Source organism: Sorangium sp. So ce406 (assembly GCF_051474675.1).
Lineage (GTDB): Bacteria > Myxococcota_A > Polyangia > Polyangiales > Polyangiaceae > Sorangium > Sorangium cellulosum_G.
In genome coordinates this window covers 5,973,297-6,030,967 of record NZ_CP150340.1, presented here as the reverse complement: position 1 = coordinate 6,030,967, position 57,671 = coordinate 5,973,297, and the positions used below count along the sequence as shown (strand labels likewise).

Sequence of the window (57,671 nt, the reverse complement as noted above, 5' to 3'; positions counted from 1 at the left end):
GGCGAGGCGCGGGCCCGCCTCGCCGCGGCGCCGCGCGGCGTCGCGCTCGTCGCCCTCGGCGGCGTGGACGCGGCCTCCGCGCCGCGCTGCCTGGCCGCGGGCGCGGACGGCGTGGCCGCCATCCGCGCCGATTTCGCGGGCGCGCTGCCGGCGATCGCGCGGTGAGCCGCGCCGCGCGCCGGGGTCGGCGGCGCCCTACCGCGCCCAGAGATCGGCGAGCGGCAGCTCGATCGCGTCGAACGGCTCGGCCCGCACGGCCTCGTCGCCCTCGTGGGTGTCGAGCAGCGACCACCGGCCGTCGTCGAGCCGGTACACCTCGAGCGTCTGCGCGACCGGGTTGATCAGCCAGGCGTGCCGGACCCCTTCGCGCCGGTAGATTCGCATCTTCTTGCCGCGATCAACGCGCTCGGTGTTCGGAGAGATCACCTCACACACCCAGTCCGGCGCGACATCGTAGTGCGCGGGGGCGTCCTCGGGCCCGAGCGCGTCGGGCATGCGCGTGCGGCGCCAGCCGGCGAGATCGGGGACGACCTTGTCGGGCCTCGGCCCGAGGTGGAGCTCGGGCTCGATGAGGATGACCCACCCCCCAGGCTCACCTGGATCATCGTCGAACGGACCAAGCCGACGGCTGAGGCGCGACGCAGCGCGCGTATGCGGCCGCGCCGGCCGCGGGAACGTGTGGAGCTCTCCGTCGAGGATCTCGGCGACCATCTCTTCCGGCACGGCCTGAAACGCAGCCTCTACCTCGGGGGCATTGCCTGGAAATAGCGGGTGCTGCGCGCTCATTCATCGAGCCTAGCATCCTCCGCACCCCGCGCGCCCGGCGCCGGCCCCAGCGCCTCCCTCGACGCTGGCAACCCATCTTGCTACTAGGCCGGGCCATGTCCGAAGCCCCCTCGAAGAAACCGACCGACGGCCCGCTCGAGCCCCTGTTCGACAAGGTGGCGACCGAGCTGAACTTCCCCGCCGACGAGGCGAAGATCCTCGCCTTCTGGAAGCAGCGCCGCATCTTCGAGAAGACCCTCCGCGCCGAGACCCGCGCCACCGGCCCGTCGAGGGGCACGTTCGTCTTCTACGAGGGCCCGCCGACCGCCAACGGCATGCCGCACAACGGCCACGTGCTCACCCGCGCGGTCAAGGACGTCTTCCCCCGCTACAAGACGATGCGCGGCTACGACGTCCCGCGGAAGGCCGGCTGGGACACGCATGGCCTGCCGGTCGAGGTCGAGGTCGAGAAGGAGCTTCGCATCCACGGCAAGGCCGACATCGAGCGCTACGGCGTCGAGCCGTTCATCTCGCGCTGCGTCGACTCCGTCTTCCGGTACACCGAGGCGTGGGAGAGCCTGACCGACAAGATCGGTTTCTGGGTCGACCTCGACAGCGCCTACGTCACCTACCACCGGAGCTACGTCGAGAGCGTCTGGTGGGCGCTCTCGCAGCTCCACAAGAAGGGGCTTCTCTACCGAGGCCACCGCGTCTGCTGGTGGTGGCCGCAGGGCGGCACGGCGCTCAGCGCGGCCGAGGTCGGATCGAACTACAAGACCGTCGACGACCCCAGCGTGTTCGTGGCGTTCCCGCTCGTGGACGAGCCCGACACGGCGCTCTGCGCGTGGACGACGACCCCGTGGACCCTGCCGTCGAACGGCTACGCCGCGGTCCGGCCCGAGTTCGACTACGTTGTCGTCGACGCGGGCGGGGCCGCGCCGGGGGCCGGGAAGCTCATCGTCGCCGCGGCGCTGCGCGAGGAGCTCGCGAAGAAGTTCAAGCGCGACCTCCCCGTGCTCCGCGAGCTCAAGGGGAGCGACCTCATCGGCAAGCGCTACCGCCCGCCGTTCGACGGCTTCTCGAGGTCGCTCGAAGGCGCCACGGCGCGCCGGAAGGACGGCAGGGAAGAGCCGCTCTACTGGGTCGTCCTCGGCGCGGACTTCGTGACGCTCGACTCCGGCACGGGCATCGTCCACATCGCGCCCGCGTTCGGCGAGGACGACTTCAACGCGCACAAGAAGCGCATCGAGGAGCTCCAGCCCGGGAGCGAGGTCCCGATGCTCTGCGCGGTGCGGCCGGACGGCACGTTCGAGCCCGGGCTCACGCCGTTCTCGGGGATGTGGGTGAAGGACGCCGACCCGCTGATCATCAAGGATCTCGGGGCGCGCGGGCTGCTCGTCCACGAGGAGAAGTACCGCCACGAGTACCCGTTCTGCTGGCGCGCCGACGATGACCCGCTGATCCAGCTCGCGCGGCCGGCCTGGTACATCCGGACGCGGGACAACATCGACAAGGCGATCGCGAACAACCGCGCGATCCACTGGCTCCCTTCGCACATCCAGGAGGGCCGGTTCGGCGACTTCCTCGCGAACAACGTCGACTGGGCGCTCTCGCGCGAGCGGTACTGGGGGACGCCGCTCAACGTCTGGATCTGCAAGGACAACGAGGAGCACCAGCTCGCCCCCGCGTCGGTCGCCGAGATCGAGGCGCTGAACCCGCGCGCCTTCGACCACTTCCACGAGGCGAAGAAGGCGGACCCGGGCCTGAACGACCACCTCATCGTCCACAAGCCGTGGATCGACCGGGTGACGTTCCCGTGCCCGTTCCACGCTGGGGGCCCGCCCGGCGAGCCGGGCTCCGCCCCCAGACCCCCGTGCGGCGGCGAGATGCGGCGCGCGACCGAGGTCATCGACGCGTGGTTCGACAGCGGGAGCATGCCGTTCGCGCAGTGGGGCTACCCGCACGCGCCGGGCTCGAAGGAGCTGTTCGACCGCGCGTTCCCGGCGGACTTCATCAGCGAGGCGATCGACCAGACGCGCGGCTGGTTCTACTCGCTGCTGATGGTCTCGACGCTCGTCTTCGACGAGGCGACGCAGGAGAAGCTCGGGCTGTCGCGCGCCCGGAGCTACCCGCACCCGTACCAGACGTGCGTCGTGCTGGGGCACGTCTGCGACCGCGAGGGCAAGAAGGAGAGCAAATCGAAGGGCAACTACACGCCGCCCGAGGTCATCCTGGAGCGCGTCCGGATGGAGTTCGCGGCGGTGAAGGCCTCTGACGTGAAGGGCGCGCAGCCGAAGGACGGGGTGGCGCTCATCGCGCGCGAGGACTACGAGGGGCTCGACCTGACGGGCGACGCCGCGAAGGTGCGGATGTACCGCGCCGACCGCGAGGCGCAGTCGCTCGCGATGGAGCTCCGGCCGCAGAAGGGCATGCCGCGGCGGATCGTCGCGCTCTCGGACGCGGATCTCGACCGCCTGGGCCTGTCGCCGGGCCAGAAGGCGCTCTCGGTGATGCCGAACGACGTGCCCCGGCTGCCGCAGCCCGAGCGCGTCACCATCGAGGACCCGGCGACGCCGGCGCCCGGGGCCGACGCGTTCCGCTGGTTCTTCTACGCGTCCTCCCCGCCGTGGACGAACACGCGCCACTCGCTCACGAACGTGCGCGCGTACCAGAAGGAGTTCGCGGTCAAGCTCCGGAACGTCTACTCGTTCTTCACCATCTACGCGAACATCGACGGCTTCTCGCCGGCCGAGGGGAATCCGGACGCGAAGGACACGTCGCCCGCGGCGCTCGCGGCGAGCGCCGGCTACCGGCCGGCGAAGGAGCGGTCGCTGCTCGACCGGTGGATCCTCTCGGAGCTCGCGCTGGCGACGCGGGAGGTGACGGCGCACCTCGACGAGTACCACCTGTACGAGGCCGCGCAGCGGCTGGTCGACCTCGTGGACGCGCTGTCGAACTGGTACGTCCGCCGGAGCCGCGCGCGCTTCTGGGCCCCCTCGGCGACGGATCCGCTGGAGATCTCCGCGGGCGCCGTGCGGGCGGCGCAGGACAAGCGCGACGCGTACTTCACGCTGTACGAGGTGCTCGTCGCGATCGCCAAGCTGAGCGCGCCCTTCACGCCGTTCCTCGCCGAGGCCATGTACCAGAACCTGGTGCGGCGGCCGTGGCCCGCGTCGCAGCCGGAGAGCGTGCACCTCGTGGCGTTCCCCGAGGCCGACGCGGCCGCGATCGACGAGCCGCTCGCGATCGAGATGCGCGCGGTGCGCGAGCTCGTGTCGCTGGGCCTGCAGGTGCGCACGGCCAACAAGCTCAAGGTGCGGCAGCCGCTCTCGCGCGCGGACATCGTGCTGTCGCAGCAGGGGCTCGCGGCGGCGGTCGCCGCGCACGTGCCGCTCATCGCCGAGGAGCTCAACGTGCACGAGGTGCGCTTCCTGAAGCCCGGCGAGGAGGGCAGCGCGGTCCGCTACGTGCTCAAGCCGAACTTCCGGGCGCTCGGGCCGAAGCTCGGCAAGAAGGTGCAGCTCGCGAAGCAGGTCCTCGCGAAGGCCGACGCCGCGTCGCTGCGCGCGGCGCTCGCGACCGAGGGCAAGATCGCGATCGCGCTCGACGGCGAGCAGGTCGAGCTCGGCCCCGAGGAGATCGACGTCGCGGTCGAGGCGGGCGAGGGGTTCGCGGCCGCCGGCGGCCGCGCGGGGGTCGTCGTGCTGCACACGGCGCTCACGGACGCGCTCCGCGACGAGGGGCTCGGCCGGGAGATCCTCTCCCGCGTGCAGGGGCTGCGCAAGGAGCTCGACCTCGGCTTCACCGAGCGGATCCGGCTCGCGCTCGACGGCAGCGAGCGCGCCCGCAAGGTCGCCGAGGCGGCGCGCGAGATGCTCATGCAGGAGGCGCTGGCGGCCGAGCTCGTGCTCGGCGGGGCGCCCGCGGCGTGGGGGCAGGCCGAGACGCGCGAGGTCAACGTCGACGGCGAGGCGCTCGCCATCGCGCTCGCGCGCACGACGTGACGGCGCCGGGGGGGAGCCGCGATATCACCAGGATCTACGCCGCGCGGCGCTCGGCGCGCCGTCGCGATTCCGTACCGGGCCTTACCATCCTGCGAGCGCGTCTGCCTTTCCGAGTGGGGGCGGCGCTCCTTCTGCAAGGTTCTTGTTGCGGCCATCTCTGACGAGGCGTTCGATGATCGTCGTCGGGTGGGGTGCATCGGAGATCCTCAGGACAGTACGGAGGGCCGCGTCGAGCCGGCCCGGGATGGGCGGCAAGCCGCCCTGAGGTCAGGACCTATCCGTCGCGAGACGGTGGCAGCGTCCAGTGATCCTCTCCCCCGTCCACCGGATGTCCCGGGAGTGCAGCGCCATGTCCCTGGCGCGCGGCCCCGTGTCCCTGGCGCGCGGCAGCGTGTCCCTGGCGACTGTTCCGGCGTCCCTGGCGACTGTTCCGGCGTCCCTGGCGACTGTTCCGGCGTCCCTGGCGACTGTTCCGGCGTCCCTGGCGACTGTTCCGGCGTCCCTGGCGACTGTTCCGGCGTCCCTGGCGACTGTTCCGGCGTCCCTGGCGCGCAGCGCGATGAGTCCCTGAAGCGCAGCCCCGCGTCCCTGGCGGCTATTCCGGCGCCCTTGGCGGCCATTCCGGCGTCCCTGGCGGCCATTCCGGCGTCCCTGGCGGCCATTCCGGCGTCCCTGGCGGCCATTCCGGCGTCCCGGAAGCACGATCCGGCCGGCCCGGCCGGCGGTCTCGCAGCGCGGAAAGGGGGATGGATGTCCTCGAGCCTAGGCTCCGTGCCGCGATGATCACCCACGTCTACGTCAGCAACTACGGCAGCATCGGGGCCGGCCTCGAGCTCACGCTCGGGGCGCTGACCGCGCTGGTCGGCCCGCCCGGCTCGGGGAAGGGCTGCCTGCTCGACGCTGTGCGGTTCCTCGCGGAGTGCGCGAGCGGGGCGCTCGACCAGGCGGCGTCGAGCCGCCGCGGCGGCGCGCTGCAGCGGCCTCGCCGCGACGGCGCGCTCACCACCCTCGGCGTCGCGGTCTCCAGGACCGAGGGCCACGGGTTCTGGCTCGTGCAGATCGAGCCGGGGGAGCGGGACGGCGAGATCCGCGTCAAGAGCGAGACCGCCGCGTGGTGGCAGCGCAGCGCGCTCACACGGCTCGTCAAGCCGGGCCTGCGCGACGTGTTCGACGCGGGCAGCGACTCGCCCGAGGTCTCGTTCGACCGGCTCAAGGGCAGCCCGAAGGGGTTCTCGCGCAAGGACAAGGGGCGCAGCGGCACGCTCGCCTACCGCGGGGTCGCGCCGATCGCCGTGAGCGGCGCGAGGCTCGTCCTGCCGCTGCTCTCCGACGGACCGCTCACCCCGATGCTCGACGAGCTGCGCCGCGCCGTCCTCTACTCCCTCGCGCCGCGCACCCTCCGCGCGCCCCAGAAGCTCAGCGCCTCCCGGCGCCTCCGCGCGAGCGGCGACAACTGGGGCTCCGTCCTCCGCGCGGTCGAGAAGGAGCGCTGGAAGGACGACTTCCTCGCCGGGCTGTCGCAGGTGATCGGCGACGTCGACGGCGCCCGCGCCGTCTCGTCCGGCGGGCTCCTCGTCCCGGAGCTGCGCCACGGCATCGACGGCGACGGGCGCGAGCGCTGGCGGGCCGCCGCCGACGAGCCGGACGCCACGCTGAGGCTCGCCGCCATGGTCACGGCGCTCTCGCAGGAGCCCCCGCTCGTGCTCGCCGGCTTCGAGCACCCCGACGCCGGCCTCGACCGGGGCGCGCTGCCGGCGCTCCTCGAGTACCTGCGCGGCGCCTCCGCCCAGCGGCACCTCCTGCTCACGACGGAGAGCCCCGCGCTGCTCGACCTCCTGCCGCTCGACGCCGTCTACGCGGTGGAGCTCCGCGACGGCTCGACCGCCGCGTCCACGGTCGACGAGCCGCAGCGGAGAGCCCTGCGCGAGCAGCTCGCTGCCCCGGAGAGCCAGCGCGCCCGCGCCGCGCGCGCCGAGCACGCCCCCGGTGCCTCCTGAGCCGCCGGCTACGAAACGAGCCGCTGCGTGAGCGGCGCGAGCGGCGCGAGCGGCGAGGCGTCGTACCGCGCGAGCAGGTCCTCGGGATCGCGGTAGAGCGCCGCGCAACCGGCCTCGAGCAGCTCCATCTCGGGGAAGCCTCCGCAGAGGAGCCCCACCGTGAGGATCCCGAGCTTCGCCGCGGCCTCGGCGTCGGACGGGGCGTCGCCGACGAGGACGACCTCGCGCGGATCGACGCTGCCCAGCCGGTCGAGCGCCGCCTCCAGGAGATCCGGGTGCGGCTTCGATCGCTCCACGTCGTCCGCCGACACCGTCCACGAGACCAGATCGCCCACCCCGGCGAGCGCGACGCTCGCGTCGAGCTCGCCGCGCGGCGTCGAGGAGGCGAGGACGATCCGGCGCCCGTCGCGCGCGACGCGCTCGAGCAGCGCGCGCACCCCCGGGAAGGCGCGCGCGCCAGGGAGGAGCTCGCGCCCGTAGAGCTCGTCGTGCAGCGACGCGACGCCGGCGCCGATCCAGCCGATCTCCTCGGGCGACAGGAACACCGGCAAGAGCTCGCCCGCGCCCTTGCCGATCTGGCGCCGCAGCCGCTCCAGCGAGACCTCGCGGCCGAACCGGCGGAAGGCGAGCTGCCAGGCGGCCGCGTGCAGGTCGACCGTGTCGAGGATCGTCCCGTCGACATCGAAAATGACCGCGCTGACGCTGACCACGAGGCAGCACGTTGTGCGGGGCTGGACGCACCGCCATCGGAGGGCTCCCGACGGCCCGCGCGCACCACGCCCGCCCGTGCGACGGCGCTCGCCGCGCGGGCGCGGGCGGCGCTCGACCGAAGGCGCGATAGACTCGACCGAGGGGGGCGAGCGGGCAGGGCGATGCGATCATGAACCGGCGGCTGACGGCACTCTCGGTCCTCCTCGGCGCCCTCGTCGGCCCGGCCAGCTCCGCCGCCGCGGAGCCCGGGCCCGCGCTGCTCGTGGCCGATCTCGACGACGACGACGCCGACGGCGTGCCCGACGGCGAGCAGCCGCGCGTGCCGCCCTCGCCGGATCTGCTCGCGCTGCGCATGCCGCGCGGCGCGGCGCCCGCGACGATCCCCGCCGGCGTGCGGCTCCTCGTGGACGGCAGCCCCGTCCAGCCCGGCAGCGCGATCGCCGCGAACGCCCGCCGCGTCGAGCTCCAGGCGACCCGCGCCGGGCGGAGCGAGATCGCGCTCGCCGGAACGACGGTGGCGATCAGCGCCTTCGAGATCCGCGCGATCGACGGCGCCGGACGCCGCATCGACATGGCGCGCTCCCACGCCTCGCTGCAGCGCACGCCCCCGGACCGGCTCGGCGACGATCCGTTCGGCAACCTCGACGACCCCGACGCGATCCGGCTGCTCGTGATCGGCGCGCCGGACGACGTGCCGCTGACCCTCGACGTCCACTCCGCGGCGCCGTCCGGCAAGGTGATCGACCGCCTCGCCAGCGTGCCGCTCGGCCACGTGCCGTGCCCCGAGGACGTCCCGCCCGGCCTCGTGTGCGGCTCGACGCGCCCCCTCCGCGCGGTCGCGGACGACATCGATCGCAACCACCCGATGATCGCCGACCGCTCCGTGAAGGGCGAGGTCGGCGGCGCGCTCGTCGTCGCCCTGCCCGGCGGGCCGAAGCTCCAGATGATCCGCATCGCCGGCCCGCGCACCTCGCCGCTCGGGCCCCTCGGGCGCACGCGCGCGCGCCTCCGGATCCTCATGGTGCGCCCGCGCGCGGGCGGGCCGCCGCCCATGGGCGGGGACGACGCGGGCGCCGTCGCGATCGCGCGCGCGGAGGTCGAGCGCGCGAACGCCCTGTGGGGCGCGTGCGGCGTGAGCTTCGGCCCGCCGGAGGAGCTCGACATCTCGTTCGTCGACCCCCCGCGGCCCCACCTTCTCGCGATCGGCTGCGACCACGGGCTCCCGGCCAGCGGCGGCGCGATCCGCGTCCGCGTCGACGGCCACGAGGTGACCGCGACCATCGCGCCCCGCATGCGCCCCGACGCCGCCGCCCGCGCCGTCGCCGCGGCGATCGCCGCCGCGGGGTTCTCGGTGCGCCTCTCCGACAACCCCGTCATCGGCGCGGGCGCCCACGGGACCACCGACGTGCTCGTGCGGCGGCCGGGCGGCGCGCTCGCGACGATCGAGCCGCCGGCGTCGGGCGCGCTGAGCACCGACGCCACGCTCACCGCGTGCATCGGCGCCGTCGAGCTCGACGACGGCCTCCAGCACTTCAGCGACACGGACGCGATCGCCGGCACCGTCGAGGAGCGCGCGCTGCTCAAGGCGTTCGACGACGGCGACCCCGCCACCGTCGACGTCGTGATGGTCCCGAGCTTCGCGGGCGGCGGGCGGATCGGCGAGTCGTTCATCTTCGCGGACGGCGGGGCGATCCGGAACACGATCATCGAGGACCGCGCCGGTCTGCGCGCCGATCGCGCCTCGTTCGCGCTGTCGCACGAGCTCGGGCACGTGCTGCTCGACGAGCCGGGGCACCCGGACGACTTCGGCATCGACACCCCGACCCGGCTGATGGACGCCGACGCGGCCAACGCCTCGGCCTACGGACCGCGCCGCCTCACGGTCGACGAGTGCGCGCGCGCGATCCGCCAGAGCGGCGCGCCGCGCGGCGGGGGCGCGCTCGCCGCCGGATCGCGCGCGCCCGCGCCGCGCGGCGCCGCCGGGGTCCCGGACGGCGCCGCGGGAGCCCCGCCGGGCGGCGCCGCGGCGGCCGCGCCGCAGGGGCCGGGCGGGGCGACCGGGTTCCGGCCGAGCGGGCCCGTGCCCCTGCTCGCGCCCTGGCCGCTCGCGCCGCTCGGTCGAGAGAGGTGAGGCGGCCGCGGCGCGCTGTGGTAGGAGCGGGCCCATGCGCGTCTGCCAACGGAGCGGCCTCTTCAGCGGCGTCGCGGCCCTCGCGTGCGCCACGGTCCTGCTCGAGATCGCGCTCACGCGGATCCACGGGGCGCTGTTCGGGCAGCCGCACGCGTTCGTCACGCTCGCGCTGTCGCTCGTCGGCGCCGGCCTCGGCGGCGCGCTGCTTTACGTCGCCCCGTCGCTCGTCCGCCCGCCCGCGCTCTTCGCCCGCATGGCGGCGCTCTCCGCGCTCGCGTCGGGCGCGACGCTCGCCGCGATCATCCTGGTCGCGCAGCCCGGGCCGGCGTCGGTCTCCGCGCCGGGGTCGCTCCCGTGGCTCGCGCTGGTCTACGCCGCGTGCACCGTCCCGTTCGCCCTTTCGGGCCTCGCGCTCGCGGCCGCGATCCGGCACGCCGCCGCCGAGATGCCCCGCCTCTACCTGCTCGACCTCGTCGGCGGGTCGCTCGGCGGGCTCGCGGCGGCCGCCGCGCTCCGCGCCGGCGCGCCCCGCGCCGCGCTCGCGGCGGCGATCTTCTTCGCCGTGGCGGGCGTCTTCTTCTTCCTCGGGTCGCGCCGCGAGGGCGAGCAGCGGGCCCCCGGCGGCCTCGTCGCGACCTTCGTGCTCGGCAGCGTCGTGCTCCTCGCCGGCGACGTCGGCGCCCCGTGGCTCCGGCTCGCCGGCCTCCGGCGGACCACCCCCGACCGGACCGAGCTCGAGGCCTGGAGCGAGCGCTCGCTGATCACGGTCGACCGCCCGCGGGCCGGCGCGGCGATGCTGCGGATCGACGGGGTCGCGGCGAGCCCGATCCTCGACGCGAAGGCGACGCCGCCGCCCCAGCCCGAGGACATCGCCTACGCGCTCCACCGGGACCAGGGCCCCGCGCTCGTCGTCGGCGCCGGCGGCGGGCGCGACGTGCGCGCCGCGCTCAAGGCCGGCCAGAAGGACGTCGTCGCGGTGGAGAGCGATCGCGCCGTCGTCGCGCTGATGCGCGGGAAGTACGCCGAGTTCAGCGGCCGCCTCTACGACAAGCCGGAGGTCCGCCTCGAGCTGGGCGACGCGCGGAGCTTCGCCCGGCGCACGCCGCTGCTCTTCAGGAACATCGTGATCCCGTCGCCCGAGATCGCGGAGGCGGCCGCTACCGGCGCGCTCGCGCTGTCGGAGAGCCGGCTCGCCACGGTCGAGGGCCTCGGCGACTTCCTCGCGCGCCTGCTGCCCGAGGGGACGCTCGTCGTGAGCCGGCCGGAGGGCGACCTCGATCGCCTGCTCGCCCTCACGGCCGCGGCGCTGCGCCGCGCGGGCGCGGCCGAGCCGAAGGACCACCTCTTCGCGTGCAGCGCCGCGCAGCGGACCGCGCTCCTCGCCCGGCGCACGCCGCTCGCGCGCGAGGACATCGACGCGCTCCGCCGCCACTGCCGCAGGCACAAGCTCGCGGAGGCGTTCGCCCCCGACCGCCCGCAGACCCCGACCCGCGCGCGGCTCGCCGCGGCGGCCGACGCGCGCGCGGCGGCGCCCGACGCGACGAGCGACCTCACGCCGCCGACCGACGACAGGCCGTTCTTCTCCTACGCCGTCCCGCCGCGCCGCCTGCCCGCGGTGCTCGTCGACTGGAAGGCGCTCCGCGCCGAGCACACGGGCCTGTTCGCGCTCTCGGCGCTGCTCGCCGTCGCGTCCGTCCTCTTCGCGATCGCCGCGCTGCTCCCGCGGCTCGCGGCGCGCGCCGGCCGCGCCCTCCGGCGCGGCGCCGCGGCGGTTCCCGCGATGGACGCGGCGGCCCCCGCGACCGGCGCGGCGGCGCCCCCGCCGCCCCGCGCCCGCGCCCTCGCGTTCTTCGCGGCGATCGGCGCTGGCTTCGCGCTGGTGGAGCTCGCCGTCTTCCGGCACGCGCTCCTGCTGCTCGACCTGCCCTCGCACGAGCTCCCGGCCGCCCTGGTGATCCTCCTTGTCTCGGCGGGCCTGGGCGGCCTGCTCACCGCCCGGGTGGCGCCGAGCGCCGCGGCCGGGGCCTCGGCGAGGGTGGCCGAGGCGCTCGCGGCCGCCGCGGCGCTCGGCGCGGTGGGGCTCGTCCCGCTCGCGCGATGGAGCCTCGGGCTCGCGTCCTTCCCGCGCGCGCTGCTCGCGGTCGTGCTCCTCGCGGCGTTCGGCCTGCTCGCGGGATCGCTCGTGCCGCTCGGGGTCAAGCTCGTCGCCGCGGCCGCGCCGGCGCTGCTCCCCCTGTGCTGGGCGCTCTCGGCCCTCGCCGGCGCGGCGGCGATGGCCCTCGGCGCGCTGTGCGCGATGAACCTCGGCTACAGCGCCCTGCTGCTCGGCGCCGGCCTCACGTACCTCCTCGCCGCGGCGACGGTGCCGCCCGCCGCGGCCGGCGCGGCCGCGCTCGGCGACGCGGAGCGCGAGCGCGGCTGGCGCGACGGCGCCTCGGCCGGCGCCCCGCCGGCCGGCGAGGCCGCGGGGGAGCGGCCCGACGTGCCCGAGGCGGCGCCGATCGCGTGAGCGCCCGGCGCGCCGGGCGTCAGCGCCGCGCCTTCGACGAGGCGGCGCCGATCGCGTGAGCGCCCGGCGCGCCGGGCGTCAGCGCCGCGCCTTCGACGAGGCGGCGCCGATCGCGTGAGCGCCCGGCGCGCCGGGCGTCAGCGCCGCGCGGCCAGCAGGAGGTGCGCGAGCAGGCCCGCGATGTTGTAGGCGTCGTCGCCGCCCCGGTGGTGAGTCCCGGCGAGCGGCAGGCCCACGCGCTCCAGGGCCTCGGCCATCCCGACCTCGCGCGGCAGCGCGCGCGCCACCGCGAACAGGGTCTTCACGTTGAGGTGGCTCGGCCCGAACGGGAACGGCACGCCGCGCGCCTGGCACTGTCGCTCGAACATGCGCCGGTCGTAGTCCCCGTAGCTCGCCCAGAGGCGGTCCTGCGCCTTGAGCTCGCCCCGCAGGAGCGCGCACGCCTCCTTGAACGAGACGCCCGCGTCGACGTCCGCCTGCGTCAGCGTCGTGAGCGACGTACAGAACGGGCTGACGCGCGAGCGCTCCGGGCGCACGAGGATCGACCGTCGGTCGCGCCGCCGGCCCGAGCCGACCTCCAGCGTGCACACGCCGATCTCGATGATCTCGTTCTCCTCGCCCCGCGGCGGGTCGCCGTCCCAGCAGGTCGATTCGACGTCGATCACGAGGATGAGATCAAGACGCTTCGCCATCCAGCGTTGTCCCTACATGTCGTGATGGGTGTGCTGTCATCGTAACGGGGATGGGGACGCAAATTCATTCAGGATTTGCCCGACAGTCCGAAAACGCCTCGGGCGGTTCGCTTTGTCCGGGCAAAAACTGAGTAGATACGGGACATAAGCGCGATGGGCACCGGGCGCGGATCGGTCGTTTCGGTCGCCAATCCGCTTGCCTGGAGGGCGTGGACCATGGACACTCGTCAGGTAATTTCTGACGAGGTTCTTCGAGTGAATCCTGGCTGCCAGCTCCAGCGCTCACCCGGCTCAGCCTGGGACCGGACCGCGCTCGCTGAGGTGATCCCCGAACCGGCCGCCGACGACCGCGAGGCCGCGACGGACCGACGGCGGCCTCCCCGTTCCGGCATCGTCCGCCACGCGGGCCGGGGCCGTGAGGCGGCGGAGGAGGCGCGGGCCGGCGCGGCGGCGGAGAAGGCGCGCCCCGCGGCGCGGGCCGGCGCGGCGGGGGGGCGGCCGGCGTGTGGGACTGCCGCGGTCGATCCGCTCGTCGGCCGTACAGAGCAGGGACTGCACATCGAGCGGCTCATCGCCGAGGGGGGGATGGGCGCGGTCTACGCGGCCCGCCGCGTCGCGACGGGGGAGGCCGTGGCGCTCAAGGTGCTCCGGCGCGCGCACGCCGGGGACCGCGGCATCGAGAGCCGGTTCGCCCGCGAGGTGCGGCTCGCCCGCCGCATCGATCACCCGAACGTCTGCCCTGTGCTCGGCGAGGGGCGCCTCTCCGACGGGCGGCCGTTCTTCCTGATGCCGCTCTTCGAGGGGGTCACGCTGGGCGAGGAGGTGCGGCGCAGCGGCCCGCTGCCGATCGGCCGCGCGCTCGCCCTGGCGGACCAGATCCTCGCCGGCCTCGCGGCCATGCACGCGGCGAAGGTCGTCCACCGCGATCTCCAGCCGGGCAACATCCTGCTCGTCGACGAGGCGCCTGGCGCCGGGGCAGGGGAGGGGGCGCCGACGGTCAAGCTCATCGATCTCGGCTTCGCGCACGAGCCCGGCGTCGACACGGGCGACGGCGTGACGCCGGACAGCCCCGGGTCGCTCGTGGGCACCCTGCTGTTCATGTCGCCGGAGCAGGCGATGCGCAGCCGCGCGATCACCGAGCGGAGCGACCTGTTCGCCGCCGCGCTGCTCATTTACTATGCGCTCTCGGGCAAGCTCCCCTTCCGGGGTCGGGGCGACCTCGACGTGCTCGTCGCCATCGTGCGCTCCGCGCCCGTGCCCCTCCGGCGCGAGCGCCGTGACGTCCCGCGCGTGCTCGACGAGGTGCTGGCGCGCGCCCTGTCCAAGCACCCCGACCACCGCTTCGCCGGCGCCTCGGCGATGCGCGCCGCGCTCGCCGCCGCCCGGGCGTAGCCCCGCGCCCGCCGGCGCCCGGGCACGGCCCCCGCGCCCGGCGAACGTGTGGGGTGTCGGCGCGCGCGGCGCGCTCGCCGCGCGGCGGCCCGCTCCTTGCCATGACGGTGCCGCCTGCACGGCGCCGCGCAGCACCGCGCGCGGGCTGTGCAAGCGCTGCCCAAGGGCGGCGACGCGGCGCGGTGAGCTTCACGCGAGGGGAACCCCATGGACGCACTCGATCTCTTGGAGCAGCAGCACCTCGAACTCAGCGCCCTGATGGCGCGCATCGCCGCCGAGCCCAGCCCGGGGCTCCGGACGTCGATGGTCGCGCAGCTCTCCCGGATGATCGACGCGCACGTACGGATCGAGGAGACGTACCTCTATCCGGTGTGTGCCGAGCGGATGGGCGGCGACAGGAAGCCGCTCCACGAGGCGTACGAGAAGCACGGGCTGGCGCGCTTCGCCGCCGACAACCTGCTGCGCACGCGCGCGACCGACGTGCGCTTCGAGGCGCGCCTCAAGCTGCTGCGGGAGGTGTTCGTCGACCACGCCGACGAGGAGGAGGGCGTCCTCTTTCCGAGGGCGAAGCGCGGGCTCACGGACGAGCAGCTCGACGTGATCGGCTGCGAGCTCGAGCGCGCGTACGAGGTGCTGCTGCGCGTCGGCGTCTCCGTGGGCGTCCCGCTCGTGCGGCCGCAGCGCGGGTGGCCGCGGCGCGGCACCCACGCCGGGCGCGCCCTCCGCCCCATGGCGCGGCGGCGCGGCGAGGCGCTGCGCGTCCGCGGCGAGTGAGCGGACGGCGCGCTCGCCAGCGGACGGCGCGCCCGCGCCGCGCTCACACGGGGACGGGGCCGCCGAACGCGCCGAGGAAGCGCGCCACCCAGACGGTGACCATCAGGACCGCCAGCGCGACGCCGAGCCGCGTCACCCACGCGCCCTGCACCGCCTCGGTCGCCGCGATGCGGCCGTCCTTCACGTAGACCGCCGCGTTGTACGCGATCGCGGCGATGACGAGCGGCGCCATGATCGGGGAGAGCGGGTGGAAGTGCAGCGCCTCGGCCACGCGGCCCTGCGCGAGGGCGAGGGTCGCGCGCGTGAGGCCGCAGCCGGGGCAGGGGTGGCGGGTGACGATCGCGAACGGGCAGAGCGGGACGCCGCACGCGACGAGCAGCCCGGCGAGCGCCGCGATCGCGCCGACGCGCGCCGCGCGGCCGCACGGGGTCGCCGCGCTCCACCGGGACGGTGCCGGTGGAGCGGGCGCAGGGGCGTCAGGCGGACAGGACAACGGAGGAGGGCGGCGGCGCGGGTGGACCGCTGGTCTAGCGCGCGCTCACCGCGCGCTCACGCGGCGTTCGGGTCCCAGACCTCGTTGAGGTCCTTCGCCAGGGCGTAGAGCGGGAGGAAGATGTAGAGCACGATGCCCTCGGCCTGCGGGTTGCGCGAGCCGGCCATCTGCTTGGCCCGGGTCACCTGCTCCGGCACCTTCACCCAGAGGAAGTAGTAGTTGAGCAGCGGGATGAAGACGTACCAGGGCTTGAACTCGGGGTCCTTCGTCGCCTGCTGCAGCTCGTTCAGCATCGCCCAGAGCTGCCAGATGGCGTAGACGAAGCACACCATGCCGATCACGCAGACCGTGATCGGGTTGCGCGTCTCGCCCCGCACGGCCAGCGCGCCGCCGCCGCCGTAGGCGCCCAGGTTGCCGCCGCCCTGCCCGAACTGACCGGCCGTCGCGAGCGGGCCGCCGGCAGGCGACGCGCCGCCGTAGGCGCCCGGATCGTTCGTCCCCGGCGCGGGCGACCCGTAGCCGCCCTGCGGGCTGCCGTAGCCGCCACCCTGCGGGCTGCCGTAGCCGCCGCCCGGGGGGCCGCCGTAGCCGCCGCCACCGGGGGGGCTGCCGTAACCGCCGCCGCCAGGAGGGCTGCCGTAGCCGCCGCCGCCCGGGGGGCTGCCGTAGCCGCCGCCCGGAGGGCTGCCGCCGTAGCCACCCTGCGGATCCTGGCCCGGAGGCGGACCGTAGCCGCTCGCGCTGTGCTGCGGGGGCTGGCCGTAGCCGGGCTGCTGGCCGTAGCCGGGCTGCTGGCCGTAACCAGGTTGCTGGCCGTAGCCGGGCTGCTGGCCGTAGCCCGGGGGCTGGCCGTAGCCGGGAGGCGCGCCGCCGGGGCCGCCCATCGGATCCTGGCCAGGGGGCGAGCCGAACGGATTGCCGCCCGCGCCCTGCGGGGGCTGGCCGTAGCTGCCGCCGGGCGGCGGGAACGCGCCGGGCTGCGGGCCGCCTGGCTGCGGTTGCCCGCCCGGACCGGTGTACCCGGGGAGCTGGTCGATCGCCATCGTGCCGCCGAGCGGGTTCACGCCCTGGTTCGGCTGCTGGCCGAACGGCGCGTAGCCGCCCGACGGGCTCGCGGCCGCGCCGCCGAAGGCGGGGCCGGACGGCTGCTGCGGCGGGGCGGACGGCGACCCGTAGCCCATCCCGGGCGGAGGCGGGGCAGGGGGAGGCCCGGCCGAGGCGCCGAGCCCCGCCGGGGGGACACCGACCACCGTGCCGGCGAGGCCCTGCGGCGGGCTCGGGATCGCGGGCATACCCGGCGGGGCGCCGGCGGGCGGCGCCGGAGGCGGAGGCGCCCCCGGGGCTCGCTGGCCCGCCGCGCCCGCCCCGGAGGGCTGACTCATCAGCATGGTGCCCTTGAACTTCGGCGCGGCCGCTCCCTTCAGGTTAAAGCCGCACTTCGTGCACGTGGACGCCGTTTCCGAGTTTTGCGTCCCACAATTCGGACAGAACACGCACCACCTCCGGAGGGGGGTTCGCTGCACCGCATGTCCGCGCCCTGCGCGCGTTGTAATGGGCGCGAAGGGTAGTTGAAGCGCCTTCCCGTTCTCAAGTGAAAGACGAAGAACGCTGCGGACGCGACCGAGGCTACGCGTTCTCCGCCAGAAAACCCAGGGAGTTCTCTCCAGGGGACGCGGTGAGAGCGCCACGCGCGCGTCTCACCCTGCGCCGTGCGCGAGCACGTCGCGCACGACGTCTGCAGCGAGCACCTCACGCAGACGTCGCGCGACGTGCTCGCGCAGCCGTTGCGCGAGCGCCCCGCCCGCCGGCGGAGCTCCTCGAAGGATGAACACTCAACCCCCCGGATTTGCTGGGGTGCATCGCGACCCTCGCGCTCGCGTCGACGCGCCAGCGAAGCCTCGCCCGCCGCGCCGCGCCCCGGCCGTGGCGGGCCGGCCGGCTCGCCGTGTGCTCCAGGCACCACCTTTCTTGGGCAGCGGAACCCTTTCTGTTATTCGCCGGAGGTTTCCCCCCGGCGCGCCTTGACAGTGACCACCGTCGCTCACTAGCGTGCCCGCGCCTCGGGAACGGCTCCGTGCGACGGATAACCGAATGCCCGGCCACCGGTGCGCGGGGCTGTCCGCCTCCGGTGGGCGCCTCTCCACAGGAGGCGCACGAGGTGACGCCCGGCTCTCCGGGCGAACCCCTCGCTTGGAAGGGACCCGCGTTGCGGGGTCCCCCACTGCATGTCGAAGCGGGCACGCCGCGACCGCGGCGCGCCCAGGGAGCCAGCGGACCGTGCCAACAGCCGACATGACCGAAGATTTTGCGCTCAGCGCCGACCGGAAGGTCGAGTTCGAGAAGATCCTCGCGCGCTATCCGAACCGCCAGGCCGCGTGCATCCCGGTGCTCCACCTCTGCCAGAGCCAGGAAGGGTGGGTCTCCGGGCGGGTGCTCCGCTGGGTCGCCGAGCAGCTCGGCCTCCCGACGGCGCACGTGCAGGGCGTCGCGACCTTCTACACGCTCTTCAACAAGGAGCCCGTGGGCAAGCACCAGGTCTGGGTCTGCCGGACGCTGAGCTGCGCGCTCAACGGCGCGGACGCGGTGCTGCACCACTGCGAGAAGCGGCTCGGGATCCGGGTGGGCGAGACCACGCAGGACGGCAGGGTCACGCTGCGCACCGCAGAGTGCCTCGCGTCGTGCGGCACCGCCCCGATGATGCAGGTCGATCGCGACTACCACGAGGGCCTGACGCTCGAGAAGGTGGACGCGATCCTCGATCGGTTGACGAGGTGACGAGATGCTCCGGCTGACGCGCTACCTGACCAAGAACTACGACAAGCCCGACGGCCACAAGCTGGCCGTGTACGAGAAGGGCGGCGGCTACCAGCAGGCGAAGCGCGCCCTCGGGATGACGCGCGAGGCGCTCGTCGAGGAGATGAAGGCGGCCAACATCCGCGGCCGCGGCGGCGCCGGCTTCGCCATGGGCGTGAAGTGGAGCTTCATGCCGTGGCCCCCGAAGCCCGAGCGGCCGCACTACCTCGTCATCAACGCCGACGAGGGCGAGCCCGGGACGTTCAAGGACCGGACGCTGATGGAGAAGAACCCCCACTCGGTCGTCGAGGGGTGCATCATCGGCTGCTTCGGGATCGGCGCCCACGCCGCGTACATCTACGTGCGCGACGAGCTGCACCTCTCGAAGGCGCGGCTCTGGGAGGCCATCGAGGAGGCGCGCGCCAAGGGCTACCTCGGCAAGCGCCCGTTCGGGATCGACTACCCCGTCGAGGTCTACGTCCACACGGGCGCCGGCGCCTACATCTGCGGCGAGGAGACGTCGCTGCTCAACTCGCTCGAGGGCAAGCGCGGCGAGCCGCGGCTCAAGCCGCCGTTCCCCGCGCAGTTCGGCGCGTTCGGGATGCCGACCACCGTGAACAACCTCGAGACGATCGCCGCGGTTCCGACGGCGCTCGAGCTCGGCGGCGACAACTTCTCGAAGCTCTCCGCGCTGCACCACCTGAAGGACGGCGGCTGTCGCCTCTTCGGCGTGAGCGGCCACGTGAACAACCCGGGGATCTTCGAGGCGTGCGTCGGCGTGACGCTGCGCGAGATGATCTACGACTTCGCCGGCGGCGTGAAGCACGGCAACCTGCTCGCGGTCATCCCGGGCGGCTCGTCGTGCCCGATCCTGCGCGCCGACGAGGTCGTGAACGCGCCGAGCGACAAGTCGCCGCTCCACCCGTGGCACGGCCAGAGCGTGCTCGACGTGCCGCTCGGCGTGGATACGTTCCGCGCGCTCGGGACGATGCTCGGGACCTGCTGCGCCATCGTGCTCAGCGACAAGGCGTGCCCCGTCCTCGCGATGCACAACCTGATGCGCTTCTACCGCCACGAGTCGTGCGGCCAGTGCACGCCGTGCCGCGAGGGCAGCGCGTGGATCCACCGGATCCTCGACCGCATCGTGCACGGAGAGGGGACGATCGAGGAGCTCGATCGGCTGCACGAGATCGCCGACAACATCATGGGCAACACCATCTGCGCCTTCGGCGAGGGAACGGCGATGCCCGCGCTCGGCTTCCTGCGGAAGTTCCGCAAGGAGTTCGAGGCGTACATACAGACCAAGGGCCGGTCGTCGACAGGGGTGCTCTCGCCGTGAAAATCTTCGAATTCGCCTTCTTCGGGCTGGCGTCGCTGCTGGTCCTCCTCGGCGGCCTGGCCACGGTCGCGGCGCGGAACCCGATCCGCGGCGCGATGGGGCTGCTCACGTCGATCGTCGGCATCGCGGGCCTCTACCTGATGCTGGCCGCGGAGTTCCTCGCCGCGATCCAGATCCTCGTGTACGCGGGCGCGGTCGTCATCCTCTTCCTCTTCGTGATCATGCTCCTCGGCCCGTCGGCGACGTCGCCGCGCGACGCGCGCACGGCGGTGCCGCGCTACATCGGCGCCGGCGTCTTCACCGTCGGCGCCCTGGGCGCGCTGGTCCTCACGGCGAGCGCCGGCAAGCCCGGCGTCACGGCCCTGCCGCCCGCCCCCGAGTCGCTCGGGACGATCGACGCGCTCGGGCACGAGCTCTTCACGAAGGGGATCGTGCCCTTCGAGCTCTCGGGCGCGCTGCTCCTCGTCGCCGTGATCGGCGCCGTCGCCGTCGCCCGCGGCAAGCAGGTCGATCCCACGCTGCTGCCGGCCGCGCCCGCGTCGCCGGATCCGCGCGATCAGGTCCCGGTGCGGGACGTCGCGACGCCGGACGCGCAGCCGGGCGCCCTCACGGGCCACTTCACCCTGTCGACGAAGGAGCCGAAGTCATGATCTCCGTCCCCATCGAGTACTACCTCGTGGTCGCGGCGGTGCTGTTCGCGATCGGGTCGGTGGGCTTCCTGCTGCGCAGGAACCTCCTGGTCCTGCTGATGAGCATCGAGCTGATGCTCAACGCCGTGAACCTCACGCTCGTCTCGTACAACCGGGTGCACCCGCAGGATCACGCCGGGCAGATCTTCACTTTCTTCGTCATCGCCATCGCGGCGGCGGAAGCCGCCGTGGGTCTCGCGATCGTGCTCGCGTTCTACCGCATCCGGAAGACGATGCGCTCGGACGACGCCGATCTCCTGAGGAGTTAGCGTGGAAGCCCTGAGAGTCTTATTCCCCGCGTCCGAGTTCGCGCTGCTCGCGGTGGTGCTCGGCCTGCCGGCGCTCGGCGCGTTCGTGAACGGCCTGTTCGGCAAGCGGCTCGGCAAGGACGCGGTCCGGCTGATGGCGCTCGCCGCGCTCGGCGGCGCCTTCCTGGCGGCCGTGACGACGTTCCTCATGCTCCCGCACGAGGGCGGCAAGCTGAGCTGGACGGCCTGGCGCTGGTTCTCGATCACGGGCCGGATGGGCCAGTCGATCCCGATCGACGTGGCCTTCAGCGTCGACGGCCTGAGCGGGACGATGATCCTCGTCGTCACCGGCGTCGGCTTCCTCATCCACCTCTACTCGTCCGCGTACATGCGCGAGGACCCGGGCTACTACCGGTTCTTCGCGTACCTGAACCTGTTCTGCTTCTCGATGCTCGTGCTGATCATGGCCGACAACCTCGCCGTCCTCTTCGTGGGGTGGGAGGGCGTCGGCATGTGCAGCTACCTGCTCATCGGGTTCTGGTTCAAGGACGACAAGAACGCGAGCGCGGGCAAGAAGGCGTTCGTCGTCAACCGCATCGGCGACTTCGGCCTCCTCGTCGCGATGGCCATGCTCGCCTACTACTCGGGCACCCTGAACTTCGACGGCATCGCCGCGAACGCGGGCAACCTGCTGTCCGCGGTGAAGGTCTGGCCGATCGGCAACATGTCGGCCGACACGGTGCCGGGCTTCCTGAGCTTCATCGTCCCGTCGCAGCCGGTGCTCGTGTACGCCTCGACGCTGATCGGGCTCGCGCTGTTCCTCGGCTGCGCCGGCAAGAGCGCGCAGATCCCGCTCTACGTCTGGCTGCCGGACGCGATGGCCGGCCCGACGCCGGTCTCCGCGCTCATCCACGCCGCGACGATGGTGACCGCGGGCGTCTACCTCGTGGCCCGGCTCTCGGCGGTGTTCGTCCTGTCGCCGTTCGCCATGGCGGTGGTCGCGGTGACCGGCGTGCTCACGGCGATCTTCGCGGCCTCGATCGGGCTCTTCCAGAACGACCTGAAGAAGGTGCTCGCCTACTCCACGGTGAGCCAGCTCGGGTTCATGTTCATCGGCGTGGGCGTCGGCGCGTTCGCGGCCGGCTTCTTCCACGTCCTCACGCACGCCTTCTTCAAGGCCTGCCTCTTCCTCGGCGCCGGCTCGGTGATCCACGCGATGCACGCGCGCATCCACGACACCGACCAGTCGCAGGACATGCGGAACATGGGCGGCCTCAGGGAGTACATGCCCCTGACGCGCTGGACCTTCCTCCTCGCGTGCCTCTCGATCGCGGGCTTCCCCGGGTTCGCCGGGTTCTGGTCGAAGGACGAGATCCTGTGGCGCGCCTTCTCCAGCCGGATCGAGTCGGTCTCGACGCGCGGGCAGCCGGTGTGGCAGTGGCCCGACTGGCTCGGCCCGGCGATCTACACCGTCGGCATCATCGCCGCGACGATGACCGCCTTTTACATGTTCCGCGCGTACTTCCTGACGTTCCACGGCGAGTTCCGCGGCTGGACGATCGTGCGCGGCTGGAAGGATCCGCACCCGCACGGCCACCACGACGATCACCACGCGCACGCGCCGGGCGAGAAGCTCGAGGGGCCGGTGCCGCACGAGTCGCCGCTGCCGATGACGATCCCGCTCATCGTGCTCGGGGCGCTGTCGGTCTTCGCCGGCTTCCTGATGGCGGAGCCGCTCGTGCACCTCACCCACTCGCACGCGTTCGCGCCGCTCGCGCACCTGCTCGAGCCGGTGTTCTCGATGACGTCGCGCGCGGTGGTGGAGCGCGAGTCTGCGAAGGGGCTGATGTGGGCGATGATGCTGCCCGGCGTGGCGGCGTGCTTCGCCGGCATCGGCCTGGCGATGCTCGTGTACTGGAACCGGCGCGGCGAGCCCGAGCGGCGCTTCGCCCAGCAGTTCCCGCGGCTGCACGGGCTCATCTACGACAAGTGGCGGATCGACGAGCTCTACAACGCCACGGTCGTGGGCATGGTCGACGCCCTGGCCGACATCTTCACGATGGCGGACAAGTGGATCATCGATGGCGTCATCGCGAAGCTCTCCGCCGCGGTGGTCGGGTTCTTCGGCACGGTGCTGCGCGCGCTCCAGACGGGCCGCGTGCAGGTGTACGCCGCGTCGATGGTCATCGGCCTCGCCGGCGTCGGCTGGTTCATGGTCAAGCCGCACGCCGACGCGCACGTCGACGACGCCGATCTGCGCCGGTCGGGCGAGGTGAGGCTCTCGGCGGCGCCGGGGCTCGGCTACCGGTACCGCTGGGAGGCGCCCGGCCTGCAGTCGGGTGACTTCTCCGAGGCCACCGACGTCACGGTGAAGGTCGAGCCGGGCGAGACGAAGGACGTCGTGCTCCGCGTGCGCAACGCCTTCGACCGCGAGGCGACCGAGACCTTCTCGTTCTCCAGGCCGCAGGGCCGCAAGAACCCCACCGACCCGACCACTATGCTGGTCCCGAACGGTGCCACGCCCGCCCCGGGGACGACCCCGGCGGAGCAGACGAAAGGCCTGCGATGAGCGCGCTCGACCTCGTAACCCAAACCTGGCCGGCGCTCGCCGCTGGCGTCGTCGGAGCGCTCCTGCCGCGCGGCGACGGGCACGGCGCCCACGCGGGCGACGGCGCCCATGGGGATGACGACCACCACGGCGGTCACGATCACCACGGCGACGACGACCACCACGGCGACGACCACGCTCACGGCGCGGCCCACGCCGGCGGGTACACCGCGTGGCAGCGGGTCGGCCTCGGGCTCGTCGCGGCGCTCACCGTCCTCGGCGTGCAGTGGCTCTGGCCATCGGACGCGCCGGCCGCCGCGGTGGACACGTCCGGGGAGTGGTCGTCGCTCCTCAACGTGCTGATCGCCCTGCCGTTCGTGGGCGCCGCGGCGGTGCTGTTCGTGCCGCGGCAGATGCTCTCGCTGCTCCGGGGCTTCACGCTCGCGGTGCTCGGCGCGGGCTTCCTGGCGTCGCTCTGGCTGCTCAGCGTGCCGATGACGGCGGGCTGGCACTTCCAGTCGATCAAGGAGTGGATCCCGTCGCTCGGCATCCGGTGGCACGTCGCGATCGACGGGATCAGCCTCTGGCTCGTCCTGCTCACGACGTTCATCGCGCCGATCGCGGCGTACGCGTCGTTCGGCTCGATCAAGAGCCGGATCAAGGAGCTCTGCTTCTGCCTCCTGTTCCTGCAGGGGGCGATGCTCGGCGCCTTCGTCGCGCTCGACCTGTTCCTGTTCTTCCTCTTCTGGGAGCTGATGCTGGTGCCGATGTTCGTGATGATCGGCATCTGGGGCGGCGTCGAGAAGATCAAGGCCGCGGTCAAGCTCTTCATCTACACGATGGCGGGCTCGATGCTGATGCTCGCGGGCATCGTGTACCTCGTGTGGGCGAACCAGAAGCTCACGGGCGCCTACACGTTCGACTACCTCGCCCTCTCGCGCGTGGTGCTGCCGCGCAGCACCCAGATGCTCTGCTTCTGGGCGTTCTCGATCGCGTTCTTCATCAAGGTGCCGATGTGGCCGGTGCACACGTGGCTGCCGGACGCCCACGTGCAGGCGCCGACCGGCGGCTCGGTGATCCTGGCCGCGGTCATGCTGAAGATCGGGACGTACGCGTACCTGCGCTTCTCGATGGGGCTCTTCCCCGGGCCGGCCTCCAGCCTGGCGGCGAACCTCGCGGGCATCGCGATCCTCGGCGGCGTGATCTACGGCGCGCTCGTCGCCTGGAAGCAGTCCGACGTGAAGCGCCTCGTGGCGTACTCGTCGGTCGCCCACCTGGGCTACGTGATGCTGGGGCTCTTCGGCGTGACGCCGAGCGGGATCCAGGGCGCGGTGCTCCAGATGGTGAACCACGGCGTCTCCACCGGCGCGCTCTTCCTCCTGGTCGGCGTGATCTACGACCGGCGCCACACCCGGCAGGTCTCCGAGTTCGGCGGCCTCGCCAAGGTGATGCCGGTCTACGCGACGCTCTTCCTGATCGTGACGTTCGCCTCCGTCGGCGTGCCCGGCACGAACGGGTTCATCGGCGAGTTCATGATCATCATGGGCACGTACGCCTCCGAGCGCCTCGGGACGTTCAGCGGGATCCACACGGTGGGCGCCGCGGCGGGCGTCATCCTCGCCGCCGTCTACATGCTGAGCGTCGTGCAGAAGATGTTCTTCGGGCCGCTCACGAACCCGAAGAACAAGCACCTGCCCGACGTCACGCCCCGCGAGGCGCTCGCGCTCGCGCCGCTGGTCCTGATGATCTTCGTGATCGGCCTGTTCCCTGCGATCTTCCTCGATCGGATGAAGGAGTCGGTCCTGTTTACCTACAACCAGTTCAAGGTCGTCTCCGGGCAGGCGATCCTCTTCGCGGACGAACGGAACGCGAAGCTCCTGCCCGAGGACACGTTCTCCCCCGCGTTCCTCAAGGGGGCGCCCGTGCTGCGGCCCGGTGAGGGCGCGCCGGGGGCGGGCGGGGACGAGCAGGCCCGGAGCGATCGTCGCGACCGTCAGACCGACGGCAAGGTCGCGGCGCGCGGGGAGGAGGCGGCGCGATGAGCTACGGGATCTTCCTCGCCGTCTCGCCGCTGCTCGTGATCACGCTCGGCGGGACGCTGCTGATGCTCGCGGAGGCGTTCTCGCACCGCCGCGAGGAGTCGCACGACCGCCTCTCGGGCCCCTCGTCCGACATCGCGCTCGGGACCGCGATCACGCTCCTCGCCGGGGCGGTGTTCTCGGGCGCGGTCGGGTTCGTCGGCCCCGAGACGCTCGACGGGGTCGACGCGCTCGCCCCCTACCTGATCATCGACCGCTTCACGCTGTTCTTCTCGTTCGTCCTCTGCCTCGGCGGCGCGCTGGCGGCGCTGCTCGCGGGGGGGTACCTCCCGGAGCACCGGCTCGACCGCGGGGAGTTCTACCCGCTGCTGACCTTCTCGACGGTCGGCGCGATCATCCTCGCCGGCGCGGGGGACCTGCTGACGCTGTTCCTCGGGCTGGAGACGATGTCGCTCGGGGCCTACGCGCTGACCGGCTTCCGCCGGACGTCGCCGCGGAGCAGCGAGGCGGCGATCAAGTACTTCCTGCTCGGCTCGTTCGCGGCGGCGCTGCTGCTCTACGGCGGCGCGCTGATCTACGGGGCGACGGGGCACACCGACCTCGCCGGGATCCGCGACACCATCGCGGCCGCGACGGGGGACAAGGCGCCGAACCCGGCGCTGCTGCTCATCGGGGCGGCGCTGATGCTGGTCGGGCTCGCGTTCAAGGTGAGCGCGGTGCCGTTCCACATGTGGACGCCCGACGCGTACGAGGGCGCCCCGACGCCGGCCACCACGTTCATGGCGGTGGCGGTGAAGGGCGCGGCGTTCGCGACGCTGCTGCGCGTGCTGCTCGGCGCGTTCGGCGGCCCGGCGCTCTCGTCGTGGGCGGCGGGCTGGCCGCCGGCGGTGGCGGTGATGGCGCTGCTCACGATGACGGTGGCGAACCTCATCGCGGGCCGGCAGGAGTCGGTGAAGCGGATGCTCGCCTACTCGAGCATCGCCCACGCCGGCTACCTGCTCGTCGGCGTGGCGGCGGCGGTGCGGTCGAGCGAGGACGCGCAGGCGAGCGTGATGTTCTACCTGCTCGCCTACACGGTCTCGACGGTCGGCGCCTTCGGCACGCTCATCCTCTGCGGCAGCCGCGGCGCCGAGGCGGTGAGCTACGAGGATCTCGCCGGCATCGGCAAGCGGCACCCCGTGGCGGCGCTCGCGTTCTCGCTGTTCCTGCTCTCGCTGGCGGGCGTGCCGCCGACCGCGGGCTTCTTCGGCAAGCTGTACATCGTCAAGGCGGCGATGGGCGCCGAGCTGTACACGCTGTCCGTGGCGCTGCTGCTCAACAGCGTGCTGTCGGCCTACTATTACCTGCGGGTGCTCGTGTACATGTACATGCGCGAGCCGGCGCCGGGCGCGCCGATCGCCCGGCCGATGCGCTCGGGCTACGTCAACGCGGCCCTCGTCCTGTCCGCCGTGCTGGTGATGGTCCTCGGTATCTGGCCGACGACCTCCCTGGGCATCGCCGTCCGCGCGGTTCTCGCTTCCCACTGAGCAAAGCGGACCGCCCGGCGGTATCGCCGGGCTGCCAACTCGTATGGCGATGACGCCACCGCCGCTTGCGACGGTGGCGTCGTCGCTTGCGGCGATCGCGCGCTGCTGCGCGGGGCGCGCAAGTTGCTAAAGTCGGCGCCGATGCGAGGCGGCGAGAACATGCAGAGGACAGCAGGCAACTGGCGGATGCAGGTGGCGGGCGTCGCGCTGCTCGGGGCGATCGGGTGCCAGAGCGGCAACACGACCGGAGGCGCGCCCGCGGGGAGCGCGGCGCCGGCGGCGAGCGCAGCGCCCGCGGCGGCGGGGAGCGCGGCGCCCGCGGCGGCGGGGAGCGCCGCGGCGGCGGGGAGCGCCGCGGCGGCGGCGAGCGCGATGCCGGCGTCCGACATCTCGCTGACGTCGGAGAGCGTCCTCAAGGTGATGAACCCGAAGCGGCGAGAGCCGTACAGCGGACCCACGGGGACGCTGCGGGGACGGGTCACCATCAAGGGCGATCCGCCGCCGGACGCGAGGCTCAGCTTCCCGGTCGGCAAATGCGGCGAGGCCGCGGCCACCTACGGGCGGCTGTTCCGGGTCGGGCAGCAGAACGCGCTCGCGGACGCGCTCGTCACCGTCGTCAACTACAGCGGCTACGTGCCCGAGCGCGAGGAGGCCGAGAAGGTGACCATCCACGGGTGCGCGTTCTCGAGCCGCACCGTGGCCATGACCTTCGGACAGCGGCTCGAGGTCGCGAACCTCGACCCGCTGGAGTCGTACATGCCGAACCTCGAGGGCGCCCCCTTCATGGCCGTCCTCGTCGCCATGCCGCAGGGCGAGGCGGTGAAGTTCCACCCGCCGCAGCCGGGCTACTACCACCTCGTGGACAAGATGCCGAAGCCGTTCCTCAAATCAGAGGTCTTCGTGCTCAAGTTCGCGACCCACGACGTGACCGGCCTCGACGGCCAGTTCGAGATCAAGAACATCCCCGTGGGCAAGGTGCTCACGGCCGCCCTCCTGCCAGCCATCGATCAGGACGTGAAGAAGGAGATCGAGATCAAGGAGGGCGACAACACGCTCGATTTCGAGCTCACCTTCGATCTCGCGAAGTACACCGAGAAGAAGGGCGCAAGAACGCCCTCGCCCTGAGGCACGCGTCAGCGCGCCGCGGGCGCGCCGACCGCCAGCTCGCGCTGGACGCGCTGCGCGACCTCCCGGGAGAGCGGATCCCCGGCGCCGGGCGGCGGCAGCGGGCCGAGCCAGGTGAGCGCGGCGTCCCGGCCGACCCGACGGAAGAGCAGCTCGGCAAAGAGGAGCCGCGCGAGCGGCGAGGGGGGAACCGCCGGGCCGCTGCCCGCCGCGGCGGCGTGGAGCGCGTCGGTGGCCCGGGTCAGCGCGTCGAGGTCGCCGGTCAGATCGGCCGCCACCGCGAGCGCCACGAGCGCCGAGGCGCTCGCCGGATCGGCCCCCGAGACGAGCTCGGCCTGCTCGCGGGCCTCGCCGGCGCGGCCTAGGGCGGCCGCGCGCACCGCGACCTCGGCGGGCGGCAGGTCCGCGTCGCGCGCGAGGCGACGGGCGCGACGGAGCTGCCCGAGGACGAGCGCCTCGTCGAGCTCGGCCAGCGGTCCCGGTGAAGGCGGCGGCCGCCCGGCGGCGACGCCGGGCGGGGCGAGCTCGCGCAGGCGCCGCGCTGCCTGCTCGGCCGACGCGCGATCGCCGGACATCACGGCGGTCGCGTGGAGGGCGCGCCACGCGTCCGCCGACCGGGGGCGGCGCACGAGCAGCGCCCGCAGCGCGCGGCGCGCGTCGTCGGTCCGGCCGAGCCGCCGCAGGATCTCGGCCCGGAGCAGGAGGCCGTCGTCGCGCTCGGGATCGAGCTGGATCGCCCGCTCGACACGCCCGAGCGCCGCCTCCAGCCGGCCCGCGGAGAGATCGCAGCGCGCGTGCTCGCGGTGGGCCGGCTCGTAGTCGGGGTCGATCGCGCGGGCGCGGGCGAACGCGTCGTCCGCGGCCGCCTGCTGGCCGAGGCGGCAGCGGACAGCCCCGATGCGGGTCCAGATGTCCGCGCTGTCGGGGTCGCTCTCCTCCGCCAGCTCGTAGGCCTGGAGAGCCGTCGCGAGATCGCCGCGCGCCTCGGCCTCGGCGCCGATGGCGTACAGCGCGTACGAGCGCGCGTCGATGTGGCGGCCCACGAGGATCTGGCCGTCCACCGAGCGAGCGACCCGGGGCGCGGCGCACCCGGCGAAGGCCGCGAGCAGCGCGACGCACGCGACCGGCGACAGCCGCTCCGCCGCGCGGCGAAGGGCCGCGCGCAGGGGGCGATCTCGGCCAGGGAGGGCTACGCGCACGCGGCGATCTCGGCGAGGAGGCGATCGTTTTCCTCGCGGAGGCCGACGGTGATCCGGAGCCGGTGCGCGAGGCGCCCGCCCGCCGCGTGGAAGCTGCGCACGAGGACGCCGCGGGCCGCGAGGGCGTCGAACACATCGCCGGCAGGGCGGCGCGTGCCGACCCAGAGGAAGTTCGCGTGGCTCGGCGCGACCGAGAGGCCGAGGTCGGTCAGCCCGCGCGCGAGCCGCTCGCGCTCGGCCGTCACGGTCGCCGCGACATGGCGGAGCTCGCCGTCGAGCTCGCGCAGCGCGAAGGTGGCCGCGCGCTGCGACGGCACCGGGATGTTGTAGGGCTGGCGCACCTTGTCGAGCTCGGCCACGAGCTCCCGCGCGCCGATGAGCCAGCCGACGCGCAGCGACGCGAGGCCGATCTTCGAGAGCGTCCGCAGCACGGCGACGTTCGGGTGCCTGCGCCAGAGCGCGAGCTGGTCGCGCGGGGCGAAGTCGATGTACGCCTCGTCGACGATCACCAGGGCGTCCCTCGCCGCGGCGATGACCGCCTCGAGCCGGTCCTCCGACATGAGCGCGCCCGTCGGGTTGTTCGGCGAGGCGATGAAGACGACGTTGGGCCGCGCGAACGCGACGGCGCGCGCGAGGGCGGCGACGTCGAGATCCCAGCCGGCGTCGAGCGGGACCTCGACGGCGCGCATGCCGCGGGCGCGCGCGCTCAGCTTGTACATGACGAAGGTGGGGCTCACGGACACGACGCTCGCCGCGTCCGCGCCTTGCCGCGGGCGGCCGAGCGCGGTGAGCACCATCGAGATCACCTCGTCGGAGCCGACGCCGGCCAGGATCTCGTCGGGGTCGACGCCGCAGCGGGCCGCGATCGCCTCGCGGAGCTCGACGAGGCGCGCGTCGGGGTAGCGGCCCCAGTCCTCGGGCGCCGCGGCGCGCTGGAGCGCGGCGCGCGCCTCGGCCGAGAGCAGCGGCGGGCTCTCGTTCGCGTCGAGGCGCACCGGGAAATGACCCGCGACCGGGGTGTAGGCGTGGAGCTCGGCGAGCTCCGGACGGAGCAACGCGGGGAGGAACTCGGGCAGCGGCATGTCTCGATCCACGGTCGGCGCGGGCCCGGGGAGGGCGGAGGAGAGCGGTATACACCCCGTGCCTGACCGGGAACACCTCGACGTGCGCTACAAGGTGACCCCATGCCCACGATGAGCCGTGCGACCGTGCTCGTGCCGTCGCTGTCGTCCCCCGTCGCGCCCGAGCAGAACGTGATCTTCTCGCCGGATTTCCCCCTGGAGGAGCGGGGGGGCAAGGCGGCCGCCGTGCCGCGTGCCGCCGGCGTGCCCTGGTCGGTCGGGCGCGTCGTCCGGGGAGAGGCGTCGCTCCTGGAGCTGCGGCAGGAGATCGCGCGCAGGTTCGGCCCCGTTCCTGACGGCGCCCTGCCGGAGAGCGCGCCCGGCGACGCCCCCGGCGCGTACGCGTTCTCGTTCGTGCGCCCGTCGTTCCCGTCGCCCTTCGCGAGCCGGCGCGAGGGCGTCCTCTTCGGCGAGCGCGTCCTGCCGTGCTTCGGGCTGTGGAGGGATGTCGACGACGCGACGTGGTCGAGGGCCGCGGCGCAGGTGGAGGTGCACCACCACCGAGGCCCGGACGACTTCGTGATCGCGCTCGAGGCCAGGGGTGAGGAGCGGGTCGTCGTCGCGCGGTGCCCGCGCCCCGAGACGCTCGAGGCCGCCGTCGCGCAGGTCGTCGCGATGGCGCGCAAGCCGCGGAGCTGGCTGCGGAGGTGGCTCGGCGCGAAGCCGTTCGATCGCGACTGCGCGCTGAAGATCCCCCCGCTCGATCTGTGCGCGGTCCGCGTCCACGACGAGCTCATCGGCATGCCGCTCGCAGACGGCGACGGTCCTCCGCTCGGCGACGCCCGCCATGCGGTTCGCTTCCGCCTCGACGGCGACGCGCTCGCGCCGAGCGAGCCCGGGCCGATCACCCTCGGGCGCGGCGACATGTACGACCGCTACTTCGTCTGTGACGGCCCGTTCCTCGTCGTGGTCCTGGGCGGGCCGTCGAGGGACGAGGTGCGGCTCGCGGCCTGGATCGAGGCGCTGGACGCGCCGGAGGGCGCGACCGCCGCCGCGCCCTGACCGGCGGGCCGCCGCCCGTCACTGCCCGAACGTGTACCAGCGCGGCTTGACGTCGGTGATCAGGTGGCCGCCGCCGTTGACGTGCAGGCCGCCCGGGGCGTTGCCGGACCCGAGGCCGGTGGGCATCCCGCTGACCAGCCCCGACTTCCCCGCGTTGGCCCGCTCGGCGGCGGAAGCGCCTGGCGCGCCCACCGCGGTCGCGCCCGACGTCGTCGCTCCAGTCCGATCGGCCACCGCCTGCGCGACGCTCCGGCCGAAGAGGCTCGGCTTCGTCCCGCCGTTGCACGTGACGACGTCCACGCGCGTCCCGGGCGTCTTCCCGTTGAAGCCCGCGGCGTTCAGCTTGTCCGCGAGCTCGGCCCCCGAGATCTTCTTCCCCGCCCACTCGACGCTGCCAGGCCAGCCGTGGGTGTCGATGACGACATCGGTCTCGCCCTTGAGGCTGCCGGGGACGACCTGGTTGGGCTTGAGAATCGTCGCGCCCGGGTACTTGGTCGCGTACTGCGAGTAGTACGCGCTGTGGAGCTTGGGATCGTTCGAGGCCGTGATGATCGTGAGCAGCCCGAGCGGGTCGATGAACAGCGTCGGGTTCGGGACGAAGCCGATCTCCTGCACCGAGCCCGACAGGCCGATCGGATCCGGCGTGATGAACACGCGCAGGTCGGGCGCGTAGTAGCGGAACCGGTTGTAGTGGAGCCCGGTGAGCTCGTCGGCGCGCTGCCCGGCGAAGCGGAGCGCGCCCGGCTCGCCGCGCCTGTGCGCGACCTCGCCCCAGGTGGTCAGATCGATCTCGGTGACCTGGCCGGCGGCGTCGAGGTAGAGCCACGGCGTCCCGGCGGCGTCCGTCGCCACGAGGCGGAAGCTCGCGGCGCCCTGGGACTCGAGCAGCGGCACGTGGCCCGGCGTGTCGAAGACACGGCGCGTGATCTGCCCGCTCGAGGTGCGCTCCTCGACGATGCTGTCGCCGTCCCAGCCGAACCAGGTGCTCCCCTGGCCGACGATCTCGGCCACGCGGCGGCCGAGCGCGTCGTAGATGTACTGGACCCTCAGCCCGTCGCCGCGCACCGCCTCCGTGAGCCGATCGTTGTCGTCGAACGCGTAGCGCCACGTGCGCTTCGGGTCGGGCGCGTCCCGGCCCGCCAGCCGGCCGAGGCGGTCCCAGTAGAGGGTCTGCTCTCCCACCGCGAGCGGCCGCCCGCCGGCGCCGACCGAGCCTTCGCCGCGCGGCATCGCGGTGCCATGGGGCGAGAAGGAGAACGCCTCGGTCACGCCGAGCCCGCGCGCCTCCACGGGCCGCCCGTGCGCGTCCAGCTCGTAGCGGCGCTCGCCGCGCTCGGAGTCGACGACGGCGTCCAGCGCCCCGACCGGGTGCCAGCGGTAGGCGCGCGCCCGGACGACCTCGCCCGGGGCGCCCTCGACCTGGATCTCGACGGGGAAGCCCTCGGCGTTGCGCCGGGTCAAGATGGCCCCGATCCCGCCCTCGCGCCGGCGGGCGCGCTCGCCGTCCTGCGCGTCGCGCTCGAAGACGAAGCGCTCGGCGGCGTCCGGCTGGCCGACGCCCATCGCCGTGACCCGCCCGTGGACGTCGTGCTCCAGCGCCACGCGCCAGCCGGAGGAGTACCTGCGCCCCACGAGCTTGCCGCCCTCGTCGTAGTCGTAGCTCGTGGCGAACTTGAAGCCGCCGCAGGTCTGGGTGTCGCGGAGGATCGCGCCGCGATCGTCGTACGCGAGCTCGGTCGTGCAGGCGCCGTTCGTCGCGCGCACGACGCGCCCGAGGGGGTCGTACTCGAAGCGCTCGACGAGGCCGGAGGAGTACTCCCGCGCGACCACGTTGCCCGCGCCGTCGCGCGCGAGCCGCACGAGCGACTCGTCGGGCCGGAGGACCGACACGAGCCGGTCCGCGCCGTCGTACTCGTAGCGGTACTGGAGCCCGGTGAACGTCGTCTCGCGGACGAGGTTGCCGGACGGGTCGTAGACGAACGTGCTCCGCTCGCCCGCCGCGTTCTGGATCCAGCGCAGCCGGAGGAGCGCGTCGTACCCCATGAGCCACCGCGAGCCGTCCGGCAGCGCCTGCTCGACGAGCGCGCCGGCCACGTGGCGATAGCGCGCGCGACCGCCGCCGGGGTACGAGGTCGCGGTGCACAGCCTGAGCCCGTCGAACGCGTGCTCGGTGCGCTGCCCGCTCGGCCCGACGACGCCGACGACGTTCCCGGACGAGTCGTACTCGAGCGTGGTCGCCGCGCCGCCCGGCGACTCGATGCGCACCGGCATGCCCAGGAGATCGTAGACGTAGGTCCACACGCGCTCTCCCTGGGCGTAGCGGACCAGGTTGCCGTGCGCGTCGTACTCGAGCGTGTCCGCGAGGCCGTTCGGGTACGTGATCTTCGTGTTCTTGCCGCGCGCGTTGTACTCGGCGGTCGTCTTGCCGCGCGCGTCCTCGAGCTCGATGACCCGCCCCTGCTTGCGCAGCGCGGTGGAGCGGGCGCCGTTCGGGGCGATGGTGGTGACCCCCTGTCGCTCCGCGTCGATCTGGTACCGGATCGTGCCGCTGCTGTCGCTCAGGGACGCCAGCCGGCCGGATGCGTCGTAATGGCGCCGCTGCGTGACGCCGGCGCCGTCGGTGACCGCGACGAGCCGCCCGACCGCGTCGTACCGGAAGAGCATCGCGTAGCCGCGCGGGTCGACGTAGCGCTCGACGAGGCCCAGCGCGTTGCCCTCGTAGCGGTGCACGTGGCCGAGCGCGTCGGTGACGGCGGCCTGGTGAGGCCCGGGCCCGTACGCGATGCGCGTGTGGAAGACGCCGCGGGGGCCGCCGGCCGCGTGCGCGTCGGGGTCGCCGAGCGCGGCGAGGATGTCGGCGCCGGGCAGCTCACCCCAGGTCTCGACGCAGCGCTGCTCGCCGCCCACGTCCTGGTACACGAAGTGGAAGACGACACCGTCGGGACGCGTCTCCGAGAGCAGGTAGTGCTCGTCGTCGTAGCTGAACCGGGTCTCCGCGCCGCCCGCGTCGATGACCCGGACGAGATCGCCCCGCCCGTCGAGCTCGTAGGTCACGAGGCGCCGCCGGTGCTCCTTGCCGTCGGCGTCGGTGACGGAGACGTTCCAGATCCGCAGGTTCCCCTCGCGGGAGAGCGCCGCGCGGCGGCCGACAGAGTCCGTGATGGCGACGATCTCGTCCTGGTCCCAGTCGAGGAGGGCCGCGTTGCCGAAGCGATCGCGCAGCTCGACGAGCGCGTACGACCTCGGATCCGCGGTGGGCCGGAGGACCCGCACGAGGTCGTCGTCGAGGTCGACGACGAGCGCGTCGCCGTCGCGGAGCACCTTCCGGCCGTGGGGGAGCAGGAACGCCTCGTCGGCCCCGGGCAGCGGTATCTCGGTGCGGCGCTGCTGATCGTCGATGAGGACGAGGCGATCGCCGCTGCGCTCGGCGCGCCAGGCGAGGCTGTGCGACCAGCCCCAGCCGAGGCCGCAGCGGTCGCGCACGGCCGAGGTGCTGTAGGTGCGGACCCACTGCACCCACAGGAACCCGGGGAGCGCGAAGTCCACGGCCGGGATCGTGAACAGCGTCCCGGTCACGACGTCGATCGGGTGGCCCGCGGCCGCCTGGCCCTCGGCGCCCGGCGGCGCCGGCGGGCTCGGCGGCCCTGCGCCCTGGCTGCTCCCGCCGCCGCCCCCGCCGCTGTTGCTCCCGCCCTGCGGCCCGCCGCCGCCCGGCCCCCCGGCGCCGCCGCCCGTGCTCCCGCCGCCGCCGCCGCCGCCGCTCGCGTTGCTCGCGCTCGCGCCGGCGCCGACGGTGATGCTCTTGTTCATCTGGCCCATGCTGCCGGTGATGCCGGCCATGCCGAGCTCGATGAGGACGTTCGGCGCGCCGAGCCACGGGAAGCAGGGCCCGGCCGTGTTGAGGCTGACGACCTCCTTGAGCGTGCCGGGCTCGTTGCCGTGGCACGCCTTCATGCAGCCGCCGACCGTGAGGATCTTCGCGCCCTCGATCTTCGTGCGCATGCACGGATCGATGATCCCCTCGGCGACGGTGCCCATGGTCGGGTAGGGGATGGGCAATGGGCTGGGCGCGGCCGGCGTCAGGCACACGCTCACCGCCATTCCGGTCATCTGGTGTCCGGATTTCTCGGTGATCGTGTCCAGGTGGAGGGCAGTGACCTTACCCATGGTGGCAAGATGCTCTCACGGCCCCTGAGACATCTGCAACCGCGAGCACGACTCCGGTGACCCGGGAAAGCTGCATGACCCGGAGCGCGGATCAGGGGGTGGTCGCCGTGCGGGAGGGGCATGATCGGACGGGGCCCCGGACCAACGAGCCACGTGAGTCGCTCCAGTGCCTCTCCGGATCACCGCGCGGAGCTCACGCCCTCCCGCCGTCAGCGCGCGACAAGGCGCATCGCGGGGCGGCTGTGCTGGCTGTGCTCCGCCTCGAGCTCCTCGAGCTCGAACGCTCGATCGATGTCCATGTCGAGCTCCTCGAGCTCGCGCTGCGTGCTCTCGCCGTTGTCCAGGTCGTCGAGCTCGCGCATGAACCGGTCGATCTCCGCGCACGTCGACGGCGTGTCCACGGGCGTCATCGATTGCTCGTGCATGAGCTGGATGAGCTCCAGGATGGCGGCGAGCTTCTGCGAGACGACCTCGAGCCCCTCGCGCGTCTGGCTCCAGCACTCGGCGCGCCGGTAGGCGATCGTGAGCCGCCGCTCCGACAGCCCGCGCGTGCGGCCCGCGGACGTGCTCCGGACCGCCTCCAGCGCGCGGATCGTCTCCATCAGCTCGGTGTGGTTGGTCATCGCGAGCGACTCCTGGCCAGCCTTGTGCGCGATCGCGAGGCGGATGTAGCTCATCAGCAGCCGGCTCAGGCCGAAGCCGTCGTCGAGCAGCATCGGGACGGCGCCGCCGCGCCGCCGGATGTTCTCGCGGGTACGGTCGATCAGCCGGTCGAGCCGCGCGAGCTCCTGCTGGTGCCGGATGTCCATCTGCCGGATCAGCGACTCGCGCGCCCTCGACCACGCCGCCCGATCGGCCTCGTCGAGCTGCGCGTCGATGCTGCGGCGGAAGTAGCCGCGCCAGGGGACGAGGCACAGGATGAGGAGCTCCGCCCCGAGGCCGATCAGCAGGAGCAGCGGGCTCCAGCCGATGAAGCTCAGGAGGAGCGCGCTCCCCACGACGAGGAGGTTGTACGGGTGGACCAGCACCCGGCCCACGTACGTGCGCGCGGTTCGCCTCCGCAGCGGTGCGACCTGGACGCCGAACGCCGCCAGCGTCGCCCTCGACTCGGCCAGGCTCGCGCCAAGCACATCCTCCAATCGGCAAAGCTCTCGATCGCACGTCGTCATGGAGTCCCCCCTCTCACCTCGTCCGCTGGTCCTCGTGCCACCTCGCCCCGTCGACCACCCCCCGCCGCCGAGCCAGCCGACCGGGCGACCGACGCGGGCGCGCGCCCCCGCACCGGCGCGCCAGCGCGCTGTGAACGCAGGTCACGCTCGCGCGGCTCACGCCGGCGGCGGCCAGCCCGCGGAGCCCGCCCCCGGAGGACCAGGAGCCCGCCGCGCTCATCGGCCGCCCAGGCGGTATCACCTTGAAAAATAAAGCTTTTCTGGCGGCGCTGCGGCATCGCCAGGTCCACGAAGTTCATGCTCTTTCCGCTCTTCGCATCTCGAAACCCCGTGGAGCTCCGCGGTGCGCCGTCGAGGCGCAGCGCCGCGGTGGAGCCCGGAGCGAGCAGAGCGGGGTCCGTGCCAAGCGCCGCGGCACCGCGCGGCGCACGATCCGGCGAGGGGGCGCGGCTAAGTGGGGGAGACGCGCGGCGCGGGGGGCGGACGGGCTGCGTCCAGCACGTGGACGCCGGGCGCGCCGAGCGACATCGGCACGCGATCGAGGCCGGACGCGCGCGCCGCCTCGAGGAACGCCGCCGAGGGCGTCGCGGGGCCGACGAAGATCGAGACGTCCCCGCCGCCGGCGCCGCTCGGCGCGAGCGCTGCGCCCTCGGCGGTCGCGGCGGGGCGGAGGCACCTGAGCGCGGGGGTGACAATGGGCGCGCCGGCCCGGTCGCCGAGCTCGGCGAGGGCGTCGACCTGGCGATCCAGCGCGGCCACGAAGGCGCGGGTGTCCTCGGCAGCCACGGCGGCGGCCGCCCCCTCGGCGGCCGCGCCGAGCAGCGCGCGGTGCGCCGCGGGGTCGCGGGCGGCGAGCGCGCGCACACGCCCGAGCATGTCGCTCGTGCGCGCCGCGGCGTCGCTGGCGAAGACCTCGATCGCGAGCCGGCCCGGCAGCGCGTGCGGCGCGACCGCGAGCTCGCCGCCCGGCCCGAGCCGGCAGCAGAGGACGCCGCCGTAGACGCTCGCCGCGACGTCGACGCCGCTGCCGCCGCCCTGCGCCCGCCGGTGCGCCGCGAGCGCGTCGAGGAAGAGCGCGCGGGCGTCCCAGGCGGGCATCGGCTGGCCGACCGCGGCCGCCGCTGCCGCCGCGGCCGCCATCGTGGTCGCGGCCGCCGCCGCGCGCGCCGCGAGGGTCGCGACGAGGATGGCCGCGCTCGATCCGAGGCCGAGCTTGCGGCTCGCCGCGATCGGCGCGACCGCGGTGGAGCCCGTCGGCGGCTCCGGCGCGGACCGGAGCGCGGAGGCGTCGAACCATACGGCCTGGTCGAGCGCGCCCGCGTCGATCGCGGCCTGGACCTCGTCCGTGACGAGGTCGGCGGGGCGCGCCGGGTCGGCGAGGACGTACCGATCGACCGCGGCCACGAGCGCAGGCGCGCCCTCGAGCACGGCGTACGAGCCCGAGAGGACCAGCTTGCCAGGCGCCCGGACGATCACGGGCTCGCGCTCCCGTCCGGGGGCGCGAGGTGGGCGCCGCCGCCCGGGGCGGCCGAGATGGTGCGGAGGACGCCGGGGACGGCGAGCAGCGCCTGCTCGACGGCGCCCCGCGCCTCGGGGGTCGTGAAGACCTTCACGTGCGGGCCGGCGTCGATGGTGAAGAACGCCGGCATGCCCCCGCCGCGGAGCCGCCGCACCGCGGCGATCACCTCGACGGTGGCGCCGGTCCAGTAGAGCAGGCCCGGCGAGGCGGCGATGCTCGAGGCGTGCATGCACAGGGCGCTCGCCTCGGCCGCGGCGCCGAGCGCCGCGAAGTCGCGGGCGACGACCGCCGCGCGGACCGCCTCGAAGAGCGACGGCGCGGCGTCGACCCAGGCAGGGAAGTACGGGCTCGTCATCGCCGTGTGCCGCATGCCGTCGCTGGAGCCGACGTCCTTCGGCCCCTCGCGCGTCACCGCGATCACGACCGCGAGCGGCCAGTGGTCCTCCGGCGCGAGCGGCGTGGCGGCGAGCGATTCGTCGCCGGGGCGCCCGGCGCGGAGCTCGACGAAGCCGCCGAAGGCGGAGCGCGCGGCCGAGACCGAGGTCTTCCGCGCGAGGTCGCTCACCAGGACGGGCGCGGTGGGCAGGCCCGCGGCGGCGCTCGCGGCGAGCGCGAGCGCGGCGAACGCGGACGCGCTCGAGGCGAGGCCCGCGGCGGTGGGGAAGTCGTTGCGGCTGACCACGCGGGCGCGCTCGCGCCGGCCCGAGGCGGCGCGGACCCGGTCGAGGAGCCCGGCGACCCGGCGCGTCGCCTCCGCGTCGGGCGGCAGCGCCGCGCCGCCGAGGTGGAGCTCGTCGCGATCGAGCGAGGGGTCGAAGGCGACCTCCGTCGTCGTGGCCATACCGGCGAGCGTCACCGAGAGGCTCGGGACGGCGGGCAGGTTGTGCCCGTCGGGCCGTTTGCCCCAGTACTTCGCGAGGGCGATGTTCGGATGGGCGATCGCGGTCGCCCGGCTCACGGCGCTCATGCTTGCTCCTCGGCCATCCTCGTCGTCACGCTCGTCACGCTCGTCTCACCCGCCTTCACCCGGGTCACGAAGCCGCTGTACCCCGCGTCGCGCCAGGCGGCGAGCACGCGGTCGGCGGCCTCGGGCGCGGCGGCGCCCTCGCCGGGCGGAGGGGGCGGCAGCAGCGCGATGACCGAGCCGCCGCCGCCGGCGCCGGTGAGCTTGGCGCCGAGCGCGCCGGCCTCGCGCGCGAGCCTGCACAGGGCCTCGATCGCCTCGGTCGAGACGAACATCCCGGCGAGGAGCATCTGGTTGAGGTCCATCAACCGGCCCAGGCCGATCGCGTCGCCGGCCTCGACGGCGAGGGCCGCGTTCTCCACGAGCGCGGCGATGCCGGCGATCGAGCTCTCGGCGAGCGTGGGCTTGCGCTCGAAGAGCTTCGCCACGAGGTCGACCATGCTGCGGGTGGACGACGGCACGCCCGTCGCGCCCACGCAGAGCCAGAGGTCGTCGCGCGGGACGATCGGGGTCGCGCCGCGCGCCCGGGTGAAGCGGAAGCACCCGCCGCGGGCCGCCGCCGTCGTGTCGACGCCCGACGGGTTGCCGTGGAACACCCGCTCCCAGGCGGCCGCGGCGGCCAGCACGGGGGACGCGGGCGCGAGCGCGAGCGCGGTCTCCGCGCGCGGCTCGGCCGCCGCGGGCGAGGCGGCCGATTCCGCAGCGACCGACGCCACGGGGGTCTCGCGCGCGAGCGCGGCGACCGCCCGGGCGATCGCGACCCCGAGCGCCGCCGAGCTGCCCAGGCCTCCGCCGGGCGGCAGCTCGCTCTCCGCGGTGACGCGCACCGGGCCGGCGCCGGGGAGCGCGTCGAGGAGCGCCGCGAACGCCTGCGCGACCTCGCCCTCGGCCGGCGCCGCGCCGCGCTCACCCCCGCCCAGCCAGAGCTCGCTCGCGCTGGACGACCGCGTCGCCCGCGCCCGGGCGCCGCGCTCGATGCCGGCGGCGAGCGCCGGGGCGCCGTACACGACGGCGTGCTCGCCGAGCAGGATGACCTTGCCCGAGGCGTGGCCGAGCGCCTCGGTCATGCGCCCGTCCACCGGAGCGCGCTCGCCGCCCCGCACAGGATCTGCCGGGCGGACGCGCTCACCGGCAGCGAGCGCCCGAGGACCTCGGCCTCGCCGCACAGGGCCGAGAGCCGCTCCTCGACGGCGCGCCGCGCGCCGCACGCCTCGAGCGCCAGGCTCGCGGCCGCCACCGCCTCGTCGCTCGCGTCCTTGCGGCCGAGCGCGCCCTCGACGGCGCGTCGCCCCGCGGCGTCGAGGCGCCCCTCGGCCGCCGCGAGCACGGCGGTGCGCTTGCCGGCGCGCAGGTCGTTGCCGACCGGCTTGCCGGTCGCGGCGGCGCTGCCGAAGGTGCCGAGCAGGTCGTCGCGGAGCTGGAAGGCGACGCCCACCGGCGCCGCGAACCGCTCGAGCTCCGTCACGGTCCCGGCCGGCGCGCCGGCCAGCGTGGCGCCGAGCGCGAGCGGGCCGCGCACCGTGTAGCTGCCCGTCTTGAGCGCGTGCATCTGCTCGACGTCCTCGGCCCGCCCGACCACGTCGAGGTGCTGCCCGATCACGACGTCCTCGTGCATCTTGCAGAACAGCCGCACGGCCGCGAGCGTCGTCGCCGGGGGCGCCTCGGCGCCCGCGAGCGCGCTCAGCGCGAAGCCCCAGGTGAGATCGCCCGCGAGGATCGCCGACGAGGCGCCGAGGTGCGGGTCGCCGAGCACGTCGGTCAGCGCGACGTGCGCGGTGCGGTCGCCCCGCCGGACGGTGTCGCCGTCGATCCAGTCGTCCTGGATGAGCAGGTAGGTCTGGAGCAGCTCGAGCGCGACGCCGGCGTCGATGGCGGGCCCGAGCGGCGCGTCCGGCGCGACGCCCTGGTAGGCGGCGACGAGCAGCCCCGCGCGGAACCGCTTGCCGCCGCGCAGGGTCAGGCTCTTCGCCTCCAGGGCCATGGCCGCGACCTCGCGGCCGTAGCGCTCCACGTCGGTCACCTTGTCGCGCCAGCGCCGCTCGAGCGCCTCCTCGATGCGGGGGCGGATCGAGGCGAGGAAGTCGAGGAACAACCGCGCGCCGGGGTCCGCCGTCCCCTCGAGCGTCCGATCGCCGGCCCGAGGCGCGCCCTCTCCGTCCTTCGTGTGCGCTGTCATGGAATGCGCGGCAGCCTAGGAGCCGGGCGCGAGCCGGTCAATCTGCGCCGCCCGCGCGCGCGGCGCGCGCTCCCCGGCGCCTCGCCCGGGAGCGCCGCCCGGCGGCCGCCGGCCATTGCTGCGGCGCGCGGGGCGAGGGCGGCGCGCCGTTCACCAGGGCGCGATGTCGGGACCGGGCCGCCCGCGGCGCGGGCTGCGGAGGAACGCTCTCCCGGAGGGCGCATGAGCGCGAGGGGCGGAGTCCGCGGCGAGACGCGGAGTCGACGCGGCGTGGAGGCGCCGAGCTGTCGAGTCGGCGAGCCTGCGTTTCGGGAGGAGACAGCGAGACGAACGATCTCCCCGCCTCTCCGCTTCGCTGGCAAATTCCGCTGTTCGCGCGGTTTCATCCTGATCCGCGCCCCGCGCGGGCCGAGGTGGCTTGGGATCTGCAATGCGTGGGCGCGCGCCCCGGGCCGGGAGCGCCGCGCGCAGGCTTCCTGCGAGATCGCTCCTCCGGAGTTGCGCGCGGCGCCGCGCGCGACCGGAGGAAAGAGGGGACTTTCATGAAGAGACCGCTGGATGGGATGTCGAGCATCTTTCTCGTCATGATCGTCGGCGCCGCCGCGTGCAGCGGTCACGACGCCCGCGAGGATCGCCCGGAGAGCGCTGGCGACGGTGCGTCCGGCACGGCGCCCTTCGCGAGGAGGGCGACCTTCCTGCCCGCCTACCGCGTGATCGGCCCCGGCGCCGACGCGGAGCGGGCGGCCGCGCTCGCCGGCGCGCTCGGGCTCGCGGAGGAGGGCTTCCGCGGGGGCGCCTTCCTGGCGGCCGACGGCGCGATTCGCTACCTGGATCGCGCGCGATTCCAGCGCTTGCCGACGAGGAAAGGCGACGCGCCGGCGCCCTGGTTCCGCGACGAGCGCGGCTTCGCCACCTCGCCGGGCGACGACGCCATGGACTTCGAGGCGCTCGCGGCGATCCGCGTCCTCCCCGAGCCCGACGCGGCGGCGCGGGCGTGGGCCGCGCTGGATCTCGCGCGCCTGCCGATCGGGCGCGACGTCGCCGTGGGCCACTCGCTCTTCGAGGCGGTGGACGCGGCGGGGCGCCGCGTGGCGCGGGCCGAGCTCGACACGCAGGTGAGCTTCCGGGACGCGCTCGAGGGGCTCCGGCTGATCGGCCCCGGGGCCAAGGTCCGGGTGACGTTCGACGCCGGGGGCGCCGTGACCCACCTGATCTACGCGCGGCGCGAGCTCGAGCGCGGCGAGGACGTCGCGATCGTCCCGCCCTCCGAGGCGCCCGCGCTCTGCGCCAGCGCGCTGGGCGGCGGCGCGACGCTCACGGCCGAGCCGGAGCTCGTCTATTACGCGCCGCCGCTCTCCCGCGAGGTGCAGCGGATCCTGCCCCATTACGTGTGCAGCGCGCGGCGCGGCATCGGCGCTCAGGCGGTGGACGTCCGCAAGGCGATCGTGCCGGCCGTCATGAACGCTCCTAGGGCCGCGATCTCGGCGCGCGTGGACGGCGCGATCGGCACCGCGGAGGCGACTGTCACCGGGGGGACTGCTCCCTACTCTTACAGGTGGGTATCCTCGGCTCGCCTGACGGACGCCGCGGGCGCTGGCGGCGCGAAGGTGCAGATCGCGCCGGGCGACTCCGGCGTTCGCGGGCAGACGGAGACGCTCTCTCTCTATGTCACGGACGCCGACGGCCTGGTCGCGACCGCGGCGCGGCAGGTCTCGTTCGCCCGCGCGGCGCCGTGGTCCGGGGCGCCGGCCGCGTCACCCGTGCTGCCCGCGCAGCCCGGCGCGTCGCCCGGGAACGAGGGCCGCGCCGCGGTCGGCGCGGAGTGGGTCGGGCTCTGCGGGGGCCTCGATCACTCGGCGGCGAACGTCGACGGGCTGCTGAAGAGCTTCCAGGCGGGCGGCGTCGAGGATCGGTTCAACTGGGGTGACCAGCGCGCGTGGGAGGTCGATTTCAAGGACCCGAGGCTGGGCGGCCAGGACGCGTCGTACGCGGACTCGGTCGATCTCACGTTCTATACCGGTCACGCGAACGGCCTCGGGTTCATGTTCTGCAGCGCCATGACCGACCAATTCCTCCACTTCAGCGAGGCGCACTGGGGCAACTCCAACCTCGAGTGGATGGTGGTCGCCGCCTGCGGCCCGCTCCAGGACGACGCTGGCGCGTGGCGCTTCCGGTGGTCGGGCGCGTTCGACGGCCTGCACCTCCTGCTCGGTTATGCGACCGAGTCGTTCGACGACACGACCGAAGGAGCCATGTTCGCGGACTACCTGCTCGACGACGCGAAGCCGACGCCGCTGCGCCAGGCGTGGGTGACGACCGCGATAGAGGTCCAGCCGGACGACGACGTGATCTACGCCGTGATGGGCGCCTATGGCCAGGGATGGACGCTCCCCAACTACGACGATCACTTCTGGGGCAAGGGCCCCGTCGGCCCGGACCTCCGGGGCGCCGAGCGGATCGGGTTCTGGCGGCTCGCCGGGCCTACGTAGCCGAGCTCAGTAGCCGAGCCACTTCGGATCGAGCTCGATCGAGTACTGATCCACGAACCTGAACACGACCCCTCCCGCGTCCGCCCTCGCGCTGATCGCGTACACGGACTCGTTCGCCTGAGGTCGATGGTCGGTCGGGCTGAACGAGATGGGCCCGGCCGTCATCCCGTCGAGCACCACGTTCTGGAAGCCCTCGAGCGCGGTCTTCAGGTCCTCGCCCGTCGGGCTCTCGTGGCCGGCATCGATGGCCCGCTCGACGGCCTTGCGCCACATGAGCGCCGCCGCGTGGCCCTGGACGTAGAACTGGTCCTGGTACCTGTCGAGCGGGCGGCCGTCCTTCTCACGGTACGTCCGGTGGATGCGCAGCATCTCCGCCATGCCGCTCGAGTGCTGCGTGTCGCCGAAGATGGGCACGGGGAACAGGCCGTAGAAGATGCCGGCGCACGCGTCCCCGCAGATCTTCAGGGTCCTCTCGCCGATCCCCCAGTTGTTCGCGATCACGCGGAGCTGCCAGCGGTCCTTCTCCGGGAACGCGCGATCGATGAGCCTCTGCGCGGCGGCGGCGCCCTTGCCGACGAAGGACGAGGAGACGACGCTGTTGCCGGCCCAGAACCAGCTCGTGGGGACGTAGGACGGGTTCGCCCGCTTCTTGTCGATCTCCCGCTCCACGTAGCGAGTCACCGCGTCGACGATGATCCCCTCGTCCTCGAGGGACGACGTCTGCGGGACGATCAGGTCCTCGCCGAGCAGCATGCCAGGGAGCTGCTCGACGTACGATTTGCCCGCCGCCAGCGGATCGACGCAGTAGAGACACCGGTCGATGGTCTCGTGCACCATCGCGATGCGCCCGGGCGCGATCTTCCAGGCCGCCTTGATCCCGATGCGGATCGCGGTCGAGTAATCCGTGGCCGGGAAGAAGATGTACGGATAGCCCGGGCTCGTCTTGTGCTCGGTCGCGACGATGCTCTGGCCGAGCGCGTTGAACTCGTCGTACTGGACGTCCGCCGAGATCGGCACCGGCGTGGCGAGCGAGCCGGCGTACGAGCCGGGGATGATGAGCTTCTTCTCGTGCGTGAGCTTCGGCGCCACGCGGGTGGTCGGCCCGGTGCCGAAGACGAACAGCGTGGAGACCTCGCCCCACGCGGGCTCGCGCCGCCACGCCTCGATGACCTCCTCCGTCCTGGCCGGGTCATACTGCGCATCTCGCATGTCGACGTCGATGGAACAGCCACGGAGGCCACCCGGGCTGCTGTTGAGGTGACGAAGGTAGTCGTAGACTCCGTGGCTGTAGGGCGGCGCGATGTCGGTGGCAGTCCCCGTGTCGTCGGTCGTGATCCGGACGCGGAGCACCCCTGTGCAGCGAGCGCTCACGGCCGCGGCAGACCCGGCGACGGAGGCCGCCGCGGCGCCGGCCGCGGGCGCCTGCCCGTCCGGCCGGCGCACCGAGATCACCACCGCCGCGATCAAGGCGGCCACGCCGAGCCCGGCGATCAGGTAGCTGCGGTGTTGAGGCGTGGCGGCCGTGCGGAGCGTCGACCTCCGGTCGATCGAGTCGGACGCGGTGCGCGGCGTCGAGTTCCCGATCTCTCCATCGGTGCTCAGGGTCTGGAGGCGCCGACCGTCCGGGCCCTCGATCTGGCTCAGCCGGGAGTGGCGCTCCTGGTGCGCGTCCGCCGCGCTCGCGCTCCGGTCGAGGTGCGCCTTGACCTGCCGCTGCATGCTGGCCCGGCGCTCCGCGAACAGGCGCCGCATCCTCGCGCCGACCTCGTCGGCGCCGACGTCCTCGCCCGCCCCGCGCAGGTAGTCCTCGAGCGCCGCGCGCATCTCCTGGGCGGTCGCGAACCGCCTCGCCGGGTCGCGATCGAGCGCCCGCGCCACGATGGCGTCGAGGGCCGGCGGGATGTCCGGGTGGACGAGCGAGGGCCGCCGGATCTCGTCCAGCGCCGCGAGCTTCCAGAGCGCGCTCACGGCGTCGCCCCCGAACAGCCGCTCGCGCGTGAGGAGCTCCCAGAGCACGATGCCGGCCACGAAGATGTCGGCGCGCCGGTCGATCGACGCGCTGTCCGCCGCCTGCTCGGGCGCCATGTAGGACGTCTTGCCCTTCAGCTTCCCGGTCTCGGTGAGGTTCGCGTTGATCGACGCCTTGGCGATGCCGAAGTCGAGCAGCTTCACCGCGCCGTCGTAGGTGACGAAGATGTTGTGCGGCGAGACGTCGCGGTGGACGATGCCGAGCGGCGTGCCGTCGTAATCGCACAGCTCATGGGCGTAGTGGAGGCCCGAGAGCATGTCGGCCACGATCCGGACCCAGACGCCGCGCGTGAAGGACTCCGTGCCCGCCTCTCCCTGGGCCACCGCCCGCATGATCGCGTTGAGCGGCTGACCCTCCAGATACTCCATCACGGTGAAGTAGCCGGCGTCGTCCTCGCCGACCTCGTAGGTCTGGACGATGTTGGGGTGGTTGAGGCGCGCGGACAGCTTCGCCTCGTCGAGGAACATGGTGACGACCCGCTCGCCGTCCGCGGCCATGTCGCGGTGGCGCTTGACAACGACGAGCTTGTTGAAGGCGCCCGGGCCCCGCGCGATCGCCAGGAACACGTCCCCCATCCCGCCGCGGCCGAGCTTCGCGATCAGGCGGTATTTGCCCATGATCGCCGTCTGGGTCGGCTCCGCGTCGGAGGTGTCTTGGCCCGTGCCCACCATGTTCCCGGCTGTTCTCAGGGGCGCGCGCCGCTCCGAGTGGATTGGCTATAGGAACAAAGGCGTTTATCGTTGTCAACGCCCGCGGCCCGTGGCCCCCGGCCGGGCTCGGGGCTCTCGGGGTGTAGCGTGGGCTGCTTCTGGCGCACGTGCGCGCGATCGGGTGGTTGAGGTCGCGGCATGAATGCGTTCATGTGGTGATGCCACCGAGTTGAGATCATCGCTTCGGAGGCGCCTCGTGAGATTGTCGCAGGAGTGTCATTTTGTAGCAACACGGTCCGCGGCGGGCCGGTGACGCGGGCGTGGGGCGTCCCGAGATCGCTCTTCGTGCCCCGCTGCGCGCACGAAGGTGCGCGCGGTGAGCGGGTTGGACGGAATTGTTCTCCACCCGACCGGCACCGGCGCCGGGATGCAGCGACGCGCGCGCTACCGGGGGGCGGGTCCGTGCCGCGCCCTCTCGAGGTGCTCGTAGGGCGCGCGCGTCGTCAGGCGCGCGTCCTCGACGGGGCCGCCGACGGTGAAGTGATAGAGGCTCTGGAAGGCGTCGCCGGTGATGCCGCACAGCTCGTGAAACACGTCGTCGAAGTAGCAGCCGATGCCGGTCGCGCGCACGCGGCCGCCGCTGTCCCGCGCGGCCTCGGCCTCGAGGTAGAGCGCGTGGCCGAGGACGCCGGCCTCCCAGAAGAGCCGGCGATACCAGGGCGCGCCGCGCGCCCGGAGCGTGGCGCCGAGGTCGGCGACCATCCCGAGGCTGAACGCGCCGTCGGCGGCGATCTCCTGGTGGCAGCTCACGATCTGCGCGGGGCCGCGGAGATCGGCCTCGGAGAGGCGGTAAAGGCGAAGGTGGTCCGGGCACCCCGCCGGCTTCTCCCAGTCGAAGGGGTGCGTGAGCGCGGCGCGTAGCCGCTCGTGCGCGGCCTCCGACCGCTCGAGCGCGTAGAGGCCCTGCGCGAGGCCGCGGACGCGGTGCACGAAGACGACCGCATGCACCAGCGGCGCCCACGGGAGCGCGTCCCACGGGGGCACGCCGGGGCGGGGGAGGAGGCGGTCGAGCATGGCGTAGAACGTCTCCGCGCCGATCGAGGTGCGGCCGTCGAACGCGGTGGCGCTCCGCCGCGCGCGGATGACCTCCGACGCGAGGGCGCCCGCGGATGGCGCGCCGCCGGCGCCGTTCACGCCCGCAAGCGGCGGCAGCGCGGCCTCGGGGGCGGCGGCGGGCTCCTCGGTGTGAGGCTTCCACGTGGCCCGGGCGGCGTCCTCGATGACGTCCCAGTCGACGTGGCTCGGGCTCAGCGCGTTCGCGCGGCCGGCCCACGCGCCGCCGACGACGAGGCGGATCACCTCGGCCGCGCTCGCGCCGACCGCGCGGGCGGCGGCGAGCGCCGCGCTTCGGTCGAGCGGCGCCGCAGGCACGAGGAGCAGCGCGGCGTCGGGGTGCTCGCGATCGGCGGCCGCGACCCCGGCGAAGTCCGCGTCGCGATCGAGGCCGAGCAGCGCGGACAGCTCGGCGTCGCCGAGGTCGTCGAGCAGCACGGCGGACCAGCCGAGCGCCGCCGCGGCGTAGCGGATCGCGGCGAGGGCGTGCCCGGCGTCGTGCTGGCAATAGCGGAACGCCCGCTCGCCGTACTTCCACGCCTCGCGCCAGTGGACGGAGCTCAGCCCCACGACGAAGCTCCCCGGGGGGAGGAGGCCCGCGAGATCGCGGGCGGCGGCGGGGTCCAGCGCGGCGCGGCGCTCGAGCGCGTGGTCGCGGCTCACGTAGTGATAGAGACCGGCGGGCACCCCGGGCGCGCCGGCCAGGAGCAGGTATCCCTCGGTCGGGTGGAGATTCCCGCTCGAGGGGTTGCACCGGAGCGCCCAGCGCGAGCCCCGGGTCTCCTTCCAGGCGGACAGGCCCAGGGAGAGCTCGAAGAGGGCCGCGATCGAGCCGAGATCGACCGCGGCGGTCGGCACGGCGCCAGGGCGGTAGAGGTCCCGGTACGCGGCGGTGAGCCCGCCGGCGCGGAGCGGCAAGAGGAGCTGCGGGGCGCCCTCGAAGGTGCGGAACGGATCGGGCTGCGTGCTCCAGTCGAGGTACCCCAGCGCGCGGGCATACCGATCGAGGCGGTGCTTCGTGCGCGTGTGATACGAGAGCGCGCGCTCAACGGGGGTTGTCGACATGGGCGGCTCGCGGCGCGCAGCGTAGCAGCGCCCCGGGGCGTCGCTACCGGAGGAGGCAGGCTGGTCCGTTGTCGATTCTCATCGCGCGCTCCGTGGTTCAACATCGCGCGGTTCGACGTCGCCCCCGCGCGGCCATCGCGCGTCCCCGCGACGCGTCCCCCACCGAGCGTTCCCCCCGAAGCCCGAGCCCATGATTCGCCTCCTCGCGGACAGCCCCCTCCTGCTGCTCTTCCTCGTCTCCGCCGTCGGCTTCCTCGTGGGGCGCCTCCGGATCGGCGGCTTCCACCTCGGCGTCGCGGCGGTGCTCTTCGTGGGCCTCGGCGCCGGCGCCGTGGACCCGGCGCTGCAGCTCCCCGAGTTCGTGCCCGCCTTCGGCCTCGCCCTCTTCGTCTACACGGTGGGGCTCAGCAGCGGCCCGGGGTTCTTCACGTCGCTGCGCCGCCGCGGCCTGCGGGACGCCGGCCTCGCCGCCGGCGCGCTCCTCGTGGCCGCCGCGCTCGCGGCGCTTGCCGGGCGCCTCGCCGGCCTGCGCGGCGCCGTCGTCGCCGGGATCTTCGCGGGCGCCACCACGAGCACCCCGGCGCTGGCCAGCGCCCTCGAGGTGATCAAGTCCGCGCCCGAGGCCGCGCGCGAGGCGCTCTCCAGCGGCGCCGTGGTCGGCTACTCGGTGACCTACCCGCTCGGGGTGCTCGGCGCGCTCGGGGCCATCGGCGTCTTCCAGCGGCTCTTCCGGGTGGACCCGGACGCGGAGGCGCGGAGCCGGCGCGGCGCCGGGGCGGGCGGGCAGCGCCTCACCAACGTCACGGTGCGCGTCACGCGCGACGAGGCGCTCGGCGCGCCGGCCGGCGAGATCCGGCAGCGGCACGGGCTGCACGTGCTCTTCGGCCGCATGCGCCGCGGCCAGCAGCTCGCGATCGCGACCGACGCGACCGTGTTCGAGCGCGGCGATCTCGTGGGCGTGATCGGGGGCGAGGACGACGTGAGCGCCGCCGCGCTCCTGCTCGGCGAGGCGACCACCGAGCACCTGGAGTTCGACCGGTCCCTCATCGATTTCCGCCGGATGTTCGTCTCCCGGCCCGGCGTCACCGAGCGGCCGCTGCGCGCGCTCCGGCTCCCGGAGCGCTTCGGCGCGATCATCACGCGCGTGCGCCGCGGGGACGTGGAGCTCCTGCCCGACGACCAGACGGAGCTCGAGCTAGGCGACCGTGTGCGCGTCGTCGCGCCGCGCGAGCGCATGGAGGCGGTCGCGCGCTACCTCGGCGACTCGTTCAAGGCGATCTCGGAGATCGACGTGATCACGTTCAGCCTCGGGATCGCCCTCGGGCTCCTGCTAGGCGCCGCGCCGATCCCGCTGCCGGGCGGGGCCCCGATCAAGCTCGGGTTCGCGGGCGGGCCGCTGCTCGCCGGGCTCGTCCTCGGCCGGGTGGGGCGAACGGGGCCGCTCGTGTGGACGCTGCCGTTCAGCGCCAACCTCACGCTGCGGCAGCTCGGCGTGGTGATGTTCCTGGCCGGCGTCGGCACCCGATCGGGCTACTCGTTCGCGCGCACGCTCCAGCAAGGCGGCGCCGCGGCGCTGATCGGGAGCGGCGCGGCGATCACCGCGGTCGTCGCCGTCGGGACGCTGATCGTCGGCCACCGGCTGCTCCGGATCCCGATGGGCACCCTCACCGGGATGCTCGCCGGCATCCAGACGCAGCCGGCGGTGCTCGCGTTCAGCCTGGAGCAGGCGCGCAGCGACGCGCCGAACACGGGGTACGCGTCGGTCTACCCGGTGGCGACGCTCGTCAAGATCGTCGCGGCGCAGCTCCTCGTGCGGCTGCTCTGACGGCTCGCCCGCAAGGCGGGTGAGATCCGCACCGCACGCGATAGGCCTCCCCGGGCGCCGTGCGGCGGCGGGCGGACATCGCAGGACACGAGGCGGGTACCGCGATCGGCCAGCGCGCGGACGGCTCATCGATCCACTCACGGTGGAACAATCCAGCGTTGGTGCTCACGAAAACTTTTTGAAACATTGTGTGAGCCCGGGACTGGAAAGCGGTCACTCGGTTTCCTAGCGGTCGGGCGGAGGTGGCGGGACTCACGTCCTGCCGAACAACGACTACTGCCATGCCCATGCCAAACATCCCGGACCCACCAGAGCCAGCACCGACAGCGCCGGCTCCATCGACGTGGAAGTCCGATCTCGTCTCAGGGTTCCTCGTCTTCTTGATCGCTCTCCCGCTCTCCCTCGGCATCGCCATGGCGAGCGGATTCCCCCCCATCGCAGGTGTGCTCACCGCCGTCGTCGGCGGCGTCATCGCCACCTGGCTCGGCAGCGCGCCCCTCACCATCAAGGGCCCGGCCGCGGGGCTCATCGTCATCGCGCTCGGCGCGGTGCAGGAGCTCGGCGGCGGGGACAACGCGACAGGCTACCGCCGCGCGCTCGCCTGCATCGTCGTCGCCGCCGCGGTGCAGATCGCCTTCGCGCTCGCGCGCGCCGGCGCCCTCGGCGATTTCTTCCCCTCCTCGGTGGTGCACGGCATGCTCGCCGCCATCGGGATCATCATCTGCTCGAAGCAGGTCCACACGCTCCTCGGCGTCACCCCGACTTCCAAGGACCCGCTCCACCTGCTCCTGGAGATCCCGGCGAGCGTCCTGCGGCTCAACCCCGAGATCGCCCTGATAGGCGTCCTGTCGCTCGTCCTCCTGTTCGGCTATCCGGCGGTGGCCAGGAGGTCGCGGTGGGCGCAGAAGATCCCCGCGCCGCTCCTCGTGCTCGCGGCCTCGATACCGCTCGCGTTCGTCTTCGACCTCGAGCACGAGCACACGTACACGCTGTCGGTGGCGGACTCGGTCTACACGATCGGGCCGAAGTTCCTCGTGACATTGCCGGGGAACATGGCGCAGGCCATCACCTTTCCGGACTTCAGCCAGGTCGCCACGCCCGCGTCCATGAAGTATGTCCTGATGTTCTCCCTCGTGGGAAGCATCGAGTCGCTGCTGTCCACGAAGGCGGTCAGCTCCCTCGATCCCGAGAAGCGCCGCCCCGACCTCGACAGGGACCTGCTCGCCACCGGCGCCGGCAACCTCGTCGCGGGCCTGCTCGGCGGGCTGCCCATGATCTCGGAGATCGTCCGCAGCTCCGCCAACATCGGCTACGGCGCGAGGAGCCGGCTCTCGAACTTCTTCCACGGCGCCTTCCTCCTGCTGTTCGTCGCGTTCGCGCCGGGGCTCATCCACCGCATCCCGCTCGCCGCGCTCGCCGCGATGCTCACCTTCACGGGCACCCGCCTCGCGTCTCCCACGGAGTTCGTGAAGACGTTCCGCGTCGGCAAGGAGCAGCTCGTGGTCTTCGTCACCACCGCCGCGATCACCATCGCGACCGATCTGCTCGTGGGGGTCGTCGCCGGGATCGCCGTGGAGATGTTCATCCATGTGCTCCACGGGGCGCCGCTCCGCAGCCTCTTCCGGCCCGAGATCGAGGAGCACGTCGAGGGCGGACGGCTCGTGCTGCGCGTCAAGCAGGCCGCCGTCTTCAGCAATTACCTCGCCATCAAGCGGAGGTTCGCGCGGCACCGGGACGTCCCTGCCATCGAGATCAACTTCGCCGCTACCCGCCTGGTCGATCACACGGTCATGGCCAACCTGCACGACCTCAAGGCCCTGATCGAGCGCGAGGGGCGGACGCTCTCGCTGTCGGGCCTCGACGACCACGGCCCGATGTCGTCGCACCCGCTCTCCGCGCGGAAGAAGGTGGCCTTCGCGACGGCGGTGAGCCGGTGAGCCGGTGAGCCGCTGAGCCCGCACGGCGTGCGCGAGGGGCGCGAAAGCTGCGCGTGCGCGCCGCGCTTTTTGGAGCGATAATCCAGGAGACGTACGATTGACATGAACGAACCAAGTGCGAAGTCCAGCGCAGACGAAGCTCCAGTAGAGCGCCTGCGCACTGCCCTCCAGCACGCCGGTCACCTCCTGCCCTCGCAGGGGCCCATCGGCGTGTTCGTCCACCACAACACGCTGCACGCGTTCCAGCACCTGCCGTTCCACGACGCGCTCGCCGCGGCGAGCGCGCTGTTCGAGGCAGAGCCGTACCTCTCCGAGGCGGAGTACCGCGCGCACATCGCGTCGGGCCGGATCGGCGACGAGGACGTCGAGGCGGCGCTCGCCGAGCGCTTCGCCGAGCGGCCTGACGAGCGCCGCGGGCCGCTGTCACGCAACGAGATCGAGCGCTTCGCGCTGCGCTTTCCCATCGAGGCCGCCACCGAGGCGGGGCTCCGGTGGCGCATCGCGGAGGCGGGAGAGACGCGCAGGCTGAGGCCCGACCTCCCCGCCGAGCCGCGCCGCCGGATCCTCGTCGGTACGGCGCGATGGCTGGTCGAGCGCCCCGAGGCCGCCGCGCGCCTCGTCGCCGAGGGCGGCTACGACCTCGAGGTCCGCGCCGCGCTCGCGCTCTGGGACGCGTGCCGCAGCGTGCCGCTGCCGCCGGCGGCGGCCGCCGAGGTGCCGATCGCCGACCGCGTGGGCGTCGATCGATCCCACCGCGATCTGCTGCTCGCGCTCACGGGGGAAGATCCGGCCGAGCTCATCAACCCGCTCTTCATCCGGCTCCTCGGCGCCTACCTCGACGAGGGCGTCGCGCACTGGGCGATGCCGGACCGCGCGCAGGGGCTCTTCCGCGCGTTCCGCAGCCTCGTGCTGGAGGGCGCGACGCCGGCCGGCGCGCACCTCGCCGGGCTCGACGCGGAGCTCGACCGGATCGGGGCGGACGCGTCGCCCGCGGCCGTCGTCACCGGCGCCCTGCGCGAGCTCGGCGTCGCGGAGGACCGCTGGGAAGGTTACGTGACGCGCGTCCTGCTCGAGCTGCCGGGCTGGGCCGGCATGGTCCACCGGCTCGAGCACACCCCGGGCGACCGGCCGCACGGCGCGCCGCCCGCGTCCCTGCTCGAGTACCTCGCGGTGCGCCTGACCCTCGCCCGGTACGCCCTGCGCGACGTGGCGCGCCGGCGGCTCGGGTTCGAGGGGCCCCTCGCGGGGCTCGTGGAGCACGCCCGGCTCGCCGCGAGGCGCGCCGGGCCGCCGCCGCGCTCGCCCGACGTCGATCGACCGTTCCTCCTGTTCCAGCTCGCGCAGCTCGCGGGGCTCTCGGTCGCCGAGATGGAGGCGCTCCCGCAGGCCGATCGCGCCTGGGCGCTGGAGGTGCTCGAGGCGTTCGACGAGACGACGCGGCGGCGCCTCCTGCACGAGGCGTACGAGCATCACCACCGGGTCGAGGTGCTGCACGGCATCGCGGCGAACCTGCGCCGCCCGGCGTACGAGCGCGCGGTCGTGGCCCCCCGGTTCCAGATCGCGCTGTGCATCGACGACCGCTGCGAGGGCCTCCGGAGGCACTTCGAGGAGCTCTCTCCGCGGCACGAGACCCTCGGGATCGCCGGGTTCTTCGGCGTGCCGATCCGGTTCCGCGGGCTCGACGACGCCGGCCACGTGAGCCTCTGCCCCGTCGGCGTCGAGCCCGCGCACGAGATCGTCGAGCGGCCCCGCGAGGAGGGCGCCTTCCACCTCCGGAAGGCGCGCCGCAGGCGCTGGGCGCGCTTCGTCCACACCCTCGGGCACGGGACCCGGACCCTCTCGCGCGGCCTCCTGCTCACGCCGACCCTCGGGCTGCTCTCCACGATCCCGCTCGTCGGGCGCGTCCTGTTCCCGAGGGCGTTCGCGCGGCTGCGCCGCGCCCTCGATCGCCGCCTCCTGCCGGCGGTGCCGACCCACCTCCACAGCCCGCACGAGGAGGGGGCTCCGGCCGGCGGCGGAGGGGCGCCCTTCACGGCCGCCGAGAAGGCCGCGAGGGTGGCCGCGACGCTCGAGATCATGGGGCTCACCCGCCGCTTCGCGCCGGTCGTGGCGGTGCTCGGCCACGGCGCGTCCAGCGTGAACAACCCGCACCAGTCCGCGTACGACTGCGGCGCGTGCGGCGGCCGGCAGGGCGGCCCGAACGCGCGGCTGTTCGCCGCCATGGCCAACGACCGGGAGGTGCGCGCGCTGCTCCGCGGCCGCGGCATCGACATCCCGGACGGGACCTTCTTCCTCGGCGGGATGAACAACACGACGACGGAGGAGATCGTCTTCTACGACGAGCACCTCGCGCCGGCGTCGCACCGCGGCGAGATCGAGGCGCTCGAGCGGGCCCTCGCCGAGGCGCGCAAGCGGCACGCGCACGAGCGCTGCCGCCGCTTCGCGTCGGCGCCGGAGCGCCTCAGCCCCGAGCTGGCGCTCGCGCACGTCGAGGCGCGGGCCGTGGACCTCAGCGAGGCCCGGCCCGAGCTCGGGCACGCGACCAACGCCGTCTGCGTGATCGGCCGCCGCGAGCTCACCCGCGGGATGTTCCTCGACCGCCGCGCGTTCCTCGTCTCGTACGACCCGACCCAGGACCCGACCGGGGCGATCCTCGAGCGCGTCCTGCTCTCCGCGGGGCCGGTCGGGGCGGGGATCAACCTCGAGTACTACTTCTCCCGCGTCGACAACCTCCGCTACGGCGCCGGGACCAAGCTGCCGCACAACCTCGCCTCGCTGCTCGGGGTCATGGACGGCTCGCTGAGCGATCTGCGCACCGGCCTGCCGAAGCAGATGATCGAGATCCACGAGCCGGTGCGCATGCTCACCGTCGTGGAGGCGAGCGCGGAGGCGGCCACGGCGATCTGCGCGCGGCAGCCGGCGCTCCGCGAGCTCGTCGTCAACGGCTGGATCCAGCTCGTCTGCATCGACCCGGCGACGGGCCGGTTCGAGCGCTTCACCCGCGGCGCCTTCGCGCCGTTCACGCCGCCGGAGCACCCGCTGCCCGCGGTCGAGCGGTCCGTCGACTGGTACGCGGGCAAGCGCGGCTTCATCCCGCCCGCCATCGTCCGCGCCGCGCTTCCACTGTCCGTGACGGAGGTCTCTTCCCATGCTGCCTGACGTCCTCCTCGGCAAGCTCGCCGCGGTCGCCGTGCTCTCGCCGGCGGTCGTGTTCGCGGCGCTCGGCGCCTACCTGCTCCTCCTGCGCACGCCGAGCGAGCGCGTCGTGTCGGGCGTCGTGCTGTCGGCGCTCTCGCTCTCGCTCGTCGCCTCGCTCGTCGCCTGGGGCTCGTCCGTCGTGGCGCCCTACACCTTCCTCTCGGTGGAGCTCGGGCACTGGTTCGAGGTCCCGGGCTACGCGTTCCACATCGTCCTGCTCGTCGACCGGCTGTCGACGACGATGATGGTGCTCGTCTCGCTCATCGCGCTCGTCACCGGCAGGTTCTCGGTCGCGTACCTGCACCGGGAGCCCGGGTTCGCGCGGTTCTTCCTGCTCCTCGCCCTGTTCTCGGCGGGCATGCTGGCGCTCGTGTCCGCGGGGAGCATGGACCTGCTCTTCGTCGGCTGGGAGCTCGTCGGCGCGACGAGCGTGCTCCTCGTGGCGTTCTTCCACGAGCGCGCGGCGCCGGCGCGGGCGGCGCTGCGCGTCTACATCACCTACCGGCTCTGCGACGTGGGGCTGCTCGTCGGCGCGGTGCTCATGCACTCGCTCGCGGGCTCCGCCAGCTTCGGCGAGGTGTTCGGCGGCGCCCCGTGGCCCGGGTCCGCCGCCGCGATCGGCGCCCCCGGGGCGACGGCGCTCGCGCTGTGCCTGTTCTTCGCCGCGATGGGCAAGAGCGCGCAGTTCCCCGTCGGGACCTGGCTGCCGCGGGCGATGGAGGGGCCGACGCCGTCGAGCGCGCTCTTCTACGGCGCGATCTCGATCCACGCCGGCGTGTACCTGATGCTGCGCGCGGCCCCCGTGCTCGAGCGCTCGCCCGCGGCGAGCGCGGTGGTGGCCTGCGTCGGCGCGCTCACGGCCGTCTACGGGACGCTGGTGGGCCGGGTGCAGGCGGACGTGAAGAGCGCGCTCGCGTACGCGACCATGTCGCAGGTCGGGATCATGTTCGTGGAGATCGGGCTCGGGTACTACCGGCTCGCGCTGGTGCACCTCTTCGCGCACGCGTGCCTCCGGTGCCTGCAGATGCTTCGCGCGCCCGCGGCGCTCCGCGACGCGCAGGAGATCCGGGCCGCGCACGCCAGCGAGCCGCTGCCGCACCTCGCGATCGCCGCCCGCGTGCTGCCGGCGTCGCTCGTGCGGCGCGCCTACTGGGCATCCCTCGAGCGCTTCCAGGTGGAGGTGCTGCAGCAGCGGTTCATCGCGGCGCCGCTCATGCGCCTCGGGCAGGTGATCGACGGCTTCGAGCGCCGCTGGGTCGCGGCGCTGAGCGGCCTCGCCGAGCGCGACGAGGGCCGCGCCGTCGAGGCGGGCGCTCCCGGCGAGCGCGCGGGCGCGGCGGCGGCGGCGCCGGCGCCGGCGCCCCAGACGAAGGGGGCGCGGTCATGAGCATGTTCCTGATCCTCTCGGCGACGATCCTCGCGCCCGCGCTCGCCGCGCTCCTTGTCTACCGCGCGCGCGGCGACGTCGCCGCGCGACGCGTGGCCCTCGCCGGTGCGGCGCTCACCCTGGGGCTCTCGCTCGCTGCGCTCGCGCTGTTCCACGCGGCCGGCGGCGCCGCGGTCGACGCGATCGGCCCCGCCGTGCCGCTCCTCGGCGTGCGCCTCCGCCTCGTCCTCAACGGCTTCAGCGCCTCCCTGCTCCCGCTGCTCGGCGCCATGCTGCTCGCCCTGATCGCCGCGGGCCCGCGCGCCGCGCTCGACCGGCGGAGCCTCGCGGCGGTGCTCGCCACCGGGAGCGCCATCCTCGGCGTCTACTGCGCCGCGGACCTCGTGGTGCTCGCCGTGGCGTGGGTCGCCGCGTTCCTGCCGGGCGCGGGCCTCATCGCGCGCAGGGGCGCGGGCGATCAGCTGCTCCGGCGCACCTACCGCATCTTCCTCATCGGCGGCACGGCGCCGCTCGTCCTGGCGCTCGGCGTCATGGCCGCGCTCGCCGCGCGGCGCGGCGTGGCGCTGCCGTTCGACATCCAGGAGGTCGCCCGCGCGGGCGTCCCGGAGGCGTGGCAGTCGCCGCTCTTCGCGCTCATCGGCATCTCGGTGCTGATGCGCATGGCCGCCGTGCCGTTCCACGGCTGGCTGCCGGTGCTGCTCGAGCGCGGGCCGCTCGGGGTGACCGTGCTGCTCGCGGAGATGCAGGTCGGCGTCTGCGTGCTCGTGCGCGTGGTGGTGCCGCTCCTGCCGGAGAGCTGCGCCGAGGACATGCCGATCCTCGCCGCGCTGGGGCTCTTCAGCGCCCTGCACGGCGCCATCCTCGCGCTCACGCAGACCGATCTCCG

At 73.8% G+C, this 57,671-nt stretch carries 37 protein-coding genes and 1 pseudogene (2 of these 38 cut by a window edge); 22 read left to right on the top strand and 16 right to left on the bottom strand.

Annotated features, from left to right (window positions below; genetic code table 11):
- Positions 1–165, top strand: partial view of a thiamine phosphate synthase gene (locus WME96_RS22145; protein WP_437292080.1) — the 3' end only. 450 nt of this gene lie to the left of the window's left edge; the window shows 165 of its 615 coding nt (coding positions 451–615); the start codon falls outside the window, past its left edge; the stop codon is at positions 163–165.
- 30 nt (positions 166–195) lie between these two features.
- On the opposite strand, the gene WME96_RS22140 is transcribed toward WME96_RS22145, so the two are convergent.
- Positions 196–786 (bottom strand): Uma2 family endonuclease, encoded by a 591-nt coding sequence (locus tag WME96_RS22140; RefSeq protein ID WP_437292079.1) that lies wholly within the window; start codon positions 784–786, stop codon positions 196–198.
- A 95-nt stretch (positions 787–881) separates the two neighbouring features.
- On the opposite strand from WME96_RS22140, the gene WME96_RS22135 reads away from it, so the two are divergent.
- Entirely contained in the window at positions 882–4,769 is a 3,888-nt protein-coding gene (locus WME96_RS22135) for a class I tRNA ligase family protein (RefSeq protein WP_437292078.1), read from the top strand.
- A gap of 779 nt (positions 4,770–5,548) precedes the next feature.
- On the top strand, positions 5,549–6,766 hold the full coding sequence (locus tag WME96_RS22130; RefSeq protein ID WP_437292077.1) for an AAA family ATPase: 1,218 nt from the start codon (positions 5,549–5,551) through the stop codon (positions 6,764–6,766).
- Positions 6,767–6,774: 8 nt separating this feature from the next.
- Here WME96_RS22130 and WME96_RS22125 read toward each other — a convergent pair whose 3' ends face one another.
- Positions 6,775–7,476 (bottom strand): HAD family hydrolase, encoded by a 702-nt coding sequence (locus WME96_RS22125; protein WP_437292076.1) that lies wholly within the window; start codon positions 7,474–7,476, stop codon positions 6,775–6,777.
- Between the two features lie 170 nt (positions 7,477–7,646).
- Between WME96_RS22125 and WME96_RS22120 the strand changes: the two genes are divergently transcribed.
- The gene (locus WME96_RS22120) at positions 7,647–9,608 is read left to right on the top strand and encodes a hypothetical protein (RefSeq protein ID WP_437292075.1); all 1,962 of its coding nucleotides are present in this window, start codon (positions 7,647–7,649) and stop codon (positions 9,606–9,608) included.
- A 34-nt stretch (positions 9,609–9,642) separates the two neighbouring features.
- On the top strand, positions 9,643–12,117 hold the full coding sequence (locus tag WME96_RS22115; RefSeq protein WP_437292074.1) for a hypothetical protein: 2,475 nt from the start codon (positions 9,643–9,645) through the stop codon (positions 12,115–12,117).
- 137 nt (positions 12,118–12,254) lie between these two features.
- Here the strand turns inward: WME96_RS22115 and WME96_RS22110 are convergent, their stop codons facing one another.
- A complete protein-coding gene (locus WME96_RS22110; RefSeq protein WP_437292073.1) occupies positions 12,255–12,809 on the bottom strand; it encodes an exonuclease domain-containing protein in 555 nt (184 codons plus the stop codon).
- Positions 12,810–13,130: 321 nt separating this feature from the next.
- Here WME96_RS22110 and WME96_RS22105 point away from each other — a divergent pair, with 321 nt between their 5' ends.
- Together WME96_RS22105 and WME96_RS22100 are read left to right on the top strand one after the other, a co-directional pair.
- On the top strand, positions 13,131–14,201 hold the full coding sequence (locus WME96_RS22105; protein ID WP_437292072.1) for a serine/threonine-protein kinase: 1,071 nt from the start codon (positions 13,131–13,133) through the stop codon (positions 14,199–14,201).
- 207 nt (positions 14,202–14,408) lie between these two features.
- Positions 14,409–14,975, top strand: coding sequence for a hemerythrin domain-containing protein (locus WME96_RS22100; RefSeq protein ID WP_437292071.1), 567 nt, complete (start codon positions 14,409–14,411; stop codon positions 14,973–14,975).
- Positions 14,976–15,018: 43 nt separating this feature from the next.
- Here WME96_RS22100 and WME96_RS22095 read toward each other — a convergent pair whose 3' ends face one another.
- From WME96_RS22095 to WME96_RS22085, 3 genes and pseudogenes are all read right to left on the bottom strand, one after another.
- Positions 15,019–15,468 carry a DUF2752 domain-containing protein gene (locus WME96_RS22095; protein ID WP_437292070.1) on the bottom strand — a complete coding sequence of 150 codons (450 nt, stop codon included), beginning with the start codon at positions 15,466–15,468 and terminating at the stop codon, positions 15,019–15,021.
- 56 nt (positions 15,469–15,524) lie between these two features.
- Positions 15,525–16,850 (bottom strand): hypothetical protein, encoded by a 1,326-nt coding sequence (locus WME96_RS22090; RefSeq protein ID WP_437292451.1) that lies wholly within the window; start codon positions 16,848–16,850, stop codon positions 15,525–15,527.
- Positions 16,851–16,895: 45 nt separating this feature from the next.
- Positions 16,896–16,961, bottom strand: a pseudogene (locus WME96_RS22085) (zinc-ribbon domain-containing protein); the annotation flags it as partial.
- Positions 16,962–17,760: 799 nt separating this feature from the next.
- Between WME96_RS22085 and nuoE the strand changes: the two are divergent.
- From nuoE to WME96_RS22045, 8 genes are all read left to right on the top strand, one after another.
- Positions 17,761–18,243, top strand: coding sequence for an NADH-quinone oxidoreductase subunit NuoE (nuoE, locus tag WME96_RS22080; RefSeq protein ID WP_434048636.1), 483 nt, complete (start codon positions 17,761–17,763; stop codon positions 18,241–18,243).
- 4 nt (positions 18,244–18,247) lie between these two features.
- Positions 18,248–19,600 carry an NADH-quinone oxidoreductase subunit NuoF gene (gene nuoF, locus WME96_RS22075; RefSeq protein ID WP_437292069.1) on the top strand — a complete coding sequence of 451 codons (1,353 nt, stop codon included), beginning with the start codon at positions 18,248–18,250 and terminating at the stop codon, positions 19,598–19,600.
- A complete protein-coding gene (locus tag WME96_RS22070; RefSeq protein WP_437292068.1) occupies positions 19,597–20,250 on the top strand; it encodes an NADH-quinone oxidoreductase subunit J family protein in 654 nt (217 codons plus the stop codon). The genes nuoF and WME96_RS22070 overlap by 4 nt, the downstream gene beginning before the upstream one ends.
- Positions 20,247–20,558, top strand: coding sequence for an NADH-quinone oxidoreductase subunit NuoK (nuoK, locus tag WME96_RS22065; RefSeq protein WP_061618490.1), 312 nt, complete (start codon positions 20,247–20,249; stop codon positions 20,556–20,558). The genes WME96_RS22070 and nuoK overlap by 4 nt, the downstream gene beginning before the upstream one ends.
- A 55-nt stretch (positions 20,559–20,613) precedes the next feature.
- Positions 20,614–23,106, top strand: coding sequence for an NADH-quinone oxidoreductase subunit L (gene nuoL, locus WME96_RS22060; RefSeq protein WP_437292067.1), 2,493 nt, complete (start codon positions 20,614–20,616; stop codon positions 23,104–23,106).
- Complete coding sequence (locus WME96_RS22055) at positions 23,103–25,127, top strand: complex I subunit 4 family protein (protein WP_437292066.1); 2,025 nt, start codon at positions 23,103–23,105, stop codon at positions 25,125–25,127. Before nuoL ends, WME96_RS22055 begins: the two co-directional genes overlap by 4 nt.
- On the top strand, positions 25,124–26,650 hold the full coding sequence (locus WME96_RS22050) for an NADH-quinone oxidoreductase subunit N (RefSeq protein WP_433937479.1): 1,527 nt from the start codon (positions 25,124–25,126) through the stop codon (positions 26,648–26,650). Before WME96_RS22055 ends, WME96_RS22050 begins: the two co-directional genes overlap by 4 nt.
- Before the next feature lie 159 nt (positions 26,651–26,809).
- The gene (locus tag WME96_RS22045) at positions 26,810–27,775 is read left to right on the top strand and encodes a hypothetical protein (protein ID WP_437292065.1); all 966 of its coding nucleotides are present in this window, start codon (positions 26,810–26,812) and stop codon (positions 27,773–27,775) included.
- A gap of 8 nt (positions 27,776–27,783) precedes the next feature.
- Here WME96_RS22045 and WME96_RS22040 read toward each other — a convergent pair whose 3' ends face one another.
- Positions 27,784–28,974: a tetratricopeptide repeat protein gene (locus WME96_RS22040; protein WP_437292064.1), complete on the bottom strand. Its 1,191-nt coding sequence runs from the start codon at positions 28,972–28,974 to the stop codon at positions 27,784–27,786.
- Positions 28,965–30,056, bottom strand: coding sequence for a histidinol-phosphate transaminase (gene hisC / locus WME96_RS22035; protein ID WP_437292063.1), 1,092 nt, complete (start codon positions 30,054–30,056; stop codon positions 28,965–28,967). The genes WME96_RS22040 and hisC overlap by 10 nt, the downstream gene beginning before the upstream one ends.
- Positions 30,057–30,158: 102 nt before the next feature.
- Here hisC and WME96_RS22030 point away from each other — a divergent pair, with 102 nt between their 5' ends.
- Complete coding sequence (locus WME96_RS22030; protein ID WP_437292062.1) at positions 30,159–31,097, top strand: hypothetical protein; 939 nt, start codon at positions 30,159–30,161, stop codon at positions 31,095–31,097.
- 18 nt (positions 31,098–31,115) lie between these two features.
- Here the strand turns inward: WME96_RS22030 and WME96_RS22025 are convergent, their stop codons facing one another.
- The 6 genes from WME96_RS22025 to WME96_RS22000 form a co-directional block, all read right to left on the bottom strand.
- Entirely contained in the window at positions 31,116–35,264 is a 4,149-nt protein-coding gene (locus WME96_RS22025; protein WP_437292061.1) for a PAAR-like domain-containing protein, read from the bottom strand.
- A 209-nt stretch (positions 35,265–35,473) separates the two neighbouring features.
- Positions 35,474–36,394, bottom strand: coding sequence for a hypothetical protein (locus WME96_RS22020; protein WP_233561936.1), 921 nt, complete (start codon positions 36,392–36,394; stop codon positions 35,474–35,476).
- Between the two features lie 489 nt (positions 36,395–36,883).
- Positions 36,884–37,909 carry a hypothetical protein gene (locus WME96_RS22015; protein WP_437292060.1) on the bottom strand — a complete coding sequence of 342 codons (1,026 nt, stop codon included), beginning with the start codon at positions 37,907–37,909 and terminating at the stop codon, positions 36,884–36,886.
- Positions 37,906–38,919: a diphosphomevalonate decarboxylase gene (mvaD, locus tag WME96_RS22010; protein ID WP_437292059.1), complete on the bottom strand. Its 1,014-nt coding sequence runs from the start codon at positions 38,917–38,919 to the stop codon at positions 37,906–37,908. Before mvaD ends, WME96_RS22015 begins: the two co-directional genes overlap by 4 nt.
- Positions 38,916–39,983, bottom strand: a complete 1,068-nt coding sequence (mvk, locus tag WME96_RS22005; protein WP_437292058.1) for a mevalonate kinase — start codon at positions 39,981–39,983, stop codon at positions 38,916–38,918. The genes mvaD and mvk overlap by 4 nt, the downstream gene beginning before the upstream one ends.
- Positions 39,980–41,092 carry a polyprenyl synthetase family protein gene (locus tag WME96_RS22000; RefSeq protein ID WP_437292057.1) on the bottom strand — a complete coding sequence of 371 codons (1,113 nt, stop codon included), beginning with the start codon at positions 41,090–41,092 and terminating at the stop codon, positions 39,980–39,982. The genes mvk and WME96_RS22000 overlap by 4 nt, the downstream gene beginning before the upstream one ends.
- A gap of 542 nt (positions 41,093–41,634) precedes the next feature.
- Here WME96_RS22000 and WME96_RS21995 point away from each other — a divergent pair.
- Positions 41,635–43,581: a DUF6345 domain-containing protein gene (locus WME96_RS21995; RefSeq protein WP_437292056.1), complete on the top strand. Its 1,947-nt coding sequence runs from the start codon at positions 41,635–41,637 to the stop codon at positions 43,579–43,581.
- Between the two features lie 6 nt (positions 43,582–43,587).
- On the opposite strand, the gene WME96_RS21990 is transcribed toward WME96_RS21995, so the two are convergent.
- Together WME96_RS21990 and WME96_RS21985 are read right to left on the bottom strand one after the other, a co-directional pair.
- Positions 43,588–46,281, bottom strand: a complete 2,694-nt coding sequence (locus WME96_RS21990; RefSeq protein ID WP_437292055.1) for a protein kinase domain-containing protein — start codon at positions 46,279–46,281, stop codon at positions 43,588–43,590.
- Between the two features lie 423 nt (positions 46,282–46,704).
- Positions 46,705–48,438 carry a nitroreductase gene (locus tag WME96_RS21985; RefSeq protein WP_437292054.1) on the bottom strand — a complete coding sequence of 578 codons (1,734 nt, stop codon included), beginning with the start codon at positions 48,436–48,438 and terminating at the stop codon, positions 46,705–46,707.
- Positions 48,439–48,628: 190 nt separating this feature from the next.
- Between WME96_RS21985 and WME96_RS21980 the strand changes: the two genes are divergently transcribed.
- The 5 genes from WME96_RS21980 to WME96_RS21960 all read left to right on the top strand — a co-directional run.
- Positions 48,629–50,263, top strand: coding sequence for an aspartate:alanine exchanger family transporter (locus WME96_RS21980; RefSeq protein ID WP_437292053.1), 1,635 nt, complete (start codon positions 48,629–48,631; stop codon positions 50,261–50,263).
- A gap of 281 nt (positions 50,264–50,544) precedes the next feature.
- The gene (locus WME96_RS21975; RefSeq protein ID WP_437292052.1) at positions 50,545–52,200 is read left to right on the top strand and encodes a SulP family inorganic anion transporter; all 1,656 of its coding nucleotides are present in this window, start codon (positions 50,545–50,547) and stop codon (positions 52,198–52,200) included.
- Between the two features lie 102 nt (positions 52,201–52,302).
- Entirely contained in the window at positions 52,303–55,359 is a 3,057-nt protein-coding gene (locus WME96_RS21970) for a YbcC family protein (RefSeq protein WP_437292051.1), read from the top strand.
- Positions 55,349–56,785, top strand: a complete 1,437-nt coding sequence (locus tag WME96_RS21965; RefSeq protein ID WP_437292050.1) for a proton-conducting transporter transmembrane domain-containing protein — start codon at positions 55,349–55,351, stop codon at positions 56,783–56,785. Before WME96_RS21970 ends, WME96_RS21965 begins: the two co-directional genes overlap by 11 nt.
- A protein-coding gene (locus tag WME96_RS21960; RefSeq protein WP_437292049.1) for a complex I subunit 4 family protein crosses the window boundary here: on the top strand, positions 56,782–57,671 show its 5' portion. 670 nt of this gene lie beyond the right edge of the window; only the first 890 of its 1,560 coding nucleotides appear in the window; its start codon is at positions 56,782–56,784; its stop codon lies beyond the right edge, outside the window. Before WME96_RS21965 ends, WME96_RS21960 begins: the two co-directional genes overlap by 4 nt.

Excerpts from the sequence above, each read along its gene's own strand:
- WME96_RS22140 (WP_437292079.1), bottom strand. The coding sequence starts at position 786 with ATGAGCGCGCAGCACCCGCTATTTCCAGGCAATGCCCCCGAGGTAGAG.
- WME96_RS22135 (WP_437292078.1), top strand. The coding sequence starts at position 882 with ATGTCCGAAGCCCCCTCGAAGAAACCGACCGACGGCCCGCTCGAGCCC.
- WME96_RS22130 (WP_437292077.1), top strand. The coding sequence starts at position 5,549 with ATGATCACCCACGTCTACGTCAGCAACTACGGCAGCATCGGGGCCGGC.
- WME96_RS22120 (WP_437292075.1), top strand. The coding sequence starts at position 7,647 with ATGAACCGGCGGCTGACGGCACTCTCGGTCCTCCTCGGCGCCCTCGTC.
- WME96_RS22115 (WP_437292074.1), top strand. The coding sequence starts at position 9,643 with ATGCGCGTCTGCCAACGGAGCGGCCTCTTCAGCGGCGTCGCGGCCCTC.
- WME96_RS22110 (WP_437292073.1), bottom strand. The coding sequence starts at position 12,809 with ATGGCGAAGCGTCTTGATCTCATCCTCGTGATCGACGTCGAATCGACC.
- WME96_RS22100 (WP_437292071.1), top strand. The coding sequence starts at position 14,409 with ATGGACGCACTCGATCTCTTGGAGCAGCAGCACCTCGAACTCAGCGCC.
- WME96_RS22090 (WP_437292451.1), bottom strand. The coding sequence starts at position 16,850 with ATGAGTCAGCCCTCCGGGGCGGGCGCGGCGGGCCAGCGAGCCCCGGGG.
- nuoE (WP_434048636.1), top strand. The coding sequence starts at position 17,761 with ATGACCGAAGATTTTGCGCTCAGCGCCGACCGGAAGGTCGAGTTCGAG.
- nuoF (WP_437292069.1), top strand. The coding sequence starts at position 18,248 with ATGCTCCGGCTGACGCGCTACCTGACCAAGAACTACGACAAGCCCGAC.
- nuoK (WP_061618490.1), top strand. The coding sequence starts at position 20,247 with ATGATCTCCGTCCCCATCGAGTACTACCTCGTGGTCGCGGCGGTGCTG.
- WME96_RS22055 (WP_437292066.1), top strand. The coding sequence starts at position 23,103 with ATGAGCGCGCTCGACCTCGTAACCCAAACCTGGCCGGCGCTCGCCGCT.
- WME96_RS22050 (WP_433937479.1), top strand. The coding sequence starts at position 25,124 with ATGAGCTACGGGATCTTCCTCGCCGTCTCGCCGCTGCTCGTGATCACG.
- WME96_RS22045 (WP_437292065.1), top strand. The coding sequence starts at position 26,810 with ATGCAGAGGACAGCAGGCAACTGGCGGATGCAGGTGGCGGGCGTCGCG.
- hisC (WP_437292063.1), bottom strand. The coding sequence starts at position 30,056 with ATGCCGCTGCCCGAGTTCCTCCCCGCGTTGCTCCGTCCGGAGCTCGCC.
- WME96_RS22030 (WP_437292062.1), top strand. The coding sequence starts at position 30,159 with ATGCCCACGATGAGCCGTGCGACCGTGCTCGTGCCGTCGCTGTCGTCC.
- WME96_RS22025 (WP_437292061.1), bottom strand. The coding sequence starts at position 35,264 with ATGGGTAAGGTCACTGCCCTCCACCTGGACACGATCACCGAGAAATCC.
- mvaD (WP_437292059.1), bottom strand. The coding sequence starts at position 38,919 with ATGAGCGCCGTGAGCCGGGCGACCGCGATCGCCCATCCGAACATCGCC.
- mvk (WP_437292058.1), bottom strand. The coding sequence starts at position 39,983 with ATGACCGAGGCGCTCGGCCACGCCTCGGGCAAGGTCATCCTGCTCGGC.
- WME96_RS22000 (WP_437292057.1), bottom strand. The coding sequence starts at position 41,092 with ATGACAGCGCACACGAAGGACGGAGAGGGCGCGCCTCGGGCCGGCGAT.
- WME96_RS21995 (WP_437292056.1), top strand. The coding sequence starts at position 41,635 with ATGAAGAGACCGCTGGATGGGATGTCGAGCATCTTTCTCGTCATGATC.
- WME96_RS21990 (WP_437292055.1), bottom strand. The coding sequence starts at position 46,281 with ATGGTGGGCACGGGCCAAGACACCTCCGACGCGGAGCCGACCCAGACG.
- WME96_RS21985 (WP_437292054.1), bottom strand. The coding sequence starts at position 48,438 with ATGTCGACAACCCCCGTTGAGCGCGCGCTCTCGTATCACACGCGCACG.
- WME96_RS21980 (WP_437292053.1), top strand. The coding sequence starts at position 48,629 with ATGATTCGCCTCCTCGCGGACAGCCCCCTCCTGCTGCTCTTCCTCGTC.
- WME96_RS21975 (WP_437292052.1), top strand. The coding sequence starts at position 50,545 with ATGCCCATGCCAAACATCCCGGACCCACCAGAGCCAGCACCGACAGCG.
- WME96_RS21970 (WP_437292051.1), top strand. The coding sequence starts at position 52,303 with ATGAACGAACCAAGTGCGAAGTCCAGCGCAGACGAAGCTCCAGTAGAG.
- WME96_RS21965 (WP_437292050.1), top strand. The coding sequence starts at position 55,349 with ATGCTGCCTGACGTCCTCCTCGGCAAGCTCGCCGCGGTCGCCGTGCTC.